Genomic DNA, 56,857 nt, shown 5'->3' with positions numbered 1-56,857 from the left:
GAATCATGTACTAACCTTCCTCCAATCGAGGTTCATAGGCTTGCGGCAATCCAAGCGTTCAGCGTCGCTGAATAAGCTGATAAATTCAGTCAACCTTAAAGGGCTGTCTCGCCGGCAGAATCATCTGCCGGAAGACAGCCCTATTTTCTATATCAAAGCTTATTTCGGTATGAATACTTCCAAGTACATGTGCAAAAAGGTCGGTTTTCAGCACCGAGGTTTATGCTACGTAAGCATCCGCTTAGGCCCGGCTGAATTCAAGATTCGATGCGAAAGTCAGCTTTCCGATTTACTTCGTGTTAGATAGATTGAATTAAAGAAAGTCACATTTTTGACACAATTATTCCTTGATTGGCCTCGATTGGTTTTCTTAACAAGAGTGGACTTTTTGACAACCTCTAGAAGGCTCTATTTCTTCAGACGCCGGTTGCTCATCCACAGCGGAATGCGGAACAGCAGGTTCATCAGAAGGACCACGATGACCAGCACCGCGGCCGACTTGTCGGCGATCTGGCGGGCATCCTCCACGATCGCTTCCGATTGCACGTACCAGAGGTGCACGGCCAGCGTCTCGCCCGGTGAAAACAGGTTGAAGTCCCACATCTCCCCGGAAGTGCTGAGCCCTGCGGTCAGCAGGATGACGGCCGATTCCCCGAATGCCCGGCCCGCCACGAGGCAGACGCCCGTCACAATCCCCTGCATGGCCATCGGTATAACGACGGTCCGGATGCATTGGAATTTGGTCATCCCGAGGGCATAGGACGCGTTCTTCACGTCATTCTGCACCGCCCGCACCGCTTCCTCCGTCACCCGGGCCAGCATCGGCAGGTTGAGGAATGCCAGGGAAACCGCCCCGCCGAGAATGGTCAGGCCGATTTGAAAGTACTCGGCAAAAATGGCCAGGCCCAGCATCCCGAATACGATCGACGGAACGGACGAGAGGCTCTCGACGCAGATCCGCAGCACCTCCGTAAATTTGTTCGCCGGGGCGTACTCCGCCATATAAATACCCGCTCCAACCCCGATCGGGACGGAAATGACCAGCGACAGAATCAAAATATAAAATGAGTTAAACAGCGCCGGTCCGATGCCGCCGCCGGGATCCATGTCCTCGGGCAGCTTCATCAAAAACTCGAGGCTCAGCCCGGGCAGCCCTTTGCCCAGGATGGTCAACAGCAGCCAGAAGATCAGCAGCAGAACCAAGATGCCGAGCCCGTAGAACCCATACGTTGCCAGCCGGTCGTATACAAGCGATCTTTGCATTTTACGGGTGCGCGTCCATTCGCTCATGCCTGCTCCCTCCCTTTGCGACCCAAATAGCGGATAAACAGAATCAGGACAAAAGAGATGACGAGCAGCAGGAAGGCCATCATGTGCAGCGCATAATTCCAGGTCGAGTCAAACTCCACGTTGGAAATCTGCATCACGATATTGCTGGTTAGAACCGAAGCCGGCGTAAACAAGGACTTGGCGAGCTGCGCCGTGTTGCCGATGACCATGACCACCGCCATGGTCTCCCCGATCGCCCGGGTCATCCCCATGATGACTGCCGCAATGATGCCTCTGCTGGCGGCTGGAATGACGACCCGCATCATGACCTGCAGACGCGTGGAGCCCATGGCATACGCAGCCTCGCGGTATTTTTTCGGCACGGCGGAAATCGCGTCGTCGCTGATCCGGCATATCGTCGGCAGTACCATCAGGGCGAGCACGAGCGCGGCCGCCAGCAGCCCGTCGCCCAGGTTCTCTCCGCTCAGCCGGCGCAAAAACGGAATCAGTACCGTCAGGCCGAGGTAACCGTATACGATGGAAGGAACCCCGACCAGCAGGTCCAGAATCGGACGCATGGCGTTTTTCAGCCAGCCGGGCGCGATTTCGGCGATCAGCACCGCCAGCCCGACGGACACCGGCACGGCCAGCGCAAGCGTAAGCGCCGTTAGAGACAGGGTGTTGATCATAAACGCGGCTGCGCCGTAATGCTCCTCCTCCGGGGTCCAGTTAAAGGAAAGGAAGAAATCCGCAAAGGATATTTCGCGGAAGGTCAAAAGCGCGGTTTTGCCGATAAAAAAGATCACCAGGCCCAACACCAGGCACAGCGCCAATATGCTGAACCAAAAATAATACGTAAACAGCCGGTTGGTGAAGCGGACCCTGGCGCTGCGGCTGAACCTGCGCCGCTTCGCGGGCGGGGTCAGCAGCTGACGGTCCTCGGGCACGTACTGCTGCACGGGCATGCTCAAACGGGCTCTCCTCCTATAAAGCGGCCAGCCCCATCGGATATGCAGGGCTGGCCGCGATCATGAATATGGCTTGGCTTGGATTGCTTACAATCCACTTGCCTTAACGCATGGCGGAAATCGGAATGAATTTCAATTTTTTCAGGGAACCTTGCTGGAATTTCGCGCTTTGAACATACTCGATAAACGCTTTGGTGGCGCCGGTCGGCTGGCCTTTGGTCATGTAATATCCGTATGCCCAAATTTTGTAGCTGCCGTTAATGACATTGTCCGTTGTCGGCTGCACGCCGTTATAGCTCAGTGCCTTAATGTCGCTGTTTACGTAAACCAGGTCAATGTATCCGATGGCATTTGGCGTCGTGGCCACGGCGGTCTTCATGTCACCGCTGGAGCCGACTTCCTTGTAGTTTTTCGATTTTTTGACGATGTCGCCGCCGGCCAGCGCTTTGGCTTGGTAATTGACGCGGGTGCCGGAGCCGAAGGCGCGCGTGATGACCACGATGTCCGCATTGTCGCCGCCGACTTCTTTCCAGTTGGTAATTTTGCCGGAGAAAATCCCCTTCAGCTGTTCGGTGGTCAGGTTGTTTACCTTCACGTTTTTGTTGGTAACCGTCGCAAAAGGAATGACGGCTACCTTGTTGGCTACCTGGCCTTCAAAAGCCTTGAAGCCCGGTACGTCCATGCTGGCGTCCCAGTCGCATGCCCCGATGTCGGCAATGCCCTTCTTCACGGCCTGCGGCCCTGTTACCGAGCCTTTGCCGGAAGCGGAAATTCTGACCTTCGGATTGATTTTTTGGAATTCCTTAGCTGCCTGAAGCGTAAGCGGAAGAAGCGCCGTGGAGCCGTTAATCGTAATTTTGCCGGAGATGCCGGATGCGGCGCTTGCGGAGCCGACCAAAGTGGTCACCGCGACCAGGGAAGTTACGGCAGCCAGCGTTAATTTTTTGAACATTTTCATCGTTCATTCTCCTCTTCGGTCAGGAACCGATATTATTTGGTAAGCTGGATGTTCTTTCCGCCCTCGATGACCACAATCTTGCCGTCTTCGACCAGCGCGATCCGGCTGCCGTCCGCAGACACGGCCAGCTCGCTGACCGTTCCTGGCGTGCTGTATACCTGCGCCTGGCTGCCGCTATCGATCTTCAGCACTTTCGTGCTGCCGTCGGCGGCGATGCCTGCTGCGAAGAGTGTTCCGGAAGGTGCGGCTGCGATGACCGTCACATCGATAATGCTCGCCATGTTCTGAACGCTGCTGTCTGGGCCGATCACTTTGATGACGTCATTGGCACTAGTGTTATCCGGGTCGGCGCTCAAATAAGCCGCTTTGCCGCCATCCAGCACGACAGGATACAATTTATTGTCTTTACCAGTTGTTAGCTGAATCGGTTTAGCTTCTTTTTCCGTCAGATCCAGAGAGTACAGCTGCTGGCCCGCTCCCGAATAGTCGATGCTGAGCGACTCTTCCGTGCTGTCCTTATCGCTGCTGGCCACGCCGGTCACATTGACGATATAGACCAATCTTTTTCCGTCCGCGGACAGGCTCACGTCGGATTTGTTCTCCACTTTGTCGGCCAGCACTTCGGTCACTTTGCCGTCGCCTAAGTTGATGTAAGATATTTTTTCCTGTTTATCGCCCTGGATGAAATAAATCCGGCTGTTATCCGCCGACCAAGTCAGATCTGTCTTGATGGAGGTATCAGAGCCTAGTTTTTGCGACAATCCGCTGATAAGGTTCATCAGGTAGAGCTGGCCGGCGTTATCTGTATAGGCCCCCCACTGTCCGTTCGGGGACACCGCCAATTCTGCAGCGTATTCATCCGTCGAGATTACCGAGCTGCCGTAGTTTGACGGGTTCAGCTTGACGATTTGCGCGGATTCTGCGTCGTCACGGCTGGCAATCACTTGTCCTTGGGCGTTCCAGCGTACGGAAGAATAGCTTCCTTCCGGTCTTTGAACCGTCAGTACCTGCTGCGTCTGCCCACTGCCTAGGATCCATTCCCCACCCAGTGCTTCCACGAACGTTTGAAGCTCAATGTAGGTTTTGCCATCCTGAAGCACGGGGGCGTTTGTAAAGGCTGCTGCCTCTCCATTCACCTTGTAGGACTTTACTCCTGCCTGCAGCTGGACGACGCGGGAACCGGTTGCATCCTTTAAAGTAACGATCCCTTTGGCGGCGCTTGCGCTTGCCCCGAAAGCCTTAACGATGTCCGAGACGGCCACCAGGTATGCTTGGTTGACCTGGACCGCATTAACGGTGAGATTCGCGCCGTTCACGCTAAGCTCCACTTTGGCCGCTTTCAGTTTTGACGATGCTGTCTTTGCAGCCTGGCCTGCAGATGATGGTTTTGCAGCGGAAGCCGCTTCTGCCGTTCCTCCAGCCAATACGGAAGTTACAACCGCAGAGGCCATCAGTACCTGAAACATCTTATTTTTCTTCAACATCGGCTCACCCTTCTTCTATTAGCATAAGTGCTATAGACCTATTCTCTACTAGAATTGTAAAAAGCGGTTGATTGGAATGTTATGGAAATATTAAATATTTTATCGTTGTATTTTGCAAAAATAGCGATTATTCTATTTAAAAATACAAATGCTACATCTATATAGAATGAACTAAAGAAATAAATGCCTAATGAGCCGCTTTACCAAGAATGTCAATGAAATACTTTAGTTCAATCTATCTGACTGTATCCGAAAACCTGACCGAGACTTCGAATGAAACGACAGCACATTGCAAAGCTAAGTATTGGAGGCCTGACTATTGTGTATGTAATTGGATTTATTGTGTCGCTTGTTATCGTTCTTGCTTTGATCCCTCCGTTAAGAAAGCTTGCGATCCGGGTTGATTTTGTCGACCGGCCCACCCATCGCAAAATACATAAGGAACCTGTCCCGCATCTGGCAAGCATCGCCATCTTTCTCGGCTTCATGATTCCCTATATCGTTCTCACCGGACACTGGGACAAGGAAATGGCCGGTATTGTCGCCGGCTCGCTGCTCATCCTCGGTATCGGCATGATCGATGACTGGTACAAGACGAAAGGCAAGGATTTCGCTGCTCTGCCCAAAACGCTCGTACAGGTGGGCGCCGCGGTAATCGTCTACTATTCGGGAATATCGTTCGAAGGGGTCACCGTTCCGTTCACCGGCCATATGGTCGTGTTTCCGGAGTGGCTGCAGTTTATACTGACGATCCTGTGGATTTTTGGCGTCACGACAGTCATTAATTTCATGGACGGACTGGATGGGCTGTCCGGAGGCGTGGCCGCGATTTCGGCGCTGACCCTGTTTATTGTCGCTATTGCCAAAGGTCAGTCGCACTCCGCGGTTATGGCGGTAATTCTGGTCGGGGTGACGCTCGGTTATTTGAGATACAACAAACCGCCCGCCAAAATTTATATGGGGGATGCAGGCGCGACGTTTATCGGGTTCATGCTCGGCATTATCGCCCTGGACGGGGCCTTCAAGCAGGTGACCGTCATTTCCATTCTCGTCCCTGTGCTGGCGCTTGGCGTACCGATCTTCGATAATATCTACGTCGTGATCAAACGGTATCGTGACGGCAAGCCGGTGTACAAAGCCGACAGAAGCCAGATCCATTACCGGCTGCTGTCCTGGGGGCTGAGCCCGAAGCAGGCGGTTGTGTTCATCTATTTGCTCAGCGCCTGCCTGTCGCTGTCCTCGATCATCTTGATGCTGATCAGTTAGCGGGGATGCGTTAAAACGGAAGCGTTAAGCAGTATATTAAAAAGGGGCTGCCCACCGTCGTGCTAGACACGAATGGATGGGACAGCCCCTTTTGCATGTGGCAGGCCGGCAATATGCCTCGCCTCGCTCGGGTTATGCTTGAGAATCGGCCTGCAGAGCTCGGATGGACAGATCCAGCTCCACCATGCCGTCCGGGAGGTCGCGCGAGCCCGCGATCACCCAGTTTACCGCCAGCGCTTTTTGTAACGCAGCCAACTGTTCCGAGGTGAGCCGCAGCCCATGAATCACGCCTTCTCCCACCACAAAGTCCTTTTCCTCATCCAGGCCGAAACGCTGGACCAGCCAGTTTTTCAGCCCATTCCGCGTGTTGAACGTCATACGGTAGCCTTCTGTGGCCGCCTGGGTCAGCGGCTCCCCGTGTTCCTCCGAGTAGCCGAACAGATTGGCGTAACGCTCGCCTTCAAGCCCAGCCTGGATAAACGGCTCAGCGTCCTTCTTACGGACAGCCTCGGCGATGGCGGCCCCGGACAGTCCGACCCGCTTCGCCTGCTCGATCAACAATGCCGTCCACTGCGATACTTTGATTTCCTGATTCATCCGGTCTCTCTCCCTTCATGTCTTTCCATCGTCGCTTGTCATTAGAACTCCACCATACTTTACGCTGCCTCCGGCTGCAGAGTCTCCGAAGCGTATACTTGCTTATATCTAAAGAAAAAGCCCTCAAATGAGGGCTTTCCTTGTACGTCCCAGGAGGGATTCGAACCCCCGACCGACGGCTTAGAAGGCCGTTGCTCTATCCAGCTGAGCTACTGGGACTTGGTATGTAATAAAAAAAACGAATGCGTTATTTATTATACCGCATTTGACCAATTTTTCAAGAGGAAAATGAGAAAGCCGATTGGTGGGAAATACTATGGGTAATAACATAACAAAAACTACGGCGTACACTCAAGGAAGCCAGCGGTAGTTTTTCTTTACGATATAAGGATGCAAGTTCCCGAAGCATATACTTCCTTATATTTTACCAAAATACGTTGTAAAGGAGCTTTCCCGATGCGACAGTTGTTATCTTCATTATCCTACTTCAGCATATTTTTCGCCCCGTTTATCCTGCCGGTGATCGTATGGATCGCCGTTCGGGACGAATACGTCGCCCGGCATGCCAAGCGAGCCCTGCTCTCGCATCTGCTGCCGTTTATTGCGGCCGTACCGCTGCTCTTTTTTACTTTGGCGGCCCATCATGCCGGCTCGATTTTGGGCTATATTTTGCTGTTCTGCGTCATTTACTTCGGCACATTCGTCTACAACATCGTCAAAGGCATTCAGGTGCTGCGCGAATATGCGTAAACGAGTCCCGGATGGTGCCTGCCGTTTACACTTATCAAAACTGAAAACCTAAAACAAACCTCCGGGCAGTCCCGGAGGCATGTTCATGGTTCAAGGAGGCTACTGGTTGCCAAAACGTCTTGGGTTATGGGGCACAGCCAAATTTCTCGAATTTTTGCTCGTTACTCCACCCGCAAATGCGTTCTGACGGGCGTGCTTGCTTCCCTTGCCTTTTCTGTAAGTGAAGTCCGCCATTTAGCTCACCTCCCCTTAATCATAGTATGGAGCGGGTGGCTGCCGGCTATGTTTCTTAAATTATGGCTGCGTTTACTTTGCGAACCTGCTCCGCAGATCCTCCTCCACGCTTCCAAAAGAGAGCAGGTCGCGCAGGAACAGGTCCCGCTCCTCGTCCGGCGTCAGCAGGAAGCTGCCTTCGAACGCCTGCTTCGTTACGTCGGTATACGCCTGATGCATAGTGTTGTCGTACCAGTCGAGTTCAGTGTCGGCATCGTTGCGGATCAGCCGGATCAGGTCATACAGGCCAGGAGACGTCTCGGCCACGTATGCCAGAAGCGCGGGATCATCGACCGCTCCAGGCAGCACGCCGATTTCAGCGCATCGGACCCCGTCCAGCTCTGTCATTCGCCGCACCTTAGCATCCTTAATATAATACACGCTGTTTCCTCCTCTCCATGGGCAGCCGGGATCCGAAATCAGGTGTAACCCAGCATTTTGTTCTCCGTCAAATGCTGGCGCGTTTCCGCCGTGCCGTATTCGTAAATTTTCCGGTACAGCTTGTTCAGGCTTTGCGTGTACTGCGAATTGACGTCATCCTCCGGCGTATCCGGCCAAGGAAACGTAAATGCCAGGAAGGAATCCTCGGCATGCTCCTGCAAGTCCTCCATCATCTGCTGCACTTCCCGGGCCTGTCCTACCGTGCAGTACATCACCAACTCATAGGGAGCAGCGCCTTGTTCGGCTAGAACGCTTCTGCCATGTACCGATACATAAAAATGCTGCTTATCCATGCACATTTCCCTCCTTTTTAAAGATCGTAGAATTAAATAAGTTTTCAGCGAATCCGGACCTTCTATGACCAAAAGAAAAATATCCGCTAAATGCGGTCTATCTTCTGCAGAACTTGCGTCGACAAACGTTTTTTCTCACACTGCCTTTCCTATAGTTTTCGTTAAAGGACAGACATTTTATGCCCCGATTCGGCATATAACTGTATCACTTTGGCAAACAGAAAGGACAGCGAGTGGATAAACGACAAAGAGAGGATGACCCATCATGTGCGGAATAACCGGTTTTATACAATGGAGCGGCGACTTAACCCAGGATTCGCAGATCCTTGTCAAAATGACGGAAACGATGTCGGATCGCGGACCGGATGCTTCGGGAACCTGGATCTCCAATCCATGCGCCTTCGGCCACCGCCGTCTGAGCGTCATTGACCCCGAAAACGGCGCACAGCCCATGATCGTTCATGATGATGATGACGTGTATGCGATTTGTTATAACGGGGAGCTATATAACGCAGCCGAGCTGCGAAGCGAATTGGTCAAAAGAGGACATCACTTCCGGACCCATTGCGATACGGAAGTTCTTTTGGTTTCATACATCGAATGGGGACCGGCTTGCGTGGACCGGTTCAATGGCATCTTTGCTTTTGCCATCTGGGACAGCGTGAGAGAGCAGGTGTTTATGGCTCGGGACCGCCTGGGCGTCAAGCCCCTGTTCTACGCCTATATCGACGGCACGCTTATTTTCGGCTCCGAGCCCAAAGCGCTGCTGCAGCATCCCAAGATGGAGCCTGTCGTCGGCCCCGAAGGGCTCGCCGAAGTGTTCATTATCGGTCCGGCACGGACGCCGGGAGTAGGCGTCTACAAAGACATGAAAGAGCTGCGGGCAGGCCACGCGATGATCTTCAGCCGCGACGGACTGCGCAGTTACGCCTATTGGCGCCTGGACAGCCACATCCACGAAGACAGCGTAGAGGAAACAGCAGCCAAGCTGCGCGAGCTGCTGCAAGATACGCTGGAGCGGCAGCTGGTCTCGGACGTTCCGGTCTGCACGCTGCTGTCCGGAGGGCTGGATTCCAGCGCTTTGACGGCTCTGGCCGTACAGTATTATAACCGGACCAACCAAGGTCAGGTCCACACCTATTCAGTCGATTACGTCGGCAATGAGAAGCATTTCAAATCGCATGCCTTTCAGCCGGGAGCCGACGCTCCGTTTATCCAGCGGATGGTGGAGGAGCTCGGGACGCAGCACCACTACATCGAATTCGATACCCCCGAGCTCGTGGAATCGCTGAACGCCTCCACCCTGACCCGGGACCTGCCCGGCATGGCGGACGTGGACGGTTCGCTGTATTTATTTTGCCGTGAAATCAAAAAAGGAGCGACGGTGGCCGTCTCCGGCGAAGCGGCCGACGAAATTTTCGGCGGCTACCCCTGGTTTCACCGCGAGGAAATGCTCAATTCCGGCACGTTCCCTTGGTCGGTCGCACCCGACATGAGAGCCAGCCTGCTGTCTCCCGAAATCCGCGAATGGATCCGGCCGCTGGATTACCTTGGGGACCGTTATGCCGATGCGGTGCGGGAAGTTCCTAAGCTGCGCGGTGAGACCGGCCAGCAGGCCAAAATGCGGGTCATGTCCTACCTGAACATTACCCGTTTCATGCCGACGCTGCTGGACCGCAAGGACCGCATGAGCATGGGAGTCGGCCTCGAAGTACGCGTGCCTTACTGCGACCATCGGCTGGTTCAGTACGTTTGGAATATCCCTTGGGAAATCAAAATGACCGGTGGACGGGAAAAGGGCATTTTACGTAAGGCGCTGGAAGGCGTGCTGCCGGACGACGTGCTTTACCGCAAGAAGAGCCCGTACCCGAAAACCCACAACCCGGACTTCCTTGCCGCCGTCAAGCAGCAGATGCTGGACATTCTGGACGATCCGACCGCACCGGTGCTGCCGCTGATCGACAAAAACAAAATTCTCGAGATCGCCGCTTCTCCGGAGGCGTCCTCGAATCTGCCGTGGTTCGGCCAACTGATGTCGGGACCGCAGCTGTTTGCGTACCTGGCCCAGGTTAACAACTGGTTGAAAACTTATAACGTGGCCATTCGTTAATATAAAATAAACATGCAAAAAGGGTATCCGACAGGCTCTAGTTAGCCGGATACCCTTCTGTTTGTTTATCGCTGTGCATGCTTGTTTCATCTTACCACGTTAACCCTTCGGGCGCTTTTTCCAACAGATTCCCCTTTGATCAGCGTGACGTAGATGCGCTCATGCTCCACTTCCTCGCCGGATAAAATCTTGATCAGCTGCTCCGACGCCAGCGCCCCCCACTTCCGCTTCGAATAGTTGATGGTCGCCAGGCGCGGCTGCATGTAGCTCGTCAGCTCGATATTGTCGAAGCCTATCAAATGCACATGCTCTCCGATCCGGTAATCGGTCTCCGCCAGCCGGTTGCAAAAACCGATGGCCATTTCGTCATTGAGGCAGAACACGGCCGCCGGGCCGGTATATTCCCCCATGACCCGTTCGGCGGCGCGCTCTCCGCCGCTTTTTTTGAAATCACCGGAAATCTCGATCCACTCCACGTCTTCAGTGCGGTCCGCAACCATTTTGACCGCCTTCATGCGCTGGTTGGAATCAAACGAGTCATCGGGACCCGTCACGACGTAAATCTTCTTGTGGCCCTGCTCGACCAAAAATTCGGTCGCCAGCGTCGCCCCCGCCTTATTGTCCAGCAGCACCTGATTGATGTTGGGATGCTCGAGCTCCCGGTCCAGCACGACGATTTTGTGGTTCCGCTCGGCATATTTGAGCAGCTCCGCGTTCGTAAACGCGTGGTCCAGAATGATAGCCCCGTCGATCATCCGCTCCGGAAGCATGCGGTGGGCCTGCTTGCCGCTGCATACGATCAGGTCGTAGCCCTGAGCGTTGCAGACCTCCTTCATTCCGTCCAGCAGGTCGCCGTACACATCCCCTTTAAAATCCGTCAAAAATACCCCGATGATGCGGGACTCCCTCTTCTTCAGCGATCTCGCGGCCGCGTTCGGCACATAGTTCAGTTCCTTGGCGATCGCCAAAATTTTTGAGCGGGTCTCATCCGTCACCTTGCTGCTGCCGTTCAGGGCATATGATACCGTCGATATGGAAACCCCGGCTTTTTTAGCGATATCCTTAATACTAACCAATGTTCCTCGCTCCCCCGTATCAAACCATTCCTAGATCCAAAATTATCCATATTCCAGTTCTCATGGAAAAGGGCGATCCGTGAAGATCGCCTGTAACCTGCTACATAAAAATCTCAACCACATTGCGGTCCGGATTCATTCCCTGTTCGAACACGTCCTTCGAAATCCGCAGACCGCCTTCGCGGTACGGATTGCTCACCGACGAGGCTTCCAGCTCCTGGCCGTTCAGCTTCACGCGGCGCTCTCCGGCACCTTCCAAATGGTAGATGAAGGTCACGTCCTGCCCGTCGTAACGGAAGTCGAAACGCAGGCCGTCCAGCTTCTGCGGCAGCACCGGATCCACGATGAGATCCTGCTGCTCCTGGCGGATGCCGAGCGCGTTCGAAATCAGCTGGTTCATGTAGATTCCCGGGCCGCTGGAGTAAATGCGCCATCCGCCCTTCACCTGCACGCTGCCGCTGCGCAGCTCATCGAAATGCGCCTGCGCGTCGTAACGCGTGTTGAACTTGCCGTCGGAGCTGCTGAAATAAGCGTTGCTCTGACGCAGCTCGGCGTTCGGCACGACATTGCGGATGCCGACCGGGTTGATCACGTTCAGGCCGTTCCATACATCATCCGCATGTCCGAGCTTCGCCATCGCTTCGATGAAGCGGATATGGGCGTGCACATATTGCAGGCCCACTTCGCGCCCGAAGTTCGACGCCTGCTCCGCCCGCTTGAAGTGCGTGCTGACGCCGCCGGCATACTGGGCCGGACGGTTCATCAGACGCACGCCATCCGGGAAGAAGAGCTTTTCTTTGATCAGCTCATAATGGGCCTTCGCGCGCTCCGGATCCAGCAGCTCCGCAATCATGCTCCGGGTCATCGGCAGCAGGCGATACTGGATGCCGGTCTCCTTGTCGGCCGGATGGAGCATCAGCTTCACCTCAGCCGGGTTCTCCATATAGAGGAAGCCTGGAATGACGTCCGTGCCGAGCATGTATTTTTCATAATCGCCTTTGATTCCCTGCGCCATCTCGTGAAGCTCCGAAGCCAATTCCGGCTTGGCGGACTTCATGGCGTCTGACAATTGGGTCATCGTCTGGTACGTCAGGGCAACGGTCCAACTGCTGACCATAAACTGCTTCAGTTGGGCGTTGGCCGGCTGAAGCGTATCGTCCCAATCCCCGTCCCCGTAGGAGGACAGGCAGGTATCATGCAGGAAGTGGCTGCGAATGTAGTCGATCTCCTTGTACACATGATCCAGAATCGTGGCCGTTTCTGCGGTAAAGTGGAACTTGTGTTTGACCGTATACGGTACCTTTTCCTCCAAAATGCCGAAGTCCTCGGTAGCCCGCAGGTAATCGCTGAGCACCTTGAGCGGCCATACGATGATGTCGCCGTGGCTCTCCTCCTGCTGGACCGTAAAGTAGTTGTCGAACATAAACCACTGCGGCCAGTTGCCGTCGTCTTCATATTGATGGGAGTACACCATCTTCAGGATGTCGCGGACCTGTTCAAATTTTTGCGTTGCCATAAAGTACTCGGTCGGTCCTTGGCAGACGTCCCGCGTTCCCCAAGCCGCGCCTCCGTACTGCTCCAGGCCATGCGGGACCGAGTAATGGACCAGCATGTTATGCGTATACCACCAGGCCAAAGCATTCACTTTGAAAAAGTCCTTGCCCTCCGTGCCATCGCCGCCGGTTAGGCGGAATCCGTTCATGACATCCCGGAAGAACGCCCGGTACTTCGCAATTTCTTCCTCTGCGCTGCGGTTCGCTTCAGGAAGGTCTTCCCCGTCCAGCAGTCCCTGCATCGTCAAGGTCCACTCCGCAGCAGCTTCGAGCTTGAGTGTCACCACCGACGCGTCTCCAGGCTGAACGCCGCTTGCCAGCGCCGTTTCGTCGTTAACGGTCGCCTTGACGCCGTCGACCCGCATGGTGTATTTCAGGTTCGGATAGGCTTCCTTCCGGAGAGCATCCTGGGCGCCGTGGAACGTCAGCACGCCCGCCGATTCCGTCATGCGGACCGGCGCTTCGAATTCGTTGACGTCCATCGTGACCTGGCTGGTCACCAGGAATTTATACGCTCTGCCGCTCTCCGAGCGCACATGAAGGCGTACTTCAGGCGCATCCGCCGCCGTGAAATTGGTGATCACCAGCATGTCATCAGCCGTTTTGTAATACCAGCGCACGTAGTTGAAGCCGATCTCGAACAGGGACGGCATGGTCAGAAGACGGTACGCTCCGTCTTTGTCCACATAAATCCGTTGTCCCGCCGTCTTCGGCACGTTCAAGGCGCCGCGGGCGTTGCTCATCATTTTGTTGAAGTTGGTATTGCCTACCACCAGATGGGAGTTGAAAATGCCGTACATATACGAAGTCGTCGTCACGACCTTGGCGCCCAGCTTCACGCTGTCGCCGCTCATCAGGATATGTCCGTGCGGACGCTCCACCAGCAGCTCCTTCTCCTTCAGCACGACATGCTCGTAGGTGTCCGTAAAGAACGCCAGGAGCTGTCCGTTTTCGGTTTCCTCCTCCTGTCTCCGGGCTTTCGGAAAAAGGGATTCGAGCTCTTCCGCGGTGAGCGGAAGGGTGTGCAGCGGTTCACCGATCTCCGGGTTCAGACGGACCTGCGGCAGCTCGCGCAGCGGGTCGGCCGCGGCGGCCAGGCTCTCCTGCACCTGAGCCCAGGCTTTCAACACCTCGTCCTTGTATTCCAACTCGGTTACAGCGGCCGCATGATCCGGCTTGAACAAACCGTAGAATACGAAGCGTGCTTCCCCATCCAGCGTTTCCGCTTCGGACTGAAGCGCCGTATAGGCGAACTCGTATTGGTAGACCTGGTTGGCCAAGTCCGGCTGGCTGAGGCATGCCGGCACGTTTGTCTCTTTGTAGGTCAGGCCGAAGAACTGGAAGCCGTCTGTCGAGAACCCGGCGGCACGCGTCAGCGAGCCCTGCTGTATGTAAGGGAACGCTCCGCCCTGCGGCTGGTTTTGGCGAGAACACACCACATAACCGTGGTCTTTGTCTTCGAAGACAGTATGGTCGATATACTGGGAGAGGTACGCCTCGTTGCTGCGAACGGCGCCCGTATCCGCATCGCCGATATCCTGGCCGTATACGACGTCGACTTTGACGCCGTGTCCGGTGGTCCGGACGTCCCAGAACCATACGCCGAGAGGGCTGAGCGCAAACGTCACGCGGTACGATATACCTTCAGCCTCGCCTGTCCAAACGATGCGTCCCTCGCCTGTGCTTACCCGGCTGTTCGAACGGATGCCGAGCAGCGGATGGAAGCGGACGGCGGAATCGTCATGGATGCGCAAATAGAGATTATTTAAAGCGCCGTCGAGCGGGCTGCTCATCAGCTGATTGATCATCGTCTTGCCGCTGACGGCCTGGAACATGTCGCCGCTTTCCCAGAACGTAAAAGACAGATCGCCGGCCTGGACGTGAAGCTTGGAATTCGTAAGGGTTGTCATGGTTGTTCATCCTCCTATCCCGGAAGCCGGGCCGGAACATGTCCGGTACGGGCTTCGAGGCAGCTTTACAGTATTTTTCATCCTGCGTCGTCTTGATGGTCAGCTCTCTCCAAAAGCCATGGCTGTTTTTTGTGTACGCGCATGGCCTTCTGCTCATCAAACCAACCGGAAAGACTCCATAAGATTATCCCGGCTGTTCGGGCCAACAAACACTTGGAACGCTCCCGGATCGCTCGCTTGCGTAAGGTCGGAATGGTGATAACGGAGCTGTTCCTCCGTGATTATAAAGACCGCATCCGCGCTTTCCCCCGGAGGAAGCTCGAGACGGGCGTAACCTTTCAGCTCGCGCATCGGGCGGACCACCTCGCCGGTCACGTCGCGGATATACAACTGAACCGTTTCGATTCCCGCGCGGTCCCCGGTATTCGTTACTTTCACTCTGACCTGAAGCGGCTGATTCGCCTTCATCTCGTTTCCGGACAACTTCAGGTCGCCGTATTCAAACGTCGTATAGGATAAGCCGTATCCGAACGGAAGCAGCGGATCATTCGGACTGTCGATATATTTGGACACGTACCGCTCTTCCGTTTTTTCCGGGTTCATCGGACGGCCGGTATTGTAATGATTGTAATAGACCGGAATTTGACCCACCGAGTGTGGGAAGGACATCGTCAGCCGGGCCGAAGGATTCACGCGCCCGATCAGAATGTCCGCGATCGCGGCTCCGCCTTCACTGCCCGGGAACCAGGCTTCCAGAACGGCGTCCGCTTCGTCAAATACGCCGTGCAGGTCCAGCGGACGGCCGTTGAAGATCACCGCAGCCAACGGCTTGCCGGTTTTCTTCAGCTGCCGCACCAGCTCCAGCTGGGCTTCCGGCAGGCGGATGTTCGTGCGGGATCCGCCCTCCCCGCTCATGGCCGAATCCTCGCCCAGGGCGAGCACGATGATGTCCGCATCTTGAGCGGCGGCGATCGCGGCGTCAATCTGCGCTTGATCCACGCTTACCACGCCGGAACCTTCGGCAATGACCAGCTGCCCCTCAGGCAGCCTTTCCTGCAGCGCGGTTCCCAGCTTCACGGCATCTTCCTTCACGCCGACACAGGACCACCAACCGAGGATGTCTTCGCTCTGGGCGAACGGCCCGATCAGGGCGACTTTCTTCGCAGGCGCAAGCGGCAGCAGGCCGCCTTCGTTTTTCAGCAGCACGCTCGACTTGGCTGCCAACTCGTAAGAAACGTTTCGATGATCCTGACAGAACAGCACTTCGCGCTCGCGCTCCGGGTCAGCGCCTCTCAGCGGATTGTCGAACAGCCCGAGCTTGTCTTTCAGCCGCAATATCCGCAGCACCGCTTCGTCGACCAAGGCTTCGTCCACGCGTCCGCTCTCGATGAGGACCGGCAAATGCTGTACGTAGCACGGGGTCATCATCTCGATATCCACGCCGGCCCGGATCGCCCGGTAAGCGGCTTCGCAGTCGTCCTCCGCCGCACCGTGCGCGATCATTTCGCGGATCGACGCCCAGTCCGAGATCAGGACGCCGTCAAAACCCCACTCATCGCGGAGGATACCGCGCATCAGCTTCTCATTGCCGGTCGCCGGAATGCCGTCCACGGTATTGAACGACGTCATGACCATTTCGCAGCCTTCGTCCAGCGCCGCTTTATAGGCCGGCAGATACTGCTCGCGCAGATTGCGCTCGGACATGTTGACCGTGTTGTAGTCGCGGCCCCCTTCAGGAGCGCCGTAAGCGGCGAAGTGCTTGACGCAGGCAGCCAGACGTTCCGGCTCCTCCTTCAGGCTCGCGCCTTGATAGCCGCGTACGAAAGCGCGGGCAAAGAGGCTGTTCAGGTACGGATCTTCGCCTGTCGTTTCCATAACACGTCCCCACCGCGGGTCGCGCACCAGGTCGACCATCGGTGCGAACGTCACGTGAATGCCGGATACGGCTGATTCTCTCGCAGCAATCTCCGCGCTTTTCTCGGCCAGCTCCGTATCCCAGGAGCATCCGATCGCCAGCGGGATCGGAAAGATCGTTTTGAAGCCGTGCACCACATCGGCCATAAACATGAGCGGAATGCCAAGCCGGCTTTTGCTTAAATATGATTTCTGCACGTCGATGATCGACTGCGCTCCCGATAATCCCAGAACGGAGCCGCTGGCAGTCACCATCGATTCGGTGATTCCCATTTCCTCAAGCGGTCCGGTAATTTGGCTTTCGCCATCCCCGCCTTCATGAAAATTGGCGGTCAGCTGAAGAAGCTGGGCAATCTTCTCTTCCAGCGTCATCTGATTCAACAGTTCGGTTAACTGCCGGTTATCCATTCCATTCCCTCCACAACAAAGTCGTATGATGATTCAGGCCTTCCGGACACGGATCGTCCGGCTCTTTCAGACCCTTTCTCCTTTCTCAGGAGCTTGCACAAAACCTGGCCGACAATGGCTGCAAGGACGAAGCCGTTCCTTGCGCGCTTATCTTTTGTGCAAATTCCTCATTAAGAAAAGTGTCTATCGATAGAAGACAGACCCCGTTTAGCGGAAGTTTTTCTTGCGATTATCGAATGATTAAGGAAGAACTCTTACCTGTTCTCCTCCTTGTGGCCAGGCCGGCCTCCTTATATAGAAGAAACTCGGCTTGGCACCACCATGGAAGAGAAGAACCCGGCTGCATCAATTGTGCTGCACACCGGGTTCCGTAGACTCGGACTGCGTAAGTGCTCAGTTCTTATCCTTATTAGAACGTGATCTGTTACTTAGCGAATTTGCTGTTTAGTTCATCCAGCACCGGCTGAACGAGGGACTGCTTGCTTTGCACCCATTTCTTCCAGTTTGCTTCCAGATCGCCGCTTTGCAGGATCAGGTTGGCATACTCGTTCTGGTAATCGAAGGATGCCTGGCTCTTCGCTTTGGAATCGTACAGCTGCACATCCCAGTCGTAGGTTGCCAGCTTGCCGCCTTCACTGCCCAATTTCGCTTTCTCTTTGAACAGCTCAACAGCGCGGTCGCGGTATTCTTTCTTGATCGCAGGGTTCACGATACTGAAATCGTCGCCCAAAATATATAGGCCTTCAAAACGTGCCGGATATTTGTCTTCAAGGGAAGTTCCTTCCGGAAGCAGGCTGACCGGCTCATTGTTCTCGTCGTACTTCCAGTCCTTGCCTTCAAAGCCCATATTCAGGAGCATCTGTCCTTCTTTGGTTGTCGAGTAATCAATGATATCCATGATGCGTTCGAATTTCTCTTTGCTGATATTCGGCGAGAAAATGAGCGAAGACCAGAAGTTCGGCTGCTCCAGGTTACGGTACTTGCCATCGTCACCCACAACGATCGCTGTATGGACGAGGTCGTCGCTGCTTACGCCCAGGTTCTTCTGCATGTTTTTGTCCATGTCCTGTCTGTATGAAGCCAGACCACCCAGGGACATCATCGCTGCAACGCCTTTAACTCTAAAGTTGTCGCTGCCCTCGTTGTTTTTCCAAGTATAGAATTCCGGATTGAGCAGGCCTTCTTTGTACGCTTTTTGCATCAGCTTCAGACCGGTCAGCGTCTCCGGATCGGCTGGTCCCCAATGGAACTTGCCGTCTTCGCCTTTATAGAAAGCAGATTCCACGCGGGAATGCTCACTGTTGGCCATGATGATGTTGGTCAAGGCGTCATCCGCGGTGTAAGACATTGGAACGAGCTTGGAACCGAGCTTTCCTGGGTCCTTCTCTTTGACCAATTCCGCATAATGGATCAGTTCGCTTGTCGTATAAGCATCCTTCAATTCAAACCCGACGGCTTGGGCCCAGTCCTTGCGGATCGCAATGACGCCGATTTGGTTCACAAGCGGATCGGCCGGTTTGTTTTGGAAGTACACCGGTTTCGGGAGAATGTAAGTACCGCCTGTCAGCTCTTCCAGCTTGTCGCCGAGACCGGTCAGCTTGTACGCCGCCGCCACGTTCGGCCAGCGCTCTTTCCAGTCATCCGGGAATTTGTAGAGCAGTCCCTGATCGACGTAGTTCATAAAATCGCCGTGCACATAGTTCCAGCTAGCCACGTCAGGCAGGTCGCCGGAGTTGATCCACAGGCGGAGTTTTTCCGGCCAGGAATCCCACTGCACATAGTTGTAATCCCACTCGACGTTGAATTTGTCCATCCAGTACTTGTGGAACTCGTTGTCCAGTACGCCGTCCTTCACTTCCGTCGTCTGCGCCACGGAGATTTTCAATTTGTCCTTGTAGCTTCCGTCCGCGTCTTTTTCGTTACCGCCGGATGATGCCGAGTCTTTCCCGCAGGCAGTAACCGTCAGCATAACCGCCGACAGCGCAACGGCCAGAAGCGGTTTGAGCATCTTTTTGGTGTTCATGTTTTTTCCCCTCTTTTTGATCAGATTTTTTTTCGGTAAGAAAAATGTCTCTCGATGTACCTTCAAACAAGACAGACCGCGTTTAAAGGCAATTTTTCTTGCGATTATAGAATTGTTCAGCTCCGCTGAAAATTTATCGATTCTATAATCTTAAAAAATCTATTGTGTAATCAGGTCTTGATAGCCCCTGTTAACACCCCTTTGGCGAAGTGCTTTTGCAGCATCGGGAAGAAGCACATGATCGGAATCATCGATACGAAGACCGAAGCCATCTTCATCCCTGTGGAAAAACCGGATTTGTTTAGGGCGTCCACGCTGGCCGCATTCGAAACGTTTGTCGACGATTCGACGATAATCGTGCGCAGGACGTTTTGCAGCGGAAGCATTTCCGCTTTTCGCAGGAAGATCATCGCGTCATACCACCCGTTCCAGAAGGCCACGCCGTAGAACAGCGTAATGGTCGCCATAATCGGCGCCGCGAGCGGAAGGACGACGGAGAACAGGATGCGCCATTCGCCCGCCCCGTCGAGCCTTGCGGATTCCATCAAGGATTCCGGCAGGCCCTGGAAGTAGTTCATCATCAGGATCATATTGAAAGCACTGAAGCTTCCTACCAGAATGACGGACCACAGGGAACCGGTCAGGTGCAGCGATTTCATGACCAGGTACAGCGGCACGATCCCGCCGTTAAAGATCATGGTGAACAGGACGAGGAAGAAGATAAACTTTTTCCCCGGGAACTTGTTGCGGCTGAGGCCATATGCCATCGTGCTCGTCAGGAACAAGCTCAGCGGCAGGCCGACTACCAGGATTTTAATGGTGTTCCAGAAGCCCGTCAGCAGCCTGCCGTCTTCGAACAGCGCCCGGTAGGCGTCCAGCGTCGGATGCTTCGGCCACAGCAGCATCGGATTATCGGCATATTCCTTCTGTGAGGCGAGGGAGATCGCGATCACGTTCAGGAACGGAATCAAAATGATTAAAGCCAACACAATCAGCACTATAAACATGATGTAATCGAGAAGCGTCATTTTACCGACCCGGTATTTATGCCGCTTCTCAGCATGCGTACTCATCTCTCTAACACTCCTTTCCTATCGGAACAATCCGTCTCCGCCCATTAGTTTGGCCACGCGGTCCGCAGCAAGCAGCAGAACCATGTTCACGAGCGAACGGAACAAGCTGACCGCCGTCGAGAACGAGAAGTCCGTCGAAGACTGGAACGTGATCCGGTAAATGTACACGTCGAGCACTTGGGACACGTTCTGCGTCGCCGCATTCGCCAAGTTGAAGATCTGGTCGAAGCCGGCGGACATCAGGCCGCCCACGTTCAGAATGAACATGACAGTGACCGTCGGCAGAATGTTCGGCAGCGTAATTTTGAAAATTTGCTGCATCCGCGAAGCGCCGTCGATCTGCGCCGATTCGTATTGGTCCTGGTCGATCCCCGAGATGGCCGCCAGGAAGATGATGGCCCCCCATCCGGTAGATTTCCAGATGTCCGTCAAAATCAGCATCGGCAGGAACATGGGCTCGGAGCCGAGGAAGTTGATCGTCGGAAGTCCTAGAAGCTGCAGCGCACTGTTCAGCAGGCCGTCATAGGAAAGGACGTTGATCACGATCCCCGAGACAATGATCCACGACAGGAACTGCGGAAACGTAAATATCGTCTGGAACAGCTTCTTCGTCTTCCGCATGCGGAGCTCGTTCAGCAAGAGCGCCAGCAGAATCGGGAACGGGAAGGTGATGATCAGCTTGATGATGTTGATGTACAGTGTTCTCCACACCGCTTGGGCAAACGTCGGGTCGCGGAATACATACTTGAAGTTCTCCAGGCCGACCCACGGGCTGCCCCAAATCCCCATGTTGGCTTTGTAATGCTTAAACGCGAGCGACAAGCCGCCCATCGGCAGATAAGCAAACAGGATCAGCCAGATCAAGCCGGGAATAAGCAGCGTATACGTCATCCGGTGCTTCCAAATTTCGGTAAACAGGTTACCGTTTTTGGTACGCCCCTTTGCATTTTTGTTCGGCCCTAAGGCTGCGGGTTTCAATTGGCATCTCCTCACTATTCTTGGGTCTTGTCGTCATACAGAAAATCAAAAGCGGTCTTCAAATGCTCTTCCCAAAAGAGCCAGTCATGCGTTCCCGGCCCTTCAACGTACCGGAAATCGAACGGGCTGAGCTCCATTCGGCCGGCAAACTGCCGGTTCATCGCCACGAAAGGATCTTCCGAGCCACAGCAGCACAGCACCGGCGGCAGCCGCCTGCCCTCTTCGATCAATTTCGCGGACAGCGCATACAAATCCTGATCCAGCTTCACCTCAAGCTCCGGTCCGAACACGGCCTGCATCTCCCTGCGCATCCCTTCCGGCATCGCCGGATCGGCCAGACGCTGGCGGATGTCGGTCACACCCGAGAAAGATACCGCTTTGGCGTACCGCTCCGGGTAGGTAAGCGCGCATTTGAGCGCACCGTATCCGCCCATCGACAATCCCGCCACGAACGTGTTTTCGGGATCGGTATTCAAATGCAGCAAGCGCCTGCACAGCTCGGGGAGCTCCTCCGTGATGTAGCGAAAATAGTCCAGCCCGTAAACCATGTCTGTATAAAAGCTTCGTCCTACTTCCGGCATGATGACCGTACAGCCGTACCTTGCCGCGAACATTTCCACGGTCGTCAGACGGTGCCAGGTGCTGGCGTTGTCGCCCGCCCCATGCAGGAGGTACAGCGTGCTCGAAGTAGGGACACCGGTATCGACCGGGGAGATTACATGGATGCTGGTCGTCATCCGCAGCGTTGGCGAGCCGGTATCGATCGTTAAATGCGCCATATGTAACCCCTTTCATTTCAGTTCGACTGCTCTATCGTGTTGTCCGCCTTAGTCAGCGGCAGCAACCCTTACGGGAAGGCTGCCCGGCTGAGCCGATAACGGACAGTTTCGGCCCGTAATTGGTCCTTCTGTTCGCCGATCGCGTTGCTCCGGAGCAAGTTCCGATTCCAGCCTCATCAGGCCGTTGCCGGTGGATGCTCCAGGAGCGCCAAAAGCGATGAAAGCGATTTTTTCGAATCGTTTCGATTAACATCATAATCCCGTTGTCTAAACCTGTCAACAACCATTTTCACAAAGGCCTAATGAACTGTATTTTTGTGCAAATCCTTGGTCTTGCTCACTTTAATGCGGCAAAACCCATGATAAAAGAGACTTGGTAACCGCTTACAAATTAGAGTTGACAAGAGGAACCGATCTGTAATAATCTCAAGAATAAACAATCATTGTGGAAACGTTTCTATGGATATCGTTGTATTTCTCGCGGCCGGACCGGAACAGCATCTGCAGTAACCCGTTTCGGCCATTGAAATCAAGCGGAAGGAAGGCTTAACGATGACATTTCAAATCGCCGGTTTTGTCGACAACATCGGCAGCAAGAAACTGAACGTATTATCCGTTCGGGTGCTGCAAAAAGCGCAGCGGCTGGGGCAATGGGACCGGGAAGGCGATGCCCGCAGGCTCCAGCATTCGGTCAGCAAGTCCTTTACCTGCATGGCGGTCGGACTTGCCGTTGCCGAAGGAAAGTTGACGCTGGATGCACGGTTAAACGATTTTTTTCCGGCTTACGGGAAAACGGTGGCGGGATCGCCTTATCCTCCGGGAGAGCTGACCCTTAGTCATCTGCTCCGGATGGCCTCGGGCCACGATTCCCCACCGCTCTGGGCGGAAGAGCGGGAGACGCTGCAGGAGAAGGATTGGGCGAAATACTACATGTCCCTGCCCTTGGATAGGATGCCCGGGGAGATCTTCACTTACAGCAGCGGCGACACGTTTATGATCTCGGCCATGGTTCAGGCCGCGGCCCTAGAAACGGTTCGCGATTATTTGGTACCGCGGCTGTTCGAGCCGCTCGGGATCCGGGATGTCCGGTGGGACACGTCGCCGCTTGGCGTCACGCTCGGCTGCACCGGGCTGTGGATCAGCTGCGAAGAACTGAGCCGGTTCGGTCAGCTGCTGCTGCAGAAGGGCCGGTGGCAGGGTGTTCAGCTGATCCCGGAGGCATGGATTGGCGAGGTTACCCGCAAGCAAATCGATACGCCGGGAACGGCGGATTGGGGCGCCGGTTACGGCGGCCAATTTTGGATGTGCACGCACGGGGCTTACCGCGCCGACGGCATGCATGGGCAGTTCTGCGTCGTCATCCCCGACAAGGAGGCTGTGATCGCCATCAACAGCCACGAAGATGATATGCAGGGCATTCTCGATGCCGTTTGGGCGGATATTTTGCCCCAGCTCTAAGCATATTTACACACGCGTCGATATGTCAGGAAATACAACAAAACGGTGCGTCCTCTTTGACGAGGACCGCACCGTTTTTGCTTGCTTGGGGATATGGAAGCTGGATCTTTCGTATGTATCATGCCATCAAGAAATAACCCCTTTTGACAAAATCAAGTTACCGTAAAGCGCACTTTCTCCGGTCGCCACGACCGCATAGGCTTTCTTCGCGCGTTCGTAAAATTCGAAACGTTCCAATTCGGTGAACTTGATGTCTTCCCCTTCCGTCTCATGAACGATCTTGCGGTATACTTCCCACACCGGCGTTTCCACCGGATCTCCCGGCACCACCTGCATCAGCATGACGGGGTACTCTACGTACCTGTTCAGGGGCAGCAGCTCAAGCGCAGCCTGGAGCAGTTCGGGAATGCCGTGACCGTCCGCCCTGACCAGCCGCTTAGCCAGACTGGCGGAAGGAAAGTTCCCGTCGGCGAAGACGATCTCGTCCCCGTGCCCCATTTCGCTTAATATTTTCAACAACTCAGGAGACAGCAATGCGGAAATTCCTTTCAACATGTCAAAACCTCCTATTATGTTCCCACTTGGGGTGTCCTGAAACATAATACGACACGCGGCAGGAATATCCTTCCTGAAATAAATTTTACAATTGCATGAAGCTCCTGAATACACCCCTGATGTATAATAGTGGAAAATAACCCCTAACATGAAACGGAGGATTTGTCGTCCATGAAAAAGACCTGGCTGCTCGGCTTCGGATTTTTCAGCATCAGCATCACCTGGGCGCTGTACAACGCGTTTGTTCCGTTTTTCCTCGATCCGTACCTGAAGAGCGCCGCGTGGATCGGCTTCATGATGACCATCGACAACTATTTCGCCCTCTTCCTGCAGCCATGGATCGGCAACCGAAGCGACCGGACCGTCTCCCGTTTCGGCAAGCGGATGCCATATCTGCTCATCGGGATGCCGATCGCTGCTCTGTTCGTCGTCCTGATCCCCTTTCACACCAGCCTGCTTACGCTGGTCCTGTTCATGATGCTGATGAACCTGGCGATGAGCATCTACCGCTCGCCGACGATCGCGCTCATGCCGGACATTACGCCGGAAGGGAAGCGGACCAAAGCCAACGGCGTCATCAATTTCATGGGCGGCGTAGGCGGCATTCTCGCGTTTGCCGGCGGATCGCTGCTGTACAACCAGAACCGTTCCTTCCCGTTTATCGCCGCGGCGGTCATCACCCTGCTGTCGCTGTGGATTCTGTACCGGTTCGTCCCTGTTCGGGGAAGGGGTCACGCGCCTTCCTCCGCGCCGAAGGAAGGTGGCCGGATCAAGCTGCGCGGCGAGCTTGACCGGACGACGGTGCTGCTGCTAATCGCCATTTTCTTCTGGTTCGTCGGGTATCAGGGCGTCGAATCGTTGTTTACGCTCTACGGCAAGCACCAGTTGGGGCTGCAGGAGAGCGCCGCTTCCTTCTCGCTGACCTTCTTTTCGCTCTTCTTCGTTCTGTTTGCCATACCGAGCGGCTGGCTAGGCAACCGGTACGGAAAGAAACGCATTATTCTGACGGGCGTCGCTGGCCTGTTTCTCGTATTCGCGGCCGTTCCTTTTATCGGGACCGTGGGACCCCTCCGCGTGCTGCTGGCCATTGGCGGCATTTTCTGGGCGTGCATCAATATCAATTCCTATCCGTTTGTCGTATCGACCGGGACCGAAGCCAGCATCGGGACCCGAACCGGACTGTATTACCTCGTATCTTCTCTGGCGGCGATTACCTCGCCGCCGCTGCTTGGACTAATCATCGACCAGTTCGGTTATGCCTCCTTGTTTGTCGTCGCTTCCGCCAGCCTGCTGATCGCCCTCTTGTTCCTGGCGATGGTTCGCCATGACGGCAAAACAGCCGGAGCGGGGCCCAAGTCGGCGACGCTAAACGGATAGATAGACAAGCGCAACAATACAAGAAACATCCGCGGCTGACAAAGCCCGTCGGATGTTTTTTGCTGAATGCTGCCCGGAAATCATGTCATGGCCCGGATGATGAATGCTGATGCCTCCGAATTGCTAGTACTTTTGCGTATTGACAATGCCTGCTACACCAGCAGGTCGGCAACCACCGGAAAATGGTCGGAAGGCATTTTGCCCTGGCGGTGATCGGTGATTACGCCAAAATTTCGCACCTGTACCCCGCCAGTCACGAAAATAAAATCGATGGCGCTCTCGAACTCGAGGCCATGCTTTTCGCCCGAGTTCAAATACGCAGGAAACAGCCGCGCGGCCGTCTCCCGGGAGTCAAATCCCTGGAAGGTGAATGCCGGACCGAAATGCCGGTAATCCGCGCTGACCGCCGCATCGCGCAACAGAGCCCCGCCTTCATCTTCGCCGCAGAGGACGCGGTAGGCTTTCGAATCGCTGGTGACGTTGAAGTCCCCGGTCAGCACCGCGGCGCCGCTCTGCACGATGCTCCGAATGCGGCTTTTGATCAAATGCGCGCTCTGCTTGACCGCTTCCACGCCGACATGGTCGAAGTGGGTGTTCAGATGGGTAAATTCTTCTCCGGTATATGTATCCTTGAACCGGCACCAGGTCACCATCCGGGTGCAGGCTGCGTCCCAGCCCAATTGGCCTGGCTTCTCCGGCTCTTCGGACAGCCAGAAGTGTCCATGCTCCAGCGGCTCCAGCCGTTTTTTCAGGTAGAAAATGCAGGCGTATTCGCCGTCCTGCTTCCCGTCCTCCCGTCCGGCCCCGATCCAGCCGTACTCGGGCAGACGCTCTTCCAGATCCGTCAGCTGGCTGTGCAGCACTTCCTGCATGCCGACCAAGTCGGCGCGGTGGAAACGGACGATCCCGGCAACCAGGTCCCGCCGGCTGTTCCAAGTATTTTCGCCTTCCCGGTCATAGTCGTTTTTGATGTTATACGACATGAACCGGAGTTCAATCTCCGGTTTTACTGTGTTGCTCATATCAGGCACCTCATTTCTCAAAGTTTTTCGCACGCCCATTCTACCATAATCCGCCGGAAAGCGTTCACAAAATTTGGCGAAGGCACGAAAAACCCCTTCAGGCGGGGTTTATGCTTGGATGCTGACCGGGCTGTTTTCGTGAAACCCAAACAAAAGGACCCGCACCGGAACGCAATGCCCAAAACTGGACACGGCGAAAAAGGCTGCCCCCTTGGATTCGGTAGATCCAAAGGAACAGCCTTCGTCAGCAGCTTACTCTATGGGGTCAGTTTGGCCATCAGGCCGCGGAGCGCTGCTCCCCGGTGGCTGATCGCCTGCTTCTCCTCCATCGACAGCTCGGCCATCGTTTTCCCGTAATCGGGAAGATAGAAGAGAGGGTCGTATCCGAATCCGCCCGAACCGGCGCGGTCGGCGGTGATCCAGCCCTGAACCGAGCCGGAAGCCTCGGTGAAGCCGCCCGTTGACGGATCGTACAGCACCAGCGTGCAGACAAAGCTCGCCGGGCTGAGCAGCGAATCCTGTACGTCCGCCCCCATCTTTTTGTCTTCCAGCATTTGCAGCAGCTTCTCGTTGTTCTGCTCATCCGTAGCATGCTCGCCCGCAAACCTGGCGGAATATACGCCCGGACGGCCTTCCAGCTCGTCAACGCATAAGCCGGAATCGTCGGCCAGCACCGGAAGTCCGAGGGCATCGCCTACGGTTTTGGCTTTCTTCAGCGCGTTCTCCGCAAACGTGCTCCCGTCCTCCACCACATCCGGGAGTGCGGGATAATCGAACATGCTTTTCACCTGTTTGCCCAGCGGGGCAAAGGCATGCTCAAACTCCTTGACCTTCCCTTTGTTCTTCGTTGCCACAATAATCGTATCGCCCGCCGGAATCATATCCTAGACCTCTTTTCCGGCTTGTCCCGAGCCGATCATCAGCGCGATCGGGCCGAGGGCTTCTTTCTGCTTGGCGATCAGCTTGCGGATGCCCTGCTCCCCAAGCTTCAAAAGCTCATCGAGCTCCTGCCGGGTGAACGGGCTTTCCTCGCCTGTCCCCTGCAGCTCGACAAACGCGCCGCTGCCGGTCATGACAAGGTTCATGTCCACCTTCGCCTTCGAATCTTCCTCATAATTCAGATCGAGCAGCGGCTCTTCACCGACCACCCCGACGCTGACCGAAGCCAGAAAGTCGGTGATCGGAAACACCGGCAGCCTGTGCTGCTGGGCGATTTTGTTGATCGCGATGGCCATCGCCACGAACGAGCCGGTAATCGACGTCGTGCGAGTGCCTCCGTCAGCCTGAATGACGTCGCAATCCAGCGTAAGGGTCCGCTCGCCCAGCGCTTGCAAATTCACAACGGAGCGTAGCGCTCTGCCGATCAGCCGCTGAATTTCCATCGTACGGCCGCTGAGTTTGCCGCGCGCGGCTTCCCGCTGGTTGCGGGATTGCGTAGCCCGGGGAAGCATCGAATACTCCGCCGTCACCCAGCCTTTCCCCTGTCCTTTCAAAAAAGGAGGAACCTTCTCGTCCACCGTTGCTGTGCAAAGGACCTTGGTGTCCCCCATCTCAATGAACACGGAGCCTTCCGCGTACTTGTTTACGTTCACTGTTAAATTCATCGGCCTAAGCTGATGGCTGCTGCGTCCGTTTGATCTCATCATTTCTGCCTCCTACTTCGTTCGCATCCTGTTTAAGCAACCTTTATTTTACCAAAATGGAGGGATAAAAACACCCTGAGCTCTCGCTTAAAGCGGAATTTCGTTAATATAATCGGGGCGTGTGACCGGCTGGCTGTAGTCCAGATTGTCGGTGCCGACGACTTTGGACTCCCCGTTCAGCTCGATTTTGACCTTTGGATTTCCCGCATTTTCCGCCACTGTCAGCACGACGGACTGAAGCATTTCGGTCGGTACCGCATCGCCTTCGGCAAACATGTCTTCCTTCAGGGACACCGTTACCGTGCCGTCCTTCTCCTTCTTCACGGACTGCAGCTGCGTCTCGTCCGTCATGACCTGCTCCAGGCCGTCGCTTTCCTGAGGACCGCGGATCAATTCGGCGAGTGCCGTTTGCAGTGTGTCCTGTCCCGGTTTGACGAGCCTCGTGACCGGTACATAATACTGAATGCCGGCTGGCGATGCCGCCGAGAAATATACGGTGACCGGCGACGAATTCGTTAACGTGGCGCCCTGCCCGACTTCCAGATTGATGCCCATGCTGCGGCTGAGCGGCTGATCCAGCGGGGTTCCCCCCACCGGCATTTCCGACAGCTTCTTGCCGTCAACCCACAACTGAACCTTCTGCACATCCGAATTACCGGTCAGGGTCCAGGCCACGGCTTCAAGAATTTTGCGCTCATCCGGCGCCTTGTATTTCGTGAATGCACTGTTAAACTCGACGACGGCCAGCTTGTTATCCTTGTCCACCGTGACTTTCTTGACCTCGGTTCCCGCAGGCAGGACGCCTGTGAAGCCTTCCGGGATATATTTGGCGTAGGCTCCGCCGGAGACGAGCGTTTCAACCGACAGCTGTGCCGAAGATTTACCTTTCACTTCTGGCAGACCGAGGGTGACAGGGGCTAGCATGCCGTTACCGTCCGCCAGGTAGACGGTTGTCGGGGTGCCGGTGAGCTCGGCCGTAGCCTTGGCGCCTGTGTTGCCTGTACCGTCCGACAGATTGAGCATCTGCTCCTCGACCGCCTTCGGCGGCGCATCGATATTTTCCGACGCCGAATGGGTTCCGAACATACCGCAGCCGGACAGCAAAACGGGAACGGCCAGCAATCCGGCGGCGGAAATGCCGCGAATTTTATTAAGCTTGGTCATAAGCGTGGTTCCTCCTAATCATTTTGTACAGTTTGTACTACCATGTATACGAGCCCCTTGCCGAAAAAATAACAGCCGGTCCATATTAATTTTGTTTAGATTCCGGTGTATATCCCTTGCTGCTTGAGGATGCCTCAAATTGGGCATAACTGGACAAAGGTATACTGCAAACCATACAATCGAAGTGCGTGAAGTTACATACTACTTGGATGACGGGGTGACGTAATGAGTGAAGCAAACGAGGCAAAGCAAGCAAAAATTCCATACAGCTTAAACAGTAAAAAGGTGGCCGAAGCGACGCGGGAATGGCTTCATAACCGGGGCGTGAAGGTGGAGGAAATCGCCGAACTCGTCATGCTGCTGCAAAAAAAGTATTATCCGAATCTGACGATGGAAGAATGCATCCTGAATGTGGAGAAGGTGCTCAGCAAGCGTGAGGTGCAAAATGCGGTGCTGACCGGCATTCAGCTCGATATGCTGGCCGAGGAAGGCAAGCTGCTCTCCCCGCTGCAGGACATGCTGGAAAATGACGAGGGCTTGTACGGCGTCGACGAAGTGCTGGCCTTTTCCATCGTGAACGTATACGGCAGCATCGGCTTTACGAATTACGGATATATCGACAAGCTGAAGCCGGGCGTGCTGGAGCGCCTGAATGACAAAAGCACCGGAGAAACCCATACGTTCCTGGACGATATCGTCGGCGCGGTCGCCGCGGCGGCCAGCAGCCGGATCGCGCACGGCAAGCAGGCGGAGAAGGAAACGGGAGACGAGCCCGAAGAGATCCGGCTACCCGAAGATCATTAAGACCTCTTTCATATCGAGGAGAGCTGATGCGTCAGCTCTCCTCTTGTCATGCGGAGAAAGGCTGGGCGAAGACAGTGGCTTGCCGCGCCTGATGCCAATGCTCCCGGCTGCGCCAAAAAGGGCGGCCTTCCGGCCGTCCCTCCCGCTCTTTGTTCCGCTATGTAATGGCTCTGTATCGGATCACGCCGTCGTCACCCGGCACCTTCTTCACCTGGCCGCGCCGCTCCAATTCCTGCGTATGCGCCAGCGTTTCGCACATAGCGAAGCGCATCTGGTGAATGCCGAGCTGTGTGCCGAACAAGGCGGCGCACAGCTCAAAACCGGTCGCCGTCCCTGCCTGAATCAGCTCAAGCACCCGAGCCAGCCGCTCTTCATGATGCTGAAGCAGCGCAGCAAGCCGGGCTTCCACATGCTCAAACGGATTCCGGTGACCCGGAAAGGCCCGGCTTATCCGGAAGTCCTGCAGCTTCCTCAGCCCGCTCAAAAACGAATGCAGCGGCTCGGGATCGCTTCCGGGCAGCAGGCTGACATTCGGTGAGATCTGCGGCAGAACCGCATCTCCGCACAGGATGACCCCGCTTTCCTCATGTAGCAGCGAGATGTGGCCGGGCGCATGGCCCCACGTTTCGATGGGCATCCACCGCCGCCCGCCCATCTCTAGCGCTTCCCCCTCGGTCAGCAGCACCGTTTCAGGCAGAGGCGCAACCTGCGGGAAAAAGCTCTCCAAATGGGCAGGAAGCTGGCTTGTCCACGCCTCCGGCATGCCGTGCTGCCGAAACAGCCGCGGCAGTTCGTCGTTCATGGTGGACGCCTCGCCCCACATCCGCTGCATTTCCTCCTCCGCCCGCGCGGACATCCGGACAAAGCAGCCCGCCTTCTCCTGAAACCACCCCGCCAGTCCCAAATGATCGGGATGATGGTGCGTAAGCACGACCGACTCTATGTTCCCGAACGAGATGCCTAGTTCACCCATCACCTTGTTCCAAGAAGCCTCATTCTCTGCTGTCCGCGGTCCCGGATCGATCACCGTATATCCCGATGGACCCTGGAGAAGATAGCTGTTTACCCAGCGCAAGGGGTATGCCATCGCGATTTTCACCTGGACGATCTCGTCCTCGTGATGCGTGATTTCGGGTATATTCAATGCTCCGTCCTTCTTTCCGGTATTTATGCTTTCTCTTCTTGCGGACGTTGTCCCACAAAAATCATCCGCTGTGAGCGAGTCTCGTCATAATCGACTTCCTCATTATAGCCGCCGTACACTTCATCTGTCATGAGCCCGGCATCCTGCAGCATTTCCTCTAGCCGGCTGCGCGTGTACAGCTTGACCCTCTCATGATACTCCCGTGAGCCCTTGGCGCCGCTCAAATCCGCAATGGTGATGTCCTTGATCACAAAGTCCCCATCGATTCGGCGCTTCTCCACGATCCGCTGCCCATCTTCCTTACGCTCCGATTCCGGAACCAGATGGCCTCGGACATAAGGGGAGTTCATGAAATCGATAATAAACGATCCTCCGGGTCTCAGCATCCGCCGAATCTCCCGGAGCACCTTGAGCTGCTCCCCATCCTCGCGGAAATACCCGAACGATGTAAACAGATTGACGACCGCGTCAAAGCCGCCTTCCAGCGGCAGTTCCCGCATATCGGCCTGCCTCCAAGCCACCCGTTCCTCCCTATCCAGCTTCCGGGCTTCCCGCAGCAGCACGTCGGAGAGGTCGACCCCGGTGACGCGGTAGCCGGCGTCGGCCAATGCAAGGGAGTGCCTGCCCGTTCCGCAGCACAAGTCGAGCACCTTCGCTCCTTGCGGAAGGTCCAGCCAGGAGATCATCGTCTTCACCTCTCTGGCAGCGCCTTCGATATCCCGGTGCTTATAAACCAGGAGGTAGTCCTCCCCAAAGCTTTTTTCGTACCAATCCTTCATCTTCTGCGTCATCCTCCTGCGTATGTGAGTCGGTTCCATTTATCATTACATTGAAAAAGGAAGTTTTGAAACCAAAGGCAGGCAGTCTGTGCCCGCCGTCTGTAGTATAGGATTCGACACAGCCGGAGTTTGTATGAATCGGGTGGGCAAAGGACACGCCGCTTTAAGGCTCAGTCACAAATTCATGCCTCAGGATCGAATACAGCCACGAATTGGCGAAGCCTCCTTTGTTCGTGGGCATATGTTCGCGGAGGTAGCCCTCCTTTTGCATGCCAATCTTCTGCATGACCCGCTCGGAGCCGATATTTTCCGGACGGCAGGTCGCGTAGATCCGGTGCACACCGAGCTGACGGAAGCCGAATTCGAGCATGACCTTCGCGCATTCCGAAGCATAACCTTTACCCCAATGATCCGCATGGAGACAATAGCCGATTTCTCCGTTCGAGCCCGAGATGTTGATTCCGCAGCCGCCGATCAGCTCGCCGTCCGTTTTGAGGGTTACCGCCCACTCGTAATGGGTCCTGAGCTCTTTCTGCTGCGTCGCCTTCATGCCTGCGACATAATCCTTCGTTTCTTCCTCGGTATTGGGACCCCAAAGGGTATAACGGGTCACTCTGGGATCCGAAGCATACCGGTGCACGCTCTCCCAATCTTCCGTCGCAAACTCGCGAATGATCAGCCTGTTCGTTTCCAGCTCCATATTCATGACATCCTCCTTTAAAGCGAATTGAATCCAGATTAATCCATCCGCTCTCCGGTGTCGACCCCCTGCAATGAAAAAGCCCCTAACCATTTTGAGGATTGCCGCAGCCGCCATGATTTGCCGAAATATAGCGGAAAATAATGCGGAAACCGGCCCATATTGCGACAAACCTTTCACCAGACTAGTGATATAGTAAATATGCACTAATCATAGTGTTTTAAAAATTGGAGGGATTAGATATGGAACATTTGGAATTGGACATCTTGATGGCTGACGAGGAAGCAGAACAGGAAGAACAGATCGACGACATCGAAGAAGAAGATGATGCGGAAGACGAGGAAGAATCCGAATTCGTAGAAGATGCGGATGCAGATACGGATGCGGACGAAGACGAAGACGAAGAAGCAGAAGCCGAAGATGAAGAAGACGACGAAGAAGCTTAAATGGCAACACAATCCCTTCCCCCAGATACACAGAAGCTAAAAAGTAACGGACCTGTTCAGCGATGAACAGGTTTTTTGAATTTCAGCCCCAAACATAGAAAAGAACAGGCCTGCCCCCTTATTCAGGGAACCAGCCTGCTCCTGTCCATTCGTTCAATAGTTCTTTATTTGCTCAGCGTTTCGGTCAGCACCGGAACGATCTGCGATTTGCGCGAAACAACGCCTTTCAATACGGCCGTATTGTTCTCGAGCTTCACGTTATAAGCCGTTTCAACCGCAGCAGCGGATTTACCGAGGGCCAGCGCCACGGAATCGTTGTTCAGAATATCCGTGACGACGAATACGAACAGATCCAGGCCTTTCTCACTGATGATCGCGTTCAGGGCGTCTTCCAGTTCAGCCTGACGGTTCAGAACGTCGTTAGGGTCAACGGTGTTCACTTGGGCGATTTCCACTTTGCTGCCGCCCATTTGGAATTCTTTGGCGTCCAGGGAGATCAGCTCGGCAATCGTTTTGCTGCTGACATCTGCGCCGGCTTTAAGCATATCCAATCCGTACTGCTCCAGGTTGACCCCGGCGATGTCGGCGAGCTCGCGCGCAGCAGCTACGTCTTCCTCGGTGCAGGTTGGGGATTTCAGCAGGAGCGTATCGGATACGATCGCGGATACCATCAGACCGGCGATTTGCGGTGTAACTTCAACGCCCTTCTCCTTGAAAATTTTGTTCAGAATCGTTGCTGTGCAGCCTACAGGCTCTGCGCGGTAGTACAGCGGATGGCTTGTCTCGAAATTCGCGATACGGTGGTGGTCAATGACCTCGCTCACGCGCACCTGGTCGATGTCGCTCGCACTTTGCTGGCGCTCATTATGGTCAACGAGAATAACCTCGCTAGCTTCGTTAGCCACGGCTTCCACTTGGCGAGGGGCCTCGACTTTGAAATAATCCAGCGCATACTGTGTTTCGCTGTTGACGGCGCCCAAACGAACCGGCTCCGTATTTTGGCCGAGCTTGTTCTTGAGGAAAGAGTATACAATCGCCGATGTGATTGTGTCCGTGTCCGGGTTTTTGTGCCCGAAAATCAATGTTTTTGCCATGGTTTCAATTGCTCCTTTATCGTTTGGAATAAATGAAGACTTGGTTCATGCCGTAATCTACATTCGATTATAGCGGTAATTGGTCTATATTCCAATTCCTTTACAGAGATTTATTCCTGCGGCTTACTTAAAGCCTGATTTCGGGAGGCGTCTTGGCCGGTATGCGCTTCAGCGGCTGGCCCTCTTTATAATACAATGACGGATTCAGCAGAATATAGAAAATATGGGTATGCGGGCATCCGAGGTTCTCCAGAATCCGGTTAATGTTCTCGGCGATCGCATGATGCTTCTCTTCCTCGCGCGGAAACATGTAAATTTCCACGGACCGGGGGCTGTTTGTGATTTTTTCCACATGTAAAAGCTCAATTTTGACGATTTCTTCCGGAATGTTGGCGATTCCCGAAATGCATTCAATAATGGCCGGTGCGGCGGTCTCCACCACATTCTTTTCAAAGCCTGTAAATCTGACAAAAGGCAAAGCCGTTCCCTTCTTTCTCTTTCTTTCTAAAGCTGTACCCGATCTGAATGTATCGGCATTACTAACCTACCATAAAAACGGCAAAGGAGTCACCTCCCTAAGAGATCACTCCTTTATGCCAGTGGTTATCTTTGGCATCGAAGCCGATGCCTGTACGCCTTATTCCATAATTTTGGACGGATTGGCGACGACGTCGATTTTCTCCTGCACGCGCTCCGCACTTCCCAGGAAATGGCGGTTCAGCGGCTTCAGATCGTCGTCCAGCTCGTATAGTATCGGCACCGCGGTTGGGATGTTCAAATCCACGATATCCTCGTCGCTGATATTTTCAAGCACCTTCATTAAGGCTCGTAGGCTGTTCCCGTGCGCAACGACGAGCACCTTCTTGCCCGCCTTGATCTGCGGCACGATCTCCGCCTCCCAGTAAGGCAGCACGCGCGCGATCGTGTCCTTCAGGCTTTCACCCAGCGGAATCTCCTGCTTCGTCAAATTGCCATAGCGCTTATCCTTTGGAGGGTAGCGGTCGTCGTCGGCCGTAATCTGCAGCGGGGGCACGTCGAAGCTTCGGCGCCACAGCATCACCTGCTCCGCTCCGTATTTCTTTGCCGTCTCCTCTTTGTTCAGTCCCTGAAGCGCGCCGTAATGCCGTTCATTCAGCTTCCACGATTTGCGGATTGGGATCCACAGCAGGTCGTTGACGTCCAAAATATAGTTCATCGTTTTGATTGCTCGTTTTAATACGGACGTATATGCGATATCGATCTCATAGGGGACGTCCTGCAGCAGGTGCCCCGCCTTGATCGCTTCCTGGACCCCCTTGTCCGTCAGATCGACGTCCGTCCAGCCGGTGAACCGGTTCTCCCGGTTCCACTGGCTTTCCCCATGTCTGACCAGAACCACCTTGTACATGGTGCTACACTCCTTTACTGCCTTCCTGTTAACAAGCTACCGGTATAGCTTTTAACCGATAAGCATTTTTTAAACTTTTTCTTTTCGTTCCAATCATTTGGATCCCGGGCTGAAGGCGAGCTGCCATCCCTCGCAGGTTTCCCATTAGAAGCCCCTGCTCATGCCCTGAGACTATTCCGCTGATGGAAGCCCGACGATCGACGGGTTGCTTGACAGGCCCGAGGATTATACAATAACAACTGTTAGGTTTCATAATATACGGACAATGACGGAGGTACAATATGAGAACTGCTTATTTGTTCGGCCAAATCGAACGCGTGCGTACAGGCATCATCACCAAGGTATCTGCGCTTCCGGAATCCAAGCGGGATATCGTCCCCGAGGGATTCAACAACAATATCCACTGGCATCTTGGGCATCTGCTGGTCGTATCCGACATGCTCGTGCTCCAGTACAGCGGCAAGGAAGGCGTCATTCCGGCGGAATACCGCCCTTATTTCGCTTCGGGGACGAAACCGACGGATTGGCAGGGCGAGGCACCTGCGTGGGACACCCTGATCTCTCAGCTCGGCGAGCAGGTTCACGTCTTCCAGGAGCAGCTCGGCGACGACCTGAATCAGCCTGTGGCTAAAGCGGACAACTTCGCCAAAGCCGAGACGGTCGATGAACTGCTGGTCATGAACATTAACCATGAGGCATCGCATGCCGGCATGATTAACGCGATGCTGAAGAAGCTGGTCTGATCGCCGGTCAGCAGACAGCACAAGGCAGCCCTTCGCTCCGAACGGAGAAAGGGGCTGCCTTGTTTCTTGATGAACGCCCGGTTCGAAACGGACGGTTCGAGCGTGTTCGCCCCTTGTTGTCAAACCGGATTAACGGTATTCGTCATGCAATCGCCACCATATGTAAGGCTGGGATTGCGGCCATCCTTCCGGCGAATCCTCCCAGGTTTCCTGGCGGCCAAAAGGTGTCAGGTCGAGCAAATTGAAGTCCGCACGGATCCGGTCGACGCCGCGTGAAGCCGTGAAATAGGTGCGGAACACCTCATCCCCCTCACGGAGAAAGACGCTTAAGCCAAATCCGTCCCCTGCGCCCATGTCATTGTTGAATTCGTTCCCGTTCGATGAGAACCAGGGTACATTCCAGCCCATCCGGTCCTTGAACGGCTGAATCTGCAACAACGGTGCGGGGGAGACCAGAATAAAGGTCGTATCGCGGGCATTCAGGTGGGCGAGGTGACCGATGTTGTCAACAAAGGAGGAGCAGCCTGTGCAGCCTTGGCGGGCGCCCGGCGCCATCATGAAGTGGTACACCATGAGCTGGCGGCGTCCGTCGAAAAGATCAAGCAGCCGCGCTGTACCTCCCGGTCCCTCGAAGACATAGTCTTTGCCGATCCGCACCATCGGCAGCCTGCGGCGCTCTGCGGCCAGCGCGTCCAGCGCACGGGTGAGCTCCTTCTCTTTGACGAGCAGCTTTTCGCGCGCGTCCATCCATTCTTTTTCCGAAACGATTTGCGGAAGTGCTGTGTTTTTCGTATCCACGGGTATCCTCCTCCAAGTTATTAAAGGATTCGTTGATTCTGTCTATATGGTAGCATGTTTGATTTCCCGGGATTTCTTATGAATTGCGGAATCATGATGCATATTGCTTGTGACCTGGAACTTCATGCTCCATTCAGACGTTCTATATGTAAAGGAGCTGATGGATATGGACATCGTTCTGGTTATCTTGGGTCTGATCTTGATTGGGGGCGGCATCATGACCCGCCGAAACCCGGGAATGGGATGGCGGATCAATGAAAGCTGGAAGACGGAAGACGAATCGGAGCCAAGCGAATCCTATCTGGAGCTGCAGAGAGTCAGGGGCTTCCTTGCGGTCGTGCTGGGGTCCATTTTTATCGTGATCGGATTGTTTATGTTGCTGTTCTTATGACCGCCCGCTCTCGAGAGAACAGACCATTTTGAAGTTGCCCGGAACCGCCTGAAAGCCCAGCAGATCGCGGTTGATGCGAAGCATGGGAACGTTCAGCGAATCGTTGTGGGTTCTCAAATAAGGCACGCCTGCAGCGCGGGCGGTCCGAATGGCCAGAAGCTTTAGGGCCAGGCCGATCCGCCGGCCCCTATACTCCGGCAGCACACCGGTAAACTGGTGGTACATCGCCTGGGTCTGTTCGTTCTGCTGCAGGGTCACGACGCCGACATAGCGGTCCCCGTCCTTGGCGATATGCACATACTCCGGCCGCACGCCGGGCAGGTTGATGCTCCATTTCCGCCATTCCTCGAACCAGGGAAAATCCTCATTGTACCCCGGGATGTCCTGATGGGTGATCTTATACAGCTCGTGAAGTTTCCGCTCCTGATCCTCGCCTGGCTCATCCTTCAGCGTCACGAACGAGATGCCGGATTCCTCGGCGCTGCGGATACATGGCAGCAAAGCCTGGTCGGTACTAGACGACAGGTCCAGCACAGATTCAAAGGTGTGGCGTTCCGTCAGGTATCCCCGGCGCTCCGCAAACGCCAGCGAGGCTTCATCATTTTCCCTCATAAAACAGACCAGACGCGAAGCTTTAACCAGGCGGGCCCACTCGCGAACTTCCCGGGACAAAGCTCTGCCCGCCCCGAGGCCGCGCTCCTCCGGATGGACGACAAGGGTGATGTTGAGATTGCCGGGTTCGTTCCAAGGCGCACGCCAGGCGATGGCATAACCGATGACCTTTCCCAGGCCGTTCTGCGCGACCCATTTGGGGCGGTCCCAGCCCATCAACCGTCCCTCTTCATCGTAATGGAGCTGGCCCGGCGGAATGCTCTCCTCTTCATCCTGCAATTGCTTGGCGGTGACGGGTTCCGACCAGATCAGGCTCAGCAGCTCCGCGGCCGCCGGAAAGTCCTCGCTCCCAAAATGGCGAATCGTATAGTTGGACAATATGTATCCCTCCAAAAAAATGGTATTCGTATAGCTTCGCTAATTATCTCATGCTTTTACGCCGATTTCGCGATAAAGTTCGGGTATAAATGTTTCTGGCTGGTGCGTAATGATCTGCAAAGGAGATGAACATTCATGGTTATTTTCGCTGGTATTCTGTTTATCGTGATCGGCATATTAAACATCGTTAACCCTAAATTCGCATGGTACTTAAAAGAAGGCTGGAAAATAGACGGCGATTCTGAGCCGAGTGAAACCTATATTGCTCTCACTAGATTTGGTGGAATCTTTGCTCTGATTTTCGGTATTATTTTTTTCTTCTCAGGGATCTTTTTCTGATCTTTTACCCGGCCGCTTTCATGTTCTTCTCCCCCCATTTCTCATCCTTTTCTGAACAAAATAAAGAACCTCCCGCTATGCCTTCCCGTCAAGGAAGACATCCTGCAGAAGGCCAAGGTCGCAAGAGAGGCTACGATCAGATTTTTAATTCCCCAAGTTTGATCAGCTCGACAACGGCCTGAGAACGGCCTTTGACGTTTAACTTTTGCATCACATTGGAAATATGGTTCCGGACCGTCTTCTCGCTGATAAATAACTGACCGGCGATATCGCGTGTGGTTTTGTCCTGAACGAGCAGTTCAAATACTTCGCGCTCACGATGAGTCAACAAAAATTTGCTCTTATGATCGTTCCCCTTCAATGGTGTCACCCCTCCTTGCTCGGGTTTGTATGGTATAACAAGGTAAAGGGATACAGTCAACTCATATTATGTAAGGCACCGGGCATTGGTGTCGTTACGCGTAAAAATTAGGCATTCGCCTTGAAAAGGCTTACATCCTGTAGTTCCTGCACTTAAAAATGGCAGTTGACACTTGGTCGGTAACTCATTATGATGTTGCTATCAATGAAATTGAGAATCATTATCAAAGTGTTCAACCCATCCACATTAAAGGAGCTGCTTTGACTTGAAGCTACATACGATCGTTCCCGCTGGTTTAATCCTCTCCTCCCTGCTCTTCGCAGGCTGCTCGGAGAAAGAAAGCGCGGATCCCGCCGCCAGCGAGGCGCAGACTGAGACGGCAACCGCCAATACCGACACATCGGCGCAAACCGCCGGAACCGATACAGCGGCAGCGCAGACGGCCGATTTCAGCGCTGCCGTGGAGTCCTATCGCACCTTCGCTGTGGAGCAGTGCGATGAATTCGTGAAGCAAACGGAAAAATTCACCGAAGCGGTGAAAGCCGGCAAGCTGGAGGAAGCAAAGGCCTTGTATGCCCCGGCCCGTTCCTATTACGAGCGGATTGAGCCGATTGCGGAGGCGCTTGGCAATCTGGATCCCGATATTGATGCCCGCGTGAACGATGTGGACGCCGCCGATTGGCGCGGATTCCACCGGATCGAGAAGGGACTGTGGGAGGATAAGACGACCAAGGGCCAAGAAGCCTTTGCCGACCGGCTCCTGCAGGATGCGCAGCTGCTTCGTGCCAAGGTGGAGACCGTCGATATTGACGCCAGCCAGATGGTAACCGGAGCGGTTGAGCTGCTGAACGAAGTGTCCTCCTCCAAGGTAACCGGCGAGGAAGAGCTGTACTCCCACACGGACTTGTTCGATTTTGCGGCCAATGTGGAAGGCGCCGCCAAGATTTATGAAATCCTGAAGCCGGATCTGGCCAAGAAGGACCCGGACCTTGAAAAGCAGATCGGGGAGCGGTTCGATGCGCTGAAGCAGGAACTGGACGCCTATAAGAAAGGCGACGGTTATGTCAGCTACACCGAGCTGAAAGAGGACGAAATCCGCAAGCTCAGCCAAAACTTGGATGCTCTGGCCGAACCGTTGTCAAATATGGGCACCCTGCTTGGAGTGTAAAGCATGTCAAACCGTGAACGTGAGGAAACCAAAGATTCATCGATTTTGAAAAAGCCGCTCTCCCGCCGCGATTTATTGCGCCTGGCGGGCACCGGCGGCCTGGGACTGGTGATCGGTGGCGCCGCCATCGGCAGCCTCTTCGCCGCGAAAGAGCGGAAAACCGCGGCAGCCATTGCCGGCCAGCCCGACACCGAGGACCGTATCCCGTTTTACGGGAAGCATCAGGGCGGGATCATCACCCCTTCGCAAAACTTTATATACTTCGCCGCTTTCGACGTGACCACGACCGATGCGAAGGAGCTGAAGAAGCTGTTTCAGGCCTGGACCGCAGCGGCCGCGGACATGACCGAAGGCTCCATGCTCGGGGAAGAAAGCGCCAATCACAACCTGCCGCCGGTGGATACCGGAGAATCGGCAGGTCTTTCGCCTTCCCGGCTGACCCTGACGTTCGGCGCGGGTCCTTCCCTGTTCGATTCTCGCTTCGGGCTCGCCTCGAAGCGGCCGGCGAATTTCAGCGACCTCCCGGCCTTTAACGGGGATCAGCTGGACTCCCGCTGGTGCGGCGGCGACCTGGCCGTCCAAGCCTGCGCGGACGACCTGCAGGTGGCGTTCCACGCCATCCGCAACTTGGCGCGCATTGCCCGGGGCACGGCCGTGCTCCGCTGGACCCAGGAGGGCTTCCAGCGCACCGGCAGCGCCGATCCCGCGCGCGGAACCCCGCGGAATCTGCTCGGCTTCAAGGACGGCACGGCCAATCCGGATACGGCAAGCAGCGAGCAGATGAACCGGGTTGTCTGGGCTCCGTCCGCAGGCGGTGCGGCCTGGATGGCCGGCGGCAGCTACATGGCCGTGCGCCGGATCCGGATGCGCATCGAGGTGTGGGACCGGTCCTCCCTGAAGGATCAGGAGGAGACGTTCGGACGGTACCGGGCCAGCGGCGCACCGCTCGGCGGACAGCACGAGTTCGACAAAGTCGATCTGTCCGCCAAGGGGCCGGACGGATCGCCGGCTATTCCGGCCAATTCGCATATGGCGCTTGCCCGCGGAGACGGCTCCGTGCAGATTCTCCGCCGGTCCTATTCTTACTCGGGAGGAATGGACGCCAAGACCGGCCAGCTGGATGCCGGATTGCTCTTTATCTGCTTCCAGCGCGATCTGCAGAAGCAGTTTATTCCCCTGCAGCAGAAGCTGGCAAAGAGCGACCGGCTTAACGAATACGTTCAGCATGTCGGGAGCGCGGTGTTCGCCTGTTTCCCCGGCACCTCTTCGGGAGGTTATATCGGAGAGACGCTGCTGTAGCCTATAGACATCAAAGTCAAGCAGAATTGACATAAAGGAGACTTCACCATGCTGCGAAACAACCTTACGCCTCGTACCGGCCGATTGAACCATCGCCTGATCGGCGCCCTGCTGATCATTGGCGTGCTCCTGCTGAGCACCTTGATCCCGCGCGCCGAAGCTGAAGCGAATTCCGCCCTGGACTCCCTTCTGCCTACCGTTGGCAGCGCCCTGGTTGAAGCAGGCCAACAGGAGTGGTCCAAGGCGAGCGAGGATCTGAACCAATTCAAGCAGCTCTGGGAGCCGGTCAGAGCCAAAGATACGGATCATGCCGATTTGACCGCAGCCGTGGACGGCGCGCTTCAAGACGCGCTGACCATGCTCGCAAGCGGCGGACCGGAGGCAAAATCGGCGCTGTCCGCACTGGCCAAAGCGGTCAACGCTTACGTTACCGCAGTCGAGAGCTCAAGCGGATCGTCCGGCGCAGCTCCCAGCGGCGTGGAATCGGCCAAGAAGCTGCTGCCTCTGGCGCAGGACAGCTTGAAGGCCATGCAGACGGGAGACTGGAGCGCGGCCAAGCGCAGCTATCAGGCTATCGTGAATGTTTGGCCGACGGCAGAAACGCCGATCCGCAGCGAAAACTTCGCGGTCTACGGACAGCTTGAAACCCAGATCAGCCTCGTGCGGATCGCCCTCCAAGCCGACCCGGTTCGCGAAGAGCAGGCCGTGCAGGAGATGCAGAAGCTGATCACGCTGATGACCGGTTATACCGAAGGGAAAATCGATGCGGCAGATACGGGAAGTGACGGAAACTACCGGCTGTCCGACCTGCTGGGCATCCTCGAAACCGCCCGCCAGGACGCGCTGGCCGGCCGGAGCAGCGATGCGGCGGACCAGATGACGAAGTTCATCTCCGTCTGGCCGGCGGTCGAGGGCGAGGTGCGGATATCGGCGCCGGACCTTTATACGGATATTGAGAATAAAATGTCGGCCGTTCCCGGCTATTTGCTCTCCAGCCCGCCAAAACTGGATGAAGCCGTAAAAATCATGGACGCGATGAAGTCCTCCCTCACCCCGCATGCGGTCGATCATAAATATACCGCGTGGGACGCCGCGCTGATTCTGCTCCGGGAAGGCCTGGAGGCCATTCTCGTGTTGTCGGCGCTGCTGTCTTATTTGAAGCGAAGCGGGAATTCGCGCGGCCAGAAATGGATCTGGGGCGGAGCCGGATCAGGCCTCGTCCTCAGCCTCCTGCTCGCGGTCGTCCTCACCTTCTCCATCTCCAAAGCAGCTTCAGGAGGTGCACGCGAGCTGATCGAGGGAATTACCGGTCTGGTGGCCGTGGTCATGATGCTGACCGTCGGGCAATGGCTGCACAGCAAGTCCAACACAGCCGCCTGGAACAAATACGTGGGCAGCCAAATGGATCAGGCACTGGCCCGGGGCAGCCTGTGGTCTTTATTTGTGCTGGCGGGTCTGGCCGTTCTGCGTGAAGGCGCGGAAACGACCATCTTCTATGCCGGGATGGCCTCCTCGATTGACATGGGGCAGCTGATCCTCGGAATTGCCGGCGCCTTTGCCGTTCTGGCCGTGCTCGCTTATGCGATCATCGTGCTCAGCGCCCGCCTGCCATTGCGCGGCTTTTTCCTGGCTGCGACCGTGTTGATCTACTACCTGGTCTTCCGTTTCCTCGGCGACAGCATCCATTCGCTCCAGGTCTCGGGTCGCATTCCCTCCCACTCGGCCGGACTGCCGTCCATTTCCTGGCTGGGCATGTATCCGACCTGGGAAACGTTCATCCCTCAGATGGTCGTGCTTGCCTTTGTGCTATGGCAGCTGATCCGCGTGGAACTGCGGAATATGCTGAGTTCCAAGGCTCGCGTATAAATCTCTCATAAGAACCGGACCCTAAGGAGTCCGGTTTTTTTGCGTTTCGCTTTTACAGAAATTTAACAGTCCTGCCCCTTGTAAACGTAAGACAAATGACCTATGATTGGGGAAGGAACAAAAATTATTTTCTTAAATACTGTATTGATAATTAAAATTATTTTCATAAGAACCTTAGTCTTTCATCCAAGGAGGCTTGCGATTGGCACTTTTATTACACGCCTTGGCGCAGGAGCAGGAAAGGCTGTCCCAGCAGGAGCGCCGGATCGCCGATTTCATTCTCTCCGCTCCTTCCGAAGTCGTCCATATGGGGATCAAGGAGCTGGCCGAGCAGTGCGGGACCAGTCCCGCCACCGTGACCCGGTTCTGCAAAGCGTTTCACCTCAAGGGCTACCCGGATCTCAAAGTGAAGCTGTCGGCCGAGATCGCGCATACGGAAATGCAGGAGCGAAGCGGCATGTCGTCCTATCAGGATATCGTGGCGAACAACCCGTTATCCCAAATCGTAGAGGCCATGGAAGCGAATCATCTGGCCTCGATCCGCGACACGACGTCCCTGCTCGACATGGACCGTCTGGCCCAGGCGATCCGTCTGCTCTGCGCTGCCGATCGGATCGATTTGTACGGCGTAGCCACCTCGTCCATCGTCGCCCAGGATTTCTACCAGAAGCTGATCCGGATCGGAAAGAACTGTACCGCTTTTGCTGATTCACATATGCAGATTACTTCCGCCTCGACGTTGTCGGGACGGGATGTGGCGGTGGCCATTTCCTACTCGGGGGAGACGCTCGAAACCATCGATGCGCTGGCCTGCGCCAAAGACAGCGGTGCAGCGACCATTTCGCTGACGTCATACAGCAGCAATACGCTGGCTTCCATGGCCGATATCCCCTTGTTCGCCTCTTCCCTCGAAAAAGGGATGCGCCGGGGAGACATGGCTTCGCGGATCGCCCAGCTCCATCTCGTCGACATCCTGTTTATGGGGATGAACAGCGAGCAGTTCGGACAGTATGTTCCCAAGCTGGAGCAGTCCTACCATAACGTACAGAATTACCGAAAATCCAGAGGAGGTCATCTTCAAGCATGAACATTTATACGTTTAAAAACGAGGCTGATTTTAACGCAACCGGGGCCAGCCTGATCGCCAGCCTGCTGCATACCAAACCGAGAGCGGTGCTCGGCCTGGCGACCGGCAGCACTCCGGTAGGAATTTACGGACGGCTTATCGAAATGTACCAGCAGGGTCTTGTCAGCTTCGCAAAAGCATCCAGCTACAATCTGGACGAATACGTCGGCCTGCCTGATGGCCATCCGGAGAGCTACCGTACCTTTATGAACGAGAAACTGTTCAACCATATCGATATTCAGCTCGAGAATACGCATGTTCCAAACGGCAACGCTGCCGATCTGGAGGAAGAATGCATCAATTACGACGGCATGCTGGAGCAGAACGGCCCGGTGGACCTGCAAATTCTCGGCATTGGACACAACGGGCATATCGGGTTCAACGAGCCGGATGACAGCCTGGACGGCGGAACGCATGTGGCCGAGCTTCAGGAGAAAACCCGTACGGCAAACGCGCGCTTCTTCCCATCGCTGGACGATGTGCCGAAGCAGGCGGTTACGATGGGTGTCGGCAGCATTTTAAAAGCCAAGCAAATCTTGCTGCTCGTTCGTGGCGAAGACAAGGCTGAGATCGTGAAACGCGCGCTGAAAGGACCGATTACGACGCAGTGCCCGGCATCGCTGCTGCAATGCCATCCGAACGTCGTGGTACTGCTGGATCAAGGTGCAGGGAGGTTGTTAGGATGAGTGAAGAACACGTACAGCTCTTGTACGGCAAAGTTGTAACGCCGGCAGGGGTATTGGAAGAGGGATCCGTCGCCATCCAGGACGGCAAGATCGTCTACGCGGGGCTTGCCCGCGATCTGCCGCAGCGCTGGACGGACGCAGCCGCAAGCCATCACAAAACGGACGGATACATCGTTCCCGGCTTTATTGACGTCCACGTTCATGGCGGCAACGGCCAGGACTTTATGGATTCAAACAAGGAAGTGCTGGACACCATTACGGCCTTCCACTGCTCGCAGGGTACCACCTCGATCCTCCCGACGACGATGACCGCTCCAAAGGCGGCGATCGATCGCGTGCTTAAGGAGGTTCATGAGTATACTCAGTATGACATGCCGTACGCAACCGTGGAAGGCGTTCATTTGGAAGGTCCTTTTATCAGCCCGAAATGGCCGGGAGCGCAAAACCCGGAACATATCGTGCTGGCGAATGTTGAATGGCTGGAAGAATGGGAATCCGCGTATCCAGGTCTCGTCCGTCAGGTCACGCTGGCGCCGGAACGCGAAGGTGCGCTGAATGCGATCGCCTGGATGACCGCGCACGGCATCAACGCCGCGCTCGGCCACACGGATGCGACGTACGACGAGGTGGAAGCAGCCGTGGATGCCGGTCTGCGCCAAGGCGTTCATACCTTTAACGCGATGACGCCGCTGCACCACCGCAAGCCCGGAACGGCAGGGGCGGTGCTGAGCGATCCGCGCATTCACGCGGAAATCATCGCCGACGGCATCCACGTGCACCCGGCCTGCATTTCCATCCTGGCCCGTTTGAAGCAGGATAACAATCTCATTCTGATTACGGATGCCATGTCAGCGGCCGGACTTGGAGACGGGGATTACATGATTGGCGATCTTCCGGTTGAAGTTCATGACGGTATCGCTACCTTGAAAGGCCAGCGGGACAGCCTCGCCGGAAGCACCTTGACGATGATTAAAGGCTTCCGCTACCTTATTAACAACGTAGGCCTGTCGATCGAAGAGGCATCCCTTGCCGCCAGCTTCAACCCGGCCAAACGGCTGCGGATCGAAGACCGCACCGGCACGATCGAAATCGGCAAGCAGGCGGATGTCCTGCTGCTGGATGCCCAGCTTGATATTCAAGGCGTTTGGGTCAAAGGACGCAAGGTATTTTAATCACAATTTTAATCATTAAAATGATCTATGTATAAGGGGCTGTCCATAACAAGCTTATGGCAGCCCCTTTTTGCCGGCAATTTACCGATTGGTTGTATCAAAATGATGAACAGGGGCATTGTAATTGGTAGTGCGGTTGCCATTCCCGGCATTCATTGGGAAGATGCGCTCCACCATCGTCGACAGATCGGACATGAGTCCTTTGATCGGATGTCCCCCTTGCGTCTGTGCCGCAAAATTAGATAATCCTTGGACAAAGCCTGGGTTTGCGGATACATAGACGTTCTTGATCGTGTTATCGGTGCTCTTGATCGTATTGGCGATGCGGTCTTTGATATCTGACGTAATCGTGTCGTTGCGGTAATCGCTGTATCCGCCGGCACCCATGCCTTTGTACGTACCGACGCCGTTATCCGTCGTACCTGCCGTACCGTAGGTCGTCATATTGTAGCCATTGTTGCCCGTAATACTTGCCCCTTTGGTCGAATAGTTGCGGATGTTGTGTTGTGCTGCCGCAGCGTTCGGAGCTGCTCCGCTCACTCCCATTTTCGAACGGTTATTGAAGCTGCTTCCATTTGCCGTACCGGCATTGTTAAAGCTGCTTCCATTCATCATGTTGTTTGTGGTGCCGTTGTAGCTTTTCGTGCCGATGTTGCCGCCGGTGTTGCTTGCGGTATCGCGCAGGGACACGGCAACATAGGCGGTATCTCCGGCTACGAGGACGTTGGCTGATTTGACTTCCTTCATGGCCGCCACTTTATCGGACAGCTTTTGCGACAATTGGGCATTGGTCAGGTTATGCATCGTTCTGTGATCGGTGCCCGTGCTGTTCGTATTGTATGTGTAACCTTTCGGACTGATCAAGCCATTCTCCCGTAAGGAATTCACACCAATACGGCCCGTTCTGCCGTTGCCGTCAATGACGTTTTTGGTGCGGATGTTCGTGTTTGCAGGCTCCTTCGTGGCACAACCGGCAACACCGGCCATACTCACGAGCAGGGCTGCCGATACCGAGAGACTAATCGCTTTGGATCGTAGCATGAGTTCATCCTCCATCTCTAATAAGTGTATTGATAACACCGTTTAGGATGACCACCGGCGCTATCCGGTATGCTGAAAGGTTTTGGTATGGCGACAGCCGGATCTACTGCATCCGCTCAAGCTGCAAATAGGCATTTTTGGATACCGAATAAGCTAAAGGATCTCCGCTGCGGAGGATCCATACCTGTTCGGAGTGATCCGGCTCCACTGCGATCAGAAATACCTCGGGCTCCTCCAACTGGCTTAAAGTAACCGTAATGGTGCCAACGATCACTTCATGGCTTAGAGACGAAGCGCGGCGGGTTCCACCGTCCTGCCCCAACTCGCGAAGCTTTCGAAGCCTGGATTCCGCTTGACTTACGGGCAGTTTGCTTCCATTAAGCAACCATCCGCTCCCTAACATGCTCTCTTCCGCCGCAGCCCGTTCCCGCTGCAGTATCCAGGATTGGTTTCTCCCTTCCCACTCCACACTCCAAACCTCTTTATCATTCCACTTGAACATCCCTGTCGGTTCTTGGATCTGCTCTTCACTTGCGGACATGGTTTCCCGGTCCCGATCCGGCGGATTCGCTTCGCGACCCGCCATGAACGTCGCGATAATGACGCCCAAGAGCAGGCACACGGCCGCTCCTATCCTTTTCTTAACGTGCATCGCACATCCCCCATTTACTTGAAAGCATATCGAGATTTTGCACTTCCTTTGCCATCATTTTACCCATCCCTCCCGAGATCTTTGCATCAGCCGCAGAAATGATTGGATCGCCTAATACCGAACGTTTCTCCTCCACATACGATAGTTCATGACCTAAACACACAGGAGGTAGATGCATGAATACGGTTGTCGTGACAGGCGGCGCTGGTTTTATCGGCTCACATCTGGTCCGTCGTCTTGCGTCCCTTGGGCTGCGGGTGCAGGTGATCGATAATCTGTCCACGGGCAGTGCCGAAAAAGTTCCGCCGGAGGCGGTTCTTCATACGCTTGATATCCGAAGCTCCGACGCCTATAAGGCGATTGTTGGCATTCGGCCGAATGCCGTAGTCCATCTTGCTGCCCAGGCTGATGTTCAGCAGTCGATACAGGATCCTTTCCTTGATATGGACATTAACATTGGGGGCACGCTCAACATTCTGAACGCCTGCAGGGAAGCTAAGGTCCGCAAGGTAATCTTTGCATCCACATCAGGCGTATACGGTAACCTACAAAAGGACATCATGACGGAAAACGATCCCACGCTTCCGATCTCCTTCTATGGCCTTTCCAAGCTGGCCGGCGAGCAGTACATTCGTTTATACACGTCCTTATTCGGATTGTCCCATGCCATTCTCCGCTTCGCCAACGTGTACGGACCGGGTCAGACCGCGAAGGGAGAAGGCGGCGTCGTGGCCATTTTTATGGACCGGGTCCACCAGGAGCGGCAGCTGGTTGTCAACGGCGACGGAAATCAGACGCGGGACTTTATTTATGTCAAGGATGTTGTCGAAGCACTGATCGCGGCAAGCAGCCATCCGGAGGATTTGACGCTGCATGTCAGTACCGGAAAAGCAGCTACGATTAACGATTTGGTGTCGTTTCTCCGCAAGTTCCATTCCCGGGAAATTAAAGTGCAGCACGGACCCGACAAGCCGGGAGACATCCGCGACAGCTGCTTATCGAATCAAGAGATTAATCGAAAGCTGCTTTGGAAACCCGTCTATTCGCTGGAACAGGGGCTTCAAGAGACGTATCGAAGCTTTGCCGATAACTTGTAGCTGAATTTTCGAGCCGAATCATTGGACAAACGAGCGAAGGGAACCGTTCATTGTCAGTCGGTTCTTGGTCCTTCAGAGAAAAACACCTAGAACTAGAGCAATATCTTAAGAACTCTCCGCTGATCCCCTTTCAAAAACATCCGTCCCATTGGGCGGATGTTTTACTTACCTGATCTATTTTTTAACTAAATCCCTCGTTAAATGGCCAAAAGCGGGTTTTGGACACATGTCTACCTACTCGTATCGATCTAGCGTTACATACGTTTAGTTTAATAGCCATTCCCGTCACCTTCCTACTCGCCAAGCATGTCTCTCCCTACCGAAAAATCCGGACCTGAACGGACACAGGCCGAGCGGTTAGATCCAGTTAAACCCGGGTTTCGCTGCCCTTGTGGCATCATGTGCGCCTTCCTTATACCGCAAATCATTTGTCCCGGAATCTATGAAAATTCGTGATACTCCACTATTTTTGCTAATTTGGACAATCAACTAACGCAGTTTTAGTTATTTCGCGTACTATGCTATGAGATCGATCAAAGGGAGTTGGAAGAATGATGGAGGATATTCCGAAGTATAAAATCGGCGTTATCGGGCTGGGGTATGTCGGATTACCATTGGCCCGGCTATTTCTTGAGAAGGGACACATTGTATACGGCATCGATGTAGATGAACGAAAGATTAATATGTTACACAAACGTCAACCCTATCTTTCTGATTATGAGAAAGGCGACATTCGAGAACTGTTCAGTAAAAATAGATTTCATATCGGCAGTTCGTTTGATGTGATCGAGAAAGTTGATGTGATCATTATTTGCGTTCCAACACCGCTTGGTGATGACGATCAGCCTGATTTGAAGTATATCATCGGGGCATTGCAAAGCTCGCTTCCGTATTTCCGGAGAGGCCAGCTCGTCGTGCTCGAAAGCTCCACTTTTCCAGGAACGAGTGAAGAGCGAATTAAACCTATTCTAGAGTCAACCGGATTTCTCGTAGGGAGAGATATTTCACTCGCTTATTCGCCAGAACGAATTGACCCGGGATCCAAATGGGAGTTGGAGAAAATCCCTAAGGTTGTTGGGGGCGTCACCCCATCATGTACAACTTTCGCCAAACAAGTATATGGAGCAGTATTTGATCAAGTCGTTGTGGTATCCTCGCCAAGGGTTGCTGAAATGACAAAAATTTTGGAAAACTGTCAGCGTTACGTAAACATCTCGTTTATGAACAGTTTACTGAAATTGTGCGAGAAACTGGATATTAGCCTTTGGGAGGCCATTGAGGCTGCCGGAACTAAACCTTACGGGTTTACGAAGTATTACCCTGGTCCAGGGGTGGGTGGACACTGCATCCCCGTCGATCCCCTGTATTTATTATGGAAGGCAAGGGAACACGACAACGATTTGCCTTTCATTGAGCTTAGCCATCAGGTAAACAAGGATATGCCTGGATATATTGTAGAACGGGTTACAAAGGCGCTGCTTCCAAAAGAGCTTCCTGGGAGTCATATCCTTGTTATCGGCGTAACGTATAAAAAAGATGTGAATGATATTCGAGAGTCTGTTGCCATTCATATCATAGAGCAGCTATTACAGTCTGGAGCCCAAGTAGAATATTTTGATCCTTATGTAGATGAATTGGAAGTTGCCGAAACCAAACTTCATTCAATTGAGCTTACAGCACGAAATATGAAACACTTTGATTGCACGTTAATTTTAACGGATCATTCCAATATTCCTTATGAGACCTTAGTGGCGCATACCCCTATCGTAGTCGATACACGTAACGCCACCAGAGATATAAAGGATCGCAAAAATATCATTTTACTCTAAGAAGAGGACTTATGGTGAAAACTTTGGATAACGCAGCATACAAATCGCCTTATTTGGTCCAGCGCCCCTAGATCCCACTTTCCCCTCCCCATTTCAGATTTCCTAACTTGTCTTGAAGCGAGTCTAACCCCTTCCCCATTCTGAGATATAAAAGATCGCCTACGCTCAGTTCATTGCGTGGTTTTCTTCTCTCGCTTTTCGTGACACCTTGGTGCTTTACCATTTCTCGGTAATTTAGATTGTTGACCAGTACTTCTTACACGAGTGGCCGTAAGATATGTCAAACGGCAAACCATAAAAACATGATTTCAACCTTCCGTTCATTCAACAAAGTACGATGCCAACGTACCATAGGCCCAGATCTTCTATCATTCTCCTTGTTATGAGGTGGCCTGCTCAGATCTTCGCAATTCATTCTGCATTCAAGGAAGGGATCTTGATCACAAGGGGTGTACCTTATGGATATTTTAGTTACAGGCGGCGCGGGGTTCATTGGATCCAACCTGGTGAAGAAACTGTTGTCCATGAATCACAGGGTGTGGTCACTTGATAATCTATCTACCGGCTCTCTTCAATTTCTTAACGAGGTTTTGCATCACCCAAATCATCGCTTTATTCAGGGAACCGTCTTGGACCGCGAACTGATGAAAACACTGATTCAACAGACAGAAGTTGTTTTTCACTTATCCGCAGTACTTGGCGTGAAGAACACGGTGGAACATCCGCTGAAAGTCATAGAAGGCAACATTGACGGTACAAGAAACGTACTGGAACTCGCTTATGAAATGGGGAGAAAGGTCATCTTTGCCTCAACCTCAGAAGTATACGGTAAAAATCGTGATCTGCCGTTTCGTGAAGATTCGGACCGTGTTTATGGATCATCATCCATTCATCGCTGGTGTTATGCGACTGCTAAATCGTTAGACGAGCACATGTGCTTAGGCTATTCTCAGAAAGGCCTTCCGGTTACGATTCTGCGTTATTTTAATGCCTATGGCCCGGGTCAAACGAATTCTCAATATGGCATGGTCGTGCCTCGTTTTATTATGGCGGCTTTGGAAGGCAGGCCGCTGGAGGTCTATGGGAATGGATCACAATCCCGATGCTTTACGTTTATTGACGATACGGTGCGGGGAACAGTGCAGGCATTAAGCTCTAAAGCCGATGGCCTCGTTTTCAATATTGGTTCCGAACAATCGATTACGATCATGCAGTTAGCCGAGCGCGTGATTCGGATGACCGGGTCCTCGTCGGAGATTATGATTAAGCCTTACGAGGAGGCATATGGACCTGGGTATGAGGACATGCCAGCCCGTAAACCGGATTTAACTCGATCCAAAGCGATCCTGGGATATGATCCACAAGTCGGTATTGATCTCGGGTTAGACCGGACGATCAAATGGTATCGGCGGGAGCTCGGAGTACACCGATGAAGGGCAGGAGGGATGCATTAATGTTTCAATTTAAATTTATTATGGATTATTTTCAAGCACAATCAATGTCAGGTCCTTATGCGGAGGCCAATATGCGGGCCAAATGGCTGCCTCGTTTTTGTCCGCCGGATTTACGGATTGCTTTTGCTCCCAATCCGGGGCAAGCGCCCATCTATCCGAATAACGCGTTCCTGATCGATAAATACACTCCCGGCTGGTGGAACCATTTTGTTCAGAACTACACACCGGATTTTCAGGTTTACAAAGGAAAGTATTGGAGCACCGGACCTAACTTCGACCAACACCGTCCGATCGAGCGCTATGTTCCGATGGTTGTCTATTCGGAGTTCCAAAAGCAGTATATGCAGGAGTACAATTACCCTGCTCATCTCATGCATATCATTCCAAACATTGTTGACAGCGAAATCTTTTATCCCAGAAAGAAACGCAAAGAGATTGTGGTCGGATGGGTTGGTCATGATTTGAATGGTCTGTTGAAGGGGCCTGAAGTTATGCCGTTTCTCGCACGAAGGTTCCCGCACATTCGGTTCGAAATGATCATGTCCGCCCCGCCTAGTAATCAGCAAGGCTGGTTAAACGACCATCCCCCGAATCTTTTTATCCGAACAAATGTACCACATAATCAGATGGCGGAAATTGTAGGCAGCTGGCATATCATGATTTGTGGCAGTAAGAGTGAAAATTGCCCCAACCAAATTTTGGAAGCCATGTCTTGTGGTGTTCCGATTATCGCAGCCGCAATGGGAGGCATCTATCATATCGCATCGAACCAACGGCTGATCTTTGACGTAAACTGGGGATCACCGCCTTATTGGTGGCTCCCTGATGCCTTGGAAAAGTACGCCTCCGCCCTTCAAGATCTTCTTTTCAATGATGCTTACCGGAACCACCTATCGCAACTCGCTCTAAAAGATAGTAAACAGTTTGCACCCAAGGCAGTTTGCAAGAAGTGGTATGATTTCATGTATTTATGCCGTGAGTTCGCAGAAAGAGGGGTATAAATCATGCGGGTAGGTGTAATCGGCGCAGGAGTAATGGGTGAAAATCACGTTCGGGTATATACTGCATTATCAAATTACTGCGAACTGATAGGGATATATGACGCTGATCAAAAGCGGGCACAGCATATCTCCGCTAAGTTCCAGACGATGGCCTTCGAAAGTTTGGAGGACCTTCTTGATCAGGTCGATGCGGTATCGATTGCAGTTCCAACTTTTCATCATTACCAAGTCGGCCTGGCTTGTATAGCCAAAGGTGTCCATATGCTGATGGAAAAACCACTCGCTCAAAATATGAAGGAAGGCAAGGATTTAATTAAACGTGCAGCGGAGGCCGGTGTGAAGCTGCAAGTTGGACATATCGAACTGTATAATCCTGTCATTCGGGTACTGCAGCAAATCATTGAGCAGGAAGATGTCGTTGCAGTAGACATTCACCGAATGAGTCCTTTCGAAGCCAGGTGGCAAAACGTCAATGTTGTGGATGACCTGATGATTCACGATATTTACATTCTGCACCATCTGTTTCATACAAGGACCGATGCTGTCCAGGCTGTTGGGTATGCAGATCAGGGAACGATTCGTCACGCGGCGGCTCTCATTCAGATGGACAATGGACTAATAGTACAGGTAACGGCAAGTTATATAACCGAGGAGAAGATTAGAACCATTCGAATTGTGACCAAGACCGCTTTCATTCAAGCCGATTTATTGGATAAACAGGTGCTTATTACCCGTTCGACTCGCTTTTATCAAAGCTCGTTAAACATGAATTATACCCAACAAAATATCGTTGAGAAAATTGCCGTTCCCATACAGGAGCCCTTGTGGCTGCAGCTACTTGATTTTATCACATGCATCAAAAACGGAACGCAGCCCAATGTACCTGGTGAAGGTGGACTTCTAGCCATGGAGATTACAGGAGAAATCACGAAGAAGATCTTAAAAGCGGAGGAGTCCAGATGAGTGAGCGAAATGAGGATTCGACGAACGTGATCTCGACGAATGCGACCATCGGAAAAGATGTCGTACTCGGCCATCATATCGTTATTGAATCGGGAGTCACGATTGGAAACCAAGTCCGAATTGGCCATCATACCGTCATACTTCAAAACACAATCATTGGAGATGAAGTAACGATCGGTAACGGCAGCTACCTCGGTTGTCAACCCTTTAAAAATTCCAAAGTCATTCATCATATCACAGATCAAAAAGGATTAGTAATCGGCAGCGGATCAAGCATTGGCAACGGAACCGTTATTTATGCAGGCAGCCAACTGGGAGAAGACGTTATGGTCGGCGACTTGGCCAGTATCAGGGAACAAACAAAAATTGGCCATTCGTCGGTAATAGGCCGCAATGCAAAAGTGGAATGTCGAACAAAGATCGGAAACCAATGCGTCATCCAAACCGGGGCTTATATTACCGCGGACATGATCATCGAAGACAACGTTTTTATTGGTCCGGAAGTTTCTACTTCGAATGACAAATACATGGAGCCTACAGAGGTCCCTCTGAAAGGGCCACATATTAAGAAAGGGGCCAGAATCGGCAATAACGCAACGCTGCTGCCAGGTATCGTTATCGGGGAAAATGCGATTATCGGTGCAGGGGCAGTCGTTACCAAGGACGTCACGGACGGAAAGACAGTCAAAGGCGTGGCGGCTAAGTGACTTGGAAGGAGAGTCTCTACCCATGAAACCCATTCCTTTATTTGATCCACAATCAGAATATCGGGTCTTACGAAATGAGCATATTCTCGATGCATTGTCCGAGGTTCTGGATAAGGGTATTTTTGTCGCGGGACCTGAGGTGAAGCGGTTCGAAGCTGAGATGGCGCTGCTTACTCAAGCTAAGCATGCTGTATCGACGGCAAATGGAACCGACTCTCTCATCCTCACCTTATTGGCAAACGGGATCGGACCTGGAGACGAGGTGATAACTTCCCCCTTTACATTCTTTGCTACGGCCGAAGCCATTGTACGCGTAGGAGCGACACCTGTTTTTGCCGACATCGATGAACGAACGTATAACCTTTCACCAGCCCACACGGAAGCAAAAATAACGGCACGTACCAAGGCGATCATCCCTGTGCACCTTTTCGGCCAATCCGCAGATATGGACGCGTTTGCCGATCTGGCACACCGTTATTCATTGATTATTATTGAAGATGCATGTCAGGCTATAGGTGCAGAGTATAAAGGCAAACAGGTAGGCAGCTTAGGCCATGCGGCTTGCCTCTCATTTTATCCGACTAAAAATCTCGGTGGCTTCGGCGATGGAGGCATGGTTACAAGTAATGATGGCGAAATGGCAGATCGAATCCGTGTCCTCGCTTTCCATGGGATGGGGAAGCTTAAATATTTTCACGAGGCCGTGGGACTTAACAGCCGGCTAGACGAAATTCAGGCCTTAATGCTGAGAATCAAAATGCAAAAACTAAGCGCATGGACTAAACGCCGCCAAGAACTGGCTGAGCGTTACACGAATCAACTCGCACATCTGAACGATCTCATCCTACCGTATTGCGATTCAGCTTGCAGCCATGTTTATCATTTATATGTCATACAGGTCCCGGATCCAGACAAACTATTACTCCACATGGATCAGCATGGAGTCACTACTGCCCGATATTATCCATGTCCGCTTCATTTACAGCAAGCCTTCTCCTCATTAGGTTATAAGGCGGGAGACTTTCCAGTTACCGAAAAGGTAGCTGAGCATGCGCTCGCACTTCCCGTGCATCCCTTTCTTACCGATGATCAGCAGCAATATATCATTAATAAGCTTGCGGCTTACAGCCACAGTAAATAAGGAGGTCAATACGTGAGATTCCAAAGAACGCCTAATTTGGCCAGTATTGTAATTGGTGCCTATAATGCTTCTCGACATATCGAGGAAACGCTAGATAGCCTTATTCATCAAACCTATCCTCATATTGAAATCATTGTCGTAAATGACGGTTCTACAGATGATACAGATCGAGTCATTCAAAAATGGGTGAAGAAGCATAGAAATCATCCCGTAATAAGAGAAAACAGATTTGTCTATCATCCGTTGCCCTATAATGTTGGCTTTTCCGGTGCGTTTACCACAGGCTATTTCTTAGCTAGAGGCGAGTTCATCGCAACACAGGCGGCAGATGACATCT

At 53.9% G+C, this 56,857-nt stretch carries 55 protein-coding genes and 1 tRNA gene (1 of these 56 only partly in view); 24 read left to right on the top strand and 32 right to left on the bottom strand.

Translation table 11 applies throughout. The annotated features are described in order from the left end of the window. Positions 1-408: 408 nt before the first annotated feature. The 4 genes from pstA to CJP46_RS30315 form a co-directional block, all read right to left on the bottom strand. Positions 409-1,290: a phosphate ABC transporter permease PstA gene (gene pstA, locus CJP46_RS30330; RefSeq protein WP_094599363.1), complete on the bottom strand. Its 882-nt coding sequence runs from the start codon at positions 1,288-1,290 to the stop codon at positions 409-411. After that, the gene (pstC, locus tag CJP46_RS30325; protein WP_094599439.1) at positions 1,287-2,234 is read right to left on the bottom strand and encodes a phosphate ABC transporter permease subunit PstC; all 948 of its coding nucleotides are present in this window, start codon (positions 2,232-2,234) and stop codon (positions 1,287-1,289) included. Before pstC ends, pstA begins: the two co-directional genes overlap by 4 nt. Before the next feature lie 106 nt (positions 2,235-2,340). Continuing rightward, positions 2,341-3,195 (bottom strand): phosphate ABC transporter substrate-binding protein, encoded by an 855-nt coding sequence (locus CJP46_RS30320; RefSeq protein ID WP_094599362.1) that lies wholly within the window; start codon positions 3,193-3,195, stop codon positions 2,341-2,343. A 32-nt stretch (positions 3,196-3,227) separates the two neighbouring features. Beyond that, positions 3,228-4,679, bottom strand: coding sequence for an LpqB family beta-propeller domain-containing protein (locus tag CJP46_RS30315; RefSeq protein WP_094599361.1), 1,452 nt, complete (start codon positions 4,677-4,679; stop codon positions 3,228-3,230). Between the two features lie 273 nt (positions 4,680-4,952). Here CJP46_RS30315 and CJP46_RS30310 point away from each other — a divergent pair, with 273 nt between their 5' ends. Then, entirely contained in the window at positions 4,953-5,945 is a 993-nt protein-coding gene (locus CJP46_RS30310; protein WP_094599360.1) for an MraY family glycosyltransferase, read from the top strand. Positions 5,946-6,077: 132 nt separating this feature from the next. Here the strand turns inward: CJP46_RS30310 and CJP46_RS30305 are convergent, their stop codons facing one another. Together CJP46_RS30305 and CJP46_RS30300 are read right to left on the bottom strand one after the other, a co-directional pair. Then, complete coding sequence (locus tag CJP46_RS30305; RefSeq protein ID WP_094599359.1) at positions 6,078-6,542, bottom strand: hypothetical protein; 465 nt, start codon at positions 6,540-6,542, stop codon at positions 6,078-6,080. 145 nt (positions 6,543-6,687) lie between these two features. Beyond that, positions 6,688-6,761, bottom strand: a tRNA-Arg gene (locus CJP46_RS30300). Between the two features lie 237 nt (positions 6,762-6,998). On the opposite strand from CJP46_RS30300, the gene CJP46_RS30295 reads away from it, so the two are divergent. Continuing rightward, on the top strand, positions 6,999-7,292 hold the full coding sequence (locus tag CJP46_RS30295) for a magnetosome magnetite crystal formation protein family (protein WP_076174239.1): 294 nt from the start codon (positions 6,999-7,001) through the stop codon (positions 7,290-7,292). 99 nt (positions 7,293-7,391) lie between these two features. On the opposite strand, the gene CJP46_RS37275 is transcribed toward CJP46_RS30295, so the two are convergent. The 3 genes from CJP46_RS37275 to CJP46_RS30285 form a co-directional block, all read right to left on the bottom strand. After that, positions 7,392-7,526, bottom strand: coding sequence for a hypothetical protein (locus CJP46_RS37275; RefSeq protein WP_256992602.1), 135 nt, complete (start codon positions 7,524-7,526; stop codon positions 7,392-7,394). A 72-nt stretch (positions 7,527-7,598) separates the two neighbouring features. Then, positions 7,599-7,946 carry a hypothetical protein gene (locus tag CJP46_RS30290; RefSeq protein ID WP_094599358.1) on the bottom strand — a complete coding sequence of 116 codons (348 nt, stop codon included), beginning with the start codon at positions 7,944-7,946 and terminating at the stop codon, positions 7,599-7,601. A gap of 38 nt (positions 7,947-7,984) precedes the next feature. Beyond that, positions 7,985-8,299 carry a hypothetical protein gene (locus CJP46_RS30285; protein WP_094599357.1) on the bottom strand — a complete coding sequence of 105 codons (315 nt, stop codon included), beginning with the start codon at positions 8,297-8,299 and terminating at the stop codon, positions 7,985-7,987. Between the two features lie 265 nt (positions 8,300-8,564). Between CJP46_RS30285 and asnB the strand changes: the two genes are divergently transcribed. Continuing rightward, positions 8,565-10,409 (top strand): asparagine synthase (glutamine-hydrolyzing), encoded by a 1,845-nt coding sequence (asnB, locus tag CJP46_RS30280; RefSeq protein ID WP_094599356.1) that lies wholly within the window; start codon positions 8,565-8,567, stop codon positions 10,407-10,409. Between the two features lie 86 nt (positions 10,410-10,495). On the opposite strand, the gene CJP46_RS30275 is transcribed toward asnB, so the two are convergent. The 7 genes from CJP46_RS30275 to CJP46_RS30245 all read right to left on the bottom strand — a co-directional run bounded on the left by CJP46_RS30275 (position 10,496) and on the right by CJP46_RS30245 (position 22,123). After that, positions 10,496-11,485 (bottom strand): LacI family DNA-binding transcriptional regulator, encoded by a 990-nt coding sequence (locus CJP46_RS30275; protein WP_094599355.1) that lies wholly within the window; start codon positions 11,483-11,485, stop codon positions 10,496-10,498. 100 nt (positions 11,486-11,585) lie between these two features. Beyond that, positions 11,586-14,948: a GH36-type glycosyl hydrolase domain-containing protein gene (locus CJP46_RS30270; RefSeq protein ID WP_094599354.1), complete on the bottom strand. Its 3,363-nt coding sequence runs from the start codon at positions 14,946-14,948 to the stop codon at positions 11,586-11,588. A gap of 156 nt (positions 14,949-15,104) precedes the next feature. Beyond that, on the bottom strand, positions 15,105-17,270 hold the full coding sequence (bglX, locus tag CJP46_RS30265) for a beta-glucosidase BglX (RefSeq protein ID WP_094599353.1): 2,166 nt from the start codon (positions 17,268-17,270) through the stop codon (positions 15,105-15,107). Positions 17,271-17,694: 424 nt separating this feature from the next. Further along, the gene (locus CJP46_RS30260) at positions 17,695-19,293 is read right to left on the bottom strand and encodes a type 2 periplasmic-binding domain-containing protein (RefSeq protein WP_094599352.1); all 1,599 of its coding nucleotides are present in this window, start codon (positions 19,291-19,293) and stop codon (positions 17,695-17,697) included. Between the two features lie 170 nt (positions 19,294-19,463). Continuing rightward, entirely contained in the window at positions 19,464-20,366 is a 903-nt protein-coding gene (locus tag CJP46_RS30255) for a carbohydrate ABC transporter permease (RefSeq protein WP_094599351.1), read from the bottom strand. Positions 20,367-20,384: 18 nt separating this feature from the next. Continuing rightward, entirely contained in the window at positions 20,385-21,344 is a 960-nt protein-coding gene (locus CJP46_RS30250; protein ID WP_094599350.1) for an ABC transporter permease, read from the bottom strand. Positions 21,345-21,358: 14 nt separating this feature from the next. Further along, complete coding sequence (locus CJP46_RS30245; RefSeq protein ID WP_094599349.1) at positions 21,359-22,123, bottom strand: alpha/beta hydrolase; 765 nt, start codon at positions 22,121-22,123, stop codon at positions 21,359-21,361. Positions 22,124-22,675: 552 nt separating this feature from the next. Here CJP46_RS30245 and CJP46_RS30240 point away from each other — a divergent pair. Continuing rightward, positions 22,676-23,581, top strand: a complete 906-nt coding sequence (locus tag CJP46_RS30240) for a serine hydrolase domain-containing protein (RefSeq protein WP_094599348.1) — start codon at positions 22,676-22,678, stop codon at positions 23,579-23,581. Positions 23,582-23,707: 126 nt separating this feature from the next. On the opposite strand, the gene fucU is transcribed toward CJP46_RS30240, so the two are convergent. After that, on the bottom strand, positions 23,708-24,136 hold the full coding sequence (gene fucU / locus CJP46_RS30235; protein ID WP_094599347.1) for an L-fucose mutarotase: 429 nt from the start codon (positions 24,134-24,136) through the stop codon (positions 23,708-23,710). 171 nt (positions 24,137-24,307) lie between these two features. Between fucU and CJP46_RS30230 the strand changes: the two genes are divergently transcribed. After that, complete coding sequence (locus CJP46_RS30230) at positions 24,308-25,513, top strand: SLC45 family MFS transporter (protein ID WP_094599346.1); 1,206 nt, start codon at positions 24,308-24,310, stop codon at positions 25,511-25,513. A gap of 152 nt (positions 25,514-25,665) precedes the next feature. Here CJP46_RS30230 and CJP46_RS30225 read toward each other — a convergent pair whose 3' ends face one another. The 4 genes from CJP46_RS30225 to CJP46_RS30210 form a co-directional block, all read right to left on the bottom strand. Further along, entirely contained in the window at positions 25,666-26,535 is an 870-nt protein-coding gene (locus CJP46_RS30225) for an endonuclease/exonuclease/phosphatase family protein (protein ID WP_094599345.1), read from the bottom strand. A 257-nt stretch (positions 26,536-26,792) separates the two neighbouring features. Further along, the gene (locus CJP46_RS30220) at positions 26,793-27,416 is read right to left on the bottom strand and encodes an XTP/dITP diphosphatase (protein WP_094599344.1); all 624 of its coding nucleotides are present in this window, start codon (positions 27,414-27,416) and stop codon (positions 26,793-26,795) included. A gap of 3 nt (positions 27,417-27,419) precedes the next feature. After that, positions 27,420-28,181 carry a ribonuclease PH gene (gene rph / locus CJP46_RS30215; protein ID WP_094599343.1) on the bottom strand — a complete coding sequence of 254 codons (762 nt, stop codon included), beginning with the start codon at positions 28,179-28,181 and terminating at the stop codon, positions 27,420-27,422. 84 nt (positions 28,182-28,265) lie between these two features. Then, a complete protein-coding gene (locus CJP46_RS30210) occupies positions 28,266-29,342 on the bottom strand; it encodes a GerMN domain-containing protein (RefSeq protein ID WP_094599342.1) in 1,077 nt (358 codons plus the stop codon). A 225-nt stretch (positions 29,343-29,567) separates the two neighbouring features. On the opposite strand from CJP46_RS30210, the gene CJP46_RS30205 reads away from it, so the two are divergent. Beyond that, complete coding sequence (locus CJP46_RS30205; RefSeq protein ID WP_094599341.1) at positions 29,568-30,146, top strand: phosphatidylglycerophosphatase A family protein; 579 nt, start codon at positions 29,568-29,570, stop codon at positions 30,144-30,146. Positions 30,147-30,303: 157 nt separating this feature from the next. Here the strand turns inward: CJP46_RS30205 and CJP46_RS30200 are convergent, their stop codons facing one another. The 3 genes from CJP46_RS30200 to CJP46_RS30190 all read right to left on the bottom strand — a co-directional run bounded on the left by CJP46_RS30200 (position 30,304) and on the right by CJP46_RS30190 (position 32,769). Then, positions 30,304-31,290, bottom strand: a complete 987-nt coding sequence (locus tag CJP46_RS30200) for an MBL fold metallo-hydrolase (RefSeq protein WP_256992601.1) — start codon at positions 31,288-31,290, stop codon at positions 30,304-30,306. A gap of 23 nt (positions 31,291-31,313) precedes the next feature. After that, positions 31,314-32,069 carry a class I SAM-dependent methyltransferase gene (locus CJP46_RS30195; RefSeq protein WP_094599340.1) on the bottom strand — a complete coding sequence of 252 codons (756 nt, stop codon included), beginning with the start codon at positions 32,067-32,069 and terminating at the stop codon, positions 31,314-31,316. A 163-nt stretch (positions 32,070-32,232) separates the two neighbouring features. Further along, positions 32,233-32,769: a GNAT family N-acetyltransferase gene (locus CJP46_RS30190; protein ID WP_094599437.1), complete on the bottom strand. Its 537-nt coding sequence runs from the start codon at positions 32,767-32,769 to the stop codon at positions 32,233-32,235. Between the two features lie 242 nt (positions 32,770-33,011). Here CJP46_RS30190 and CJP46_RS36720 point away from each other — a divergent pair, with 242 nt between their 5' ends. Next, positions 33,012-33,215: a hypothetical protein gene (locus CJP46_RS36720; RefSeq protein WP_179281391.1), complete on the top strand. Its 204-nt coding sequence runs from the start codon at positions 33,012-33,014 to the stop codon at positions 33,213-33,215. Positions 33,216-33,379: 164 nt separating this feature from the next. Here CJP46_RS36720 and CJP46_RS30180 read toward each other — a convergent pair whose 3' ends face one another. The 3 genes from CJP46_RS30180 to gpmA all read right to left on the bottom strand — a co-directional run bounded on the left by CJP46_RS30180 (position 33,380) and on the right by gpmA (position 35,696). Then, entirely contained in the window at positions 33,380-34,309 is a 930-nt protein-coding gene (locus CJP46_RS30180) for a manganese-dependent inorganic pyrophosphatase (RefSeq protein WP_094599339.1), read from the bottom strand. A 127-nt stretch (positions 34,310-34,436) separates the two neighbouring features. Then, positions 34,437-34,787: a DUF1904 family protein gene (locus tag CJP46_RS30175; RefSeq protein ID WP_094599338.1), complete on the bottom strand. Its 351-nt coding sequence runs from the start codon at positions 34,785-34,787 to the stop codon at positions 34,437-34,439. Positions 34,788-34,946: 159 nt separating this feature from the next. Next, on the bottom strand, positions 34,947-35,696 hold the full coding sequence (gene gpmA, locus CJP46_RS30170; protein WP_094599337.1) for a 2,3-diphosphoglycerate-dependent phosphoglycerate mutase: 750 nt from the start codon (positions 35,694-35,696) through the stop codon (positions 34,947-34,949). Positions 35,697-35,977: 281 nt separating this feature from the next. Between gpmA and CJP46_RS30165 the strand changes: the two genes are divergently transcribed. Next, positions 35,978-36,439 carry a DinB family protein gene (locus CJP46_RS30165; RefSeq protein ID WP_094599336.1) on the top strand — a complete coding sequence of 154 codons (462 nt, stop codon included), beginning with the start codon at positions 35,978-35,980 and terminating at the stop codon, positions 36,437-36,439. A 129-nt stretch (positions 36,440-36,568) separates the two neighbouring features. On the opposite strand, the gene CJP46_RS30160 is transcribed toward CJP46_RS30165, so the two are convergent. Continuing rightward, the gene (locus CJP46_RS30160) at positions 36,569-37,237 is read right to left on the bottom strand and encodes a DUF899 domain-containing protein (protein ID WP_094599335.1); all 669 of its coding nucleotides are present in this window, start codon (positions 37,235-37,237) and stop codon (positions 36,569-36,571) included. Between the two features lie 166 nt (positions 37,238-37,403). Between CJP46_RS30160 and CJP46_RS30155 the strand changes: the two genes are divergently transcribed. Then, complete coding sequence (locus CJP46_RS30155; RefSeq protein ID WP_094599334.1) at positions 37,404-37,628, top strand: DUF6199 family natural product biosynthesis protein; 225 nt, start codon at positions 37,404-37,406, stop codon at positions 37,626-37,628. Here the strand turns inward: CJP46_RS30155 and CJP46_RS30150 are convergent. After that, positions 37,623-38,618 carry a GNAT family N-acetyltransferase gene (locus CJP46_RS30150; RefSeq protein WP_094599333.1) on the bottom strand — a complete coding sequence of 332 codons (996 nt, stop codon included), beginning with the start codon at positions 38,616-38,618 and terminating at the stop codon, positions 37,623-37,625. The two genes, CJP46_RS30155 and CJP46_RS30150, sit on opposite strands and share 6 nt — an antisense overlap. 135 nt (positions 38,619-38,753) lie before the next feature. Between CJP46_RS30150 and CJP46_RS30145 the strand changes: the two genes are divergently transcribed. Continuing rightward, entirely contained in the window at positions 38,754-38,957 is a 204-nt protein-coding gene (locus CJP46_RS30145; protein WP_094599332.1) for a DUF6199 family natural product biosynthesis protein, read from the top strand. A 136-nt stretch (positions 38,958-39,093) separates the two neighbouring features. Here CJP46_RS30145 and CJP46_RS30140 read toward each other — a convergent pair whose 3' ends face one another. After that, positions 39,094-39,318, bottom strand: coding sequence for a helix-turn-helix domain-containing protein (locus tag CJP46_RS30140; RefSeq protein WP_036649309.1), 225 nt, complete (start codon positions 39,316-39,318; stop codon positions 39,094-39,096). Between the two features lie 265 nt (positions 39,319-39,583). Here CJP46_RS30140 and efeO point away from each other — a divergent pair, with 265 nt between their 5' ends. The 6 genes from efeO (at position 39,584) to nagA (ending at position 46,635) form a co-directional block, all read left to right on the top strand. Continuing rightward, the gene (gene efeO, locus CJP46_RS30135; RefSeq protein WP_094599331.1) at positions 39,584-40,486 is read left to right on the top strand and encodes an iron uptake system protein EfeO; all 903 of its coding nucleotides are present in this window, start codon (positions 39,584-39,586) and stop codon (positions 40,484-40,486) included. Between the two features lie 3 nt (positions 40,487-40,489). Next, positions 40,490-41,785: an iron uptake transporter deferrochelatase/peroxidase subunit gene (gene efeB / locus CJP46_RS30130; protein WP_094599330.1), complete on the top strand. Its 1,296-nt coding sequence runs from the start codon at positions 40,490-40,492 to the stop codon at positions 41,783-41,785. A 48-nt stretch (positions 41,786-41,833) separates the two neighbouring features. Then, positions 41,834-43,651 carry an FTR1 family iron permease gene (locus CJP46_RS30125; RefSeq protein ID WP_094599329.1) on the top strand — a complete coding sequence of 606 codons (1,818 nt, stop codon included), beginning with the start codon at positions 41,834-41,836 and terminating at the stop codon, positions 43,649-43,651. A 202-nt stretch (positions 43,652-43,853) separates the two neighbouring features. Beyond that, positions 43,854-44,738: a MurR/RpiR family transcriptional regulator gene (locus CJP46_RS30120; protein WP_094599328.1), complete on the top strand. Its 885-nt coding sequence runs from the start codon at positions 43,854-43,856 to the stop codon at positions 44,736-44,738. Further along, complete coding sequence (gene nagB / locus CJP46_RS30115) at positions 44,735-45,463, top strand: glucosamine-6-phosphate deaminase (protein ID WP_094599327.1); 729 nt, start codon at positions 44,735-44,737, stop codon at positions 45,461-45,463. The genes CJP46_RS30120 and nagB overlap by 4 nt, the downstream gene beginning before the upstream one ends. Next, positions 45,460-46,635, top strand: coding sequence for an N-acetylglucosamine-6-phosphate deacetylase (gene nagA, locus CJP46_RS30110; protein ID WP_094599326.1), 1,176 nt, complete (start codon positions 45,460-45,462; stop codon positions 46,633-46,635). Before nagB ends, nagA begins: the two co-directional genes overlap by 4 nt. Positions 46,636-46,716: 81 nt before the next feature. On the opposite strand, the gene CJP46_RS30105 is transcribed toward nagA, so the two are convergent. Then, entirely contained in the window at positions 46,717-47,676 is a 960-nt protein-coding gene (locus CJP46_RS30105) for a YhcN/YlaJ family sporulation lipoprotein (RefSeq protein ID WP_179281390.1), read from the bottom strand. Positions 47,677-47,779: 103 nt separating this feature from the next. Next, positions 47,780-48,328, bottom strand: a complete 549-nt coding sequence (locus CJP46_RS30100; protein WP_094599324.1) for a hypothetical protein — start codon at positions 48,326-48,328, stop codon at positions 47,780-47,782. Between the two features lie 176 nt (positions 48,329-48,504). Here CJP46_RS30100 and CJP46_RS30095 point away from each other — a divergent pair, with 176 nt between their 5' ends. The 8 genes from CJP46_RS30095 to CJP46_RS30060 form a co-directional block, all read left to right on the top strand. Further along, positions 48,505-49,425, top strand: a complete 921-nt coding sequence (locus CJP46_RS30095) for an NAD-dependent epimerase/dehydratase family protein (protein ID WP_094599323.1) — start codon at positions 48,505-48,507, stop codon at positions 49,423-49,425. Positions 49,426-49,976: 551 nt separating this feature from the next. Further along, a complete protein-coding gene (locus CJP46_RS30090; RefSeq protein WP_306431109.1) occupies positions 49,977-51,254 on the top strand; it encodes a nucleotide sugar dehydrogenase in 1,278 nt (425 codons plus the stop codon). Positions 51,255-51,712: 458 nt separating this feature from the next. Next, positions 51,713-52,687: an NAD-dependent epimerase/dehydratase family protein gene (locus CJP46_RS30085; RefSeq protein WP_094599322.1), complete on the top strand. Its 975-nt coding sequence runs from the start codon at positions 51,713-51,715 to the stop codon at positions 52,685-52,687. A gap of 20 nt (positions 52,688-52,707) precedes the next feature. Further along, on the top strand, positions 52,708-53,709 hold the full coding sequence (locus CJP46_RS30080; protein ID WP_179281389.1) for a glycosyltransferase family 4 protein: 1,002 nt from the start codon (positions 52,708-52,710) through the stop codon (positions 53,707-53,709). Positions 53,710-53,712: 3 nt separating this feature from the next. Further along, on the top strand, positions 53,713-54,672 hold the full coding sequence (locus CJP46_RS30075) for a Gfo/Idh/MocA family protein (protein ID WP_094599320.1): 960 nt from the start codon (positions 53,713-53,715) through the stop codon (positions 54,670-54,672). Beyond that, entirely contained in the window at positions 54,669-55,379 is a 711-nt protein-coding gene (locus tag CJP46_RS30070) for an N-acetyltransferase (RefSeq protein ID WP_256992600.1), read from the top strand. The genes CJP46_RS30075 and CJP46_RS30070 overlap by 4 nt, the downstream gene beginning before the upstream one ends. A gap of 22 nt (positions 55,380-55,401) precedes the next feature. After that, positions 55,402-56,520, top strand: a complete 1,119-nt coding sequence (locus CJP46_RS30065; RefSeq protein ID WP_094599319.1) for a DegT/DnrJ/EryC1/StrS family aminotransferase — start codon at positions 55,402-55,404, stop codon at positions 56,518-56,520. Between the two features lie 12 nt (positions 56,521-56,532). Then, positions 56,533-56,857, top strand: partial view of a glycosyltransferase family 2 protein gene (locus CJP46_RS30060; protein ID WP_094599318.1) — the beginning only. 380 nt of this gene lie beyond the right edge of the window; 325 of the gene's 705 nt are visible here — the first part of the coding sequence; it begins with the start codon at positions 56,533-56,535; its stop codon lies off the right edge, out of view.

Origin of the sequence: Paenibacillus sp. XY044 (assembly GCF_002257645.1) — a bacterium.
GTDB lineage: Bacteria > Bacillota > Bacilli > Paenibacillales > Paenibacillaceae > Paenibacillus_AQ.
Note: the sequence above shows the minus strand (reverse complement) of the source record. Positions and strands in the feature narration are given on the sequence as shown.

What these genes read in the sequence shown, in the direction of transcription:
- pstA (WP_094599363.1), bottom strand. Translation starts at nt 1,290, where the DNA reads ATGAGCGAATGGACGCGCACCCGTAAAATGCAAAGATCGCTTGTATAC.
- pstC (WP_094599439.1), bottom strand. Translation starts at nt 2,234, where the DNA reads ATGCCCGTGCAGCAGTACGTGCCCGAGGACCGTCAGCTGCTGACCCCG.
- CJP46_RS30320 (WP_094599362.1), bottom strand. Translation starts at nt 3,195, where the DNA reads ATGAAAATGTTCAAAAAATTAACGCTGGCTGCCGTAACTTCCCTGGTC.
- CJP46_RS30315 (WP_094599361.1), bottom strand. Translation starts at nt 4,679, where the DNA reads ATGTTGAAGAAAAATAAGATGTTTCAGGTACTGATGGCCTCTGCGGTT.
- CJP46_RS30310 (WP_094599360.1), top strand. Translation starts at nt 4,953, where the DNA reads ATGAAACGACAGCACATTGCAAAGCTAAGTATTGGAGGCCTGACTATT.
- CJP46_RS30305 (WP_094599359.1), bottom strand. Translation starts at nt 6,542, where the DNA reads ATGAATCAGGAAATCAAAGTATCGCAGTGGACGGCATTGTTGATCGAG.
- CJP46_RS30295 (WP_076174239.1), top strand. Translation starts at nt 6,999, where the DNA reads ATGCGACAGTTGTTATCTTCATTATCCTACTTCAGCATATTTTTCGCC.
- CJP46_RS37275 (WP_256992602.1), bottom strand. Translation starts at nt 7,526, where the DNA reads ATGGCGGACTTCACTTACAGAAAAGGCAAGGGAAGCAAGCACGCCCGT.
- CJP46_RS30285 (WP_094599357.1), bottom strand. Translation starts at nt 8,299, where the DNA reads ATGGATAAGCAGCATTTTTATGTATCGGTACATGGCAGAAGCGTTCTA.
- asnB (WP_094599356.1), top strand. Translation starts at nt 8,565, where the DNA reads ATGTGCGGAATAACCGGTTTTATACAATGGAGCGGCGACTTAACCCAG.
- CJP46_RS30270 (WP_094599354.1), bottom strand. Translation starts at nt 14,948, where the DNA reads ATGACAACCCTTACGAATTCCAAGCTTCACGTCCAGGCCGGCGATCTG.
- bglX (WP_094599353.1), bottom strand. Translation starts at nt 17,270, where the DNA reads ATGGATAACCGGCAGTTAACCGAACTGTTGAATCAGATGACGCTGGAA.
- CJP46_RS30260 (WP_094599352.1), bottom strand. Translation starts at nt 19,293, where the DNA reads ATGAACACCAAAAAGATGCTCAAACCGCTTCTGGCCGTTGCGCTGTCG.
- CJP46_RS30255 (WP_094599351.1), bottom strand. Translation starts at nt 20,366, where the DNA reads ATGAGTACGCATGCTGAGAAGCGGCATAAATACCGGGTCGGTAAAATG.
- CJP46_RS30245 (WP_094599349.1), bottom strand. Translation starts at nt 22,123, where the DNA reads ATGGCGCATTTAACGATCGATACCGGCTCGCCAACGCTGCGGATGACG.
- CJP46_RS30240 (WP_094599348.1), top strand. Translation starts at nt 22,676, where the DNA reads ATGACATTTCAAATCGCCGGTTTTGTCGACAACATCGGCAGCAAGAAA.
- fucU (WP_094599347.1), bottom strand. Translation starts at nt 24,136, where the DNA reads ATGTTGAAAGGAATTTCCGCATTGCTGTCTCCTGAGTTGTTGAAAATA.
- CJP46_RS30230 (WP_094599346.1), top strand. Translation starts at nt 24,308, where the DNA reads ATGAAAAAGACCTGGCTGCTCGGCTTCGGATTTTTCAGCATCAGCATC.
- CJP46_RS30225 (WP_094599345.1), bottom strand. Translation starts at nt 26,535, where the DNA reads ATGAGCAACACAGTAAAACCGGAGATTGAACTCCGGTTCATGTCGTAT.
- CJP46_RS30220 (WP_094599344.1), bottom strand. Translation starts at nt 27,416, where the DNA reads ATGATTCCGGCGGGCGATACGATTATTGTGGCAACGAAGAACAAAGGG.
- rph (WP_094599343.1), bottom strand. Translation starts at nt 28,181, where the DNA reads ATGATGAGATCAAACGGACGCAGCAGCCATCAGCTTAGGCCGATGAAT.
- CJP46_RS30210 (WP_094599342.1), bottom strand. Translation starts at nt 29,342, where the DNA reads ATGACCAAGCTTAATAAAATTCGCGGCATTTCCGCCGCCGGATTGCTG.
- CJP46_RS30205 (WP_094599341.1), top strand. Translation starts at nt 29,568, where the DNA reads ATGAGTGAAGCAAACGAGGCAAAGCAAGCAAAAATTCCATACAGCTTA.
- CJP46_RS30195 (WP_094599340.1), bottom strand. Translation starts at nt 32,069, where the DNA reads ATGAAGGATTGGTACGAAAAAAGCTTTGGGGAGGACTACCTCCTGGTT.
- CJP46_RS30190 (WP_094599437.1), bottom strand. Translation starts at nt 32,769, where the DNA reads ATGGAGCTGGAAACGAACAGGCTGATCATTCGCGAGTTTGCGACGGAA.
- CJP46_RS36720 (WP_179281391.1), top strand. Translation starts at nt 33,012, where the DNA reads ATGGAACATTTGGAATTGGACATCTTGATGGCTGACGAGGAAGCAGAA.
- CJP46_RS30180 (WP_094599339.1), bottom strand. Translation starts at nt 34,309, where the DNA reads ATGGCAAAAACATTGATTTTCGGGCACAAAAACCCGGACACGGACACA.
- gpmA (WP_094599337.1), bottom strand. Translation starts at nt 35,696, where the DNA reads ATGTACAAGGTGGTTCTGGTCAGACATGGGGAAAGCCAGTGGAACCGG.
- CJP46_RS30165 (WP_094599336.1), top strand. Translation starts at nt 35,978, where the DNA reads ATGAGAACTGCTTATTTGTTCGGCCAAATCGAACGCGTGCGTACAGGC.
- CJP46_RS30155 (WP_094599334.1), top strand. Translation starts at nt 37,404, where the DNA reads ATGGACATCGTTCTGGTTATCTTGGGTCTGATCTTGATTGGGGGCGGC.
- CJP46_RS30145 (WP_094599332.1), top strand. Translation starts at nt 38,754, where the DNA reads ATGGTTATTTTCGCTGGTATTCTGTTTATCGTGATCGGCATATTAAAC.
- efeB (WP_094599330.1), top strand. Translation starts at nt 40,490, where the DNA reads ATGTCAAACCGTGAACGTGAGGAAACCAAAGATTCATCGATTTTGAAA.
- CJP46_RS30125 (WP_094599329.1), top strand. Translation starts at nt 41,834, where the DNA reads ATGCTGCGAAACAACCTTACGCCTCGTACCGGCCGATTGAACCATCGC.
- nagB (WP_094599327.1), top strand. Translation starts at nt 44,735, where the DNA reads ATGAACATTTATACGTTTAAAAACGAGGCTGATTTTAACGCAACCGGG.
- nagA (WP_094599326.1), top strand. Translation starts at nt 45,460, where the DNA reads ATGAGTGAAGAACACGTACAGCTCTTGTACGGCAAAGTTGTAACGCCG.
- CJP46_RS30105 (WP_179281390.1), bottom strand. Translation starts at nt 47,676, where the DNA reads ATGCTACGATCCAAAGCGATTAGTCTCTCGGTATCGGCAGCCCTGCTC.
- CJP46_RS30100 (WP_094599324.1), bottom strand. Translation starts at nt 48,328, where the DNA reads ATGCACGTTAAGAAAAGGATAGGAGCGGCCGTGTGCCTGCTCTTGGGC.
- CJP46_RS30095 (WP_094599323.1), top strand. Translation starts at nt 48,505, where the DNA reads ATGAATACGGTTGTCGTGACAGGCGGCGCTGGTTTTATCGGCTCACAT.
- CJP46_RS30090 (WP_306431109.1), top strand. Translation starts at nt 49,977, where the DNA reads ATGATGGAGGATATTCCGAAGTATAAAATCGGCGTTATCGGGCTGGGG.
- CJP46_RS30085 (WP_094599322.1), top strand. Translation starts at nt 51,713, where the DNA reads ATGGATATTTTAGTTACAGGCGGCGCGGGGTTCATTGGATCCAACCTG.
- CJP46_RS30080 (WP_179281389.1), top strand. Translation starts at nt 52,708, where the DNA reads ATGTTTCAATTTAAATTTATTATGGATTATTTTCAAGCACAATCAATG.
- CJP46_RS30075 (WP_094599320.1), top strand. Translation starts at nt 53,713, where the DNA reads ATGCGGGTAGGTGTAATCGGCGCAGGAGTAATGGGTGAAAATCACGTT.
- CJP46_RS30070 (WP_256992600.1), top strand. Translation starts at nt 54,669, where the DNA reads ATGAGTGAGCGAAATGAGGATTCGACGAACGTGATCTCGACGAATGCG.
- CJP46_RS30065 (WP_094599319.1), top strand. Translation starts at nt 55,402, where the DNA reads ATGAAACCCATTCCTTTATTTGATCCACAATCAGAATATCGGGTCTTA.